Raw genomic sequence first — 57,372 nt, 5'->3', positions numbered from 1 at the left:
AATCATATCCTCGACGTCGATCGGCTTGGCGACGTGGGCGTTCATGCCGGCGGCCTGGGCGCGGCGGCGGTCGTCCTCCATGACGTTGGCGGTCATCGCCACCACCGGCAAGGTCAGGCCCGCCGCGCGCAGCGCCGCCGTGGCGTCGTAGCCGTTAAGCACCGGCATCTGGACGTCCATCAGCACCACGTCGTAGCGCTCGCGCTGCGCCGTCAGCAAGTCCACCGCCAGCTGGCCGTTGCCCACGACGTCGACCGTGGCGCCGGCGTGCAGCAGGATGTATTGCGCCACCTCCTGGTTGATTTCGTTGTCCTCGACCAGCAGGATGCGCATGCCGGCGAGCCGGCCGTGCAGCGGCGACACCGGCGCCGCCGCGCCGCCATCCTGGCCGTGGCCGGCGGCGGGAGCGTCGCCGGCCATCAGCGCGGCGACGCGTCCGAGCAGCCGCGCCGGGGTGACCGGCTTGGACAGGATGCCGGCCAGCCCCAGGCTGCCGGCGTGCTGCGCCTCGGACGCCGCCATGTGCTCGGTGACCATCATCAGCACCGGCGGCAGCGGCAGCGCCATGCTGGCGTGGATGTGTTGAAGCAGCGCCGGGCCGTCCATGCCGGGCATGTCGCGGTCGAGCAACAACAGGCCGTAGGGGTTCCCCGACTGGTGGCTCTCGTGCAGCATGGCCAGCGCCGCCGGGGCGTCGGCGGCGACGGCGGCGCGCCAACCGAGCCAGTCGCAGGCGTCGCGCAGGGCGGCGCGCACGCTGGCGCTGTCGTCGACGATCAGCAGCGACAGCGCGGCGGCGGCCGCCGGAACGGCCGGCGCCGCCGGCGCGGCCAGGCATTCGAGCGGACAGGCGAACAGGAACTCGGCGCCGTGGCCGGCCTCGCTGCGCACCTCGATGGCGCCGCCCATCATGTCGGCCAGCTGGCGGCAGATCGCCAGCCCCAGTCCGACGCCGCCGAACTTGCGGCTGGTGCTGCTGTCGGCCTGCGAGAAGGCGTCGAAGATGTGGGCCTGCTGCTCGGCCGGAATGCCGACGCCGGTGTCGCGCACGCGGAACTCGATCAGCAGCGCGCGCTCGTCCGGGCGCGCGCTGGCGGCCCGCCGCACCGACAGCACCACCTCGCCCTCGGCGGTGAACTTGACGGCGTTGCTCAGCAGATTGAGCAGCACCTGCTGCAGCCGCATCGGATCGCCCGCGAGCTCGTCGGGCAGGCCAGGGTCGATGTCGAACACCAGCTCGACGCCCTTGTCGGAGGCGCTGCCGCTGATGAGCACGCTGATGCTGTCGAGGATGTGTCCGAGCTGGAAGTTCGCGTGCTCGAGCTCGAGCTGGCCGGCCTCGACCCGCGATAAGTCCAGCACGTCGTTCACCAGGCGCAGCAGCGACTGCGTGGCCAGCTGGATCTTGTCCAGGTAGCCGCGCTCGCGCGGCCCCAGTCCGGACTCCTGCAGCAGCCGCGCCACGCCGATGATGGCGTTCATCGGCGTACGGATTTCGTGGCTCATGTTGGCCAGGAACTCGCTCTTGGCGCGGCTGGCGGCCTCGGCGCGGTCGCGCGCGTGCACCAGCTCGACGTTCAGTTCCTGCAGGTGCAGCTCGGTTTCCTTCAGTTCGGTCACGTCCGACACCAGCACGAAGAAGCCGCGCACCTCGCCGTAGTGGCCGATGTCGGGGATGTAGTTGACCCAGGTGTAGCTGACCTGGCCGGACGGCCAGGTCAGCTCGCCGGCGAAGCCCTGCGGCTCGCCGTTGAGCGCGGCCTGCACGTACGGCGCGTTGTCGGCGTACTGCCGCTCGCCGAGCACGTCGGCCATGCGCGCGCCCATCATTTGCTCCAGGCTCATCTGGTACCACTCGAGGAAGTAGCGGTTGGCGAAGCGGCAGCACAGGCCGGCGTCCCAGTAGGCCACCATGCCGGGCAGGTTGTCGGTCACGGTGCGCACGAACTGTTCGCTCTGGGCCAGGCGCTCGATGGTGGCGCGCAGCGCCTCCTTGGCCTGCTTGCGCTCGGTGATGTCGAGCGAGATGCCCAGCACGTGGGTGGGCACGCCGTGCTCGTCGCGCAACGCCACCTTGCGCGTGGTCAGGAAGCGCGTCTGGCCGCCGACGGTGGTGATCGGTTCCTCGGCGATCTCGGTGATCTCGCCGGGCGGCGAGGCCAGCACGCCGCGGTCGCCGGCGGCGAATTGCTCGGCCTGTTCGGGCGGCACGAAATCGTAGTCGTTCTTGCCGATCATCTCCTCGCCGCTGCTACGTCCGAGCAACAGCGCGCCATAGCGGTTGAACATCGCGTAGCGCAGGTCGTCGGCGCGCTTGAGGAAGATCATCGCCGGCATGTTTTCGACGACCGAGCTGAACAGCTGACGCGACTGCAGCAGCTCGGCCGCCACGCGCTTCTGGCCGGTCACGTCCAGCAGCAGGCTGGTGATGGCGCTGATCTTGCCGTCCTGGTCGAACTGCGGGTAGTAGCTCAGCACCCAGTGCGACAGCTGCCTGGGGTTGGCCGCCGTGGGGCCGGAGCGCTCGATGCCGGTCAGCGGCCGGCCCGTGTCGAGCACGGTGCGGTAGTCGGCCAGCACCCCTTGCCGGACGTCGGCGTCGGCGATCATGTCGCCGACGTGGCGGCCCAGGTGGGCCACCACTTTTTGCCCGTTGAGCGCGGCCATGTAGTCGTTGATGCGGATCACCCGCAGTTCGCTGTCGACGTAGCTCAGGCCGACCGGGGCGGTGGCGTACAGCGTTTCGAGCTGGGCGCGCGACTTTTCCAGTTGCGTGGTGCGCTCGTCGACCAGCTTTTCCAGCTCGTGGCGGTGGGCCCGCAGGTCGTCCTCGAGCGCGTGGAAGGCGTCGGCCACCGCCTGCGCCTCGCGAAAACTCATCGGTTGCACGGTGAACGGCGCGCCGCTGGCGAGCGCCTCGGCCGGGCCGACCAGGTCGCGCACCGAGCGCGCGATGCGCCCGCCGACCAGCCACGCCAGCGAAAATCCGGCCAGCAGCACCAGCCCCATGGCCAGCGAGATGGTGGTGACGGCGCGCAACAGTTCCTCCAGCGCCTTGGCCTGCGGCGTGGCGATGGCGACCGTGGCGCCGCTGACGGGCGAGCGGCTGTAGCCGAGGTAGACCGGCGTGCCCTCGGTGTCCTCGGTCACCAGCAACGCGTCGGACGATTGCAGCAGCCGGGCGCGCAGGGTGGCGTCGGCCGGCTGGCCGAGCACCTGGCGCGGCCCGCCCGCCTGGGCCACGATGGTGCCATCGCCGTCGTACAAGGTCATCGACTGGTGCGGCTGGATTTTTTCGTCGCGCAGGATGGTCGTCAGCCGGTCCGGCTTGAGCAGCACGGTCATCGCGTAGGCCACGTGGGTGTCGATGAACACCGGCACGTCGACCGCCAGCAGGGCGCTGCCGGCCACGTAGATGATCGACAGCTGGGGGCGGGCGGAGTGGAACAGCGGCGTCAGCCGTTTGCTGTTGTTGACCTGGTTGAAGGTTTCCGGCAGCGGCGCGCCGACATGCATGGCCACGCCGCCGGTTTCGTCGCTCAATAACAATTGCGATGCGGGAAATTGCGGCCCCAGCAGGCCGCCGGCCTGGACCCGCAACGCGCCCTTATCGGTCTCGCGGATGCTGGGCGAGGTGGCCAGCGCCATGGCCGCACCCTCGCTCTGGATCAGGTCGCGGTCGATGGCGGCGGCCACCATGCGCGCCGCCTGGCGGGTATCCTCCATCAGGGTGGCGCGTTCGCGGCCGTAGAATTGCCGCACCACGGCGCCGAAGCCCACCGCCGCCGGCAACGCGCACGCCAGCACCAGCAGCGCGATCTGCGAGCGGATCGAAGGCAGGGGGGGGCTGGGTTTTTCTGGCACTGGCACGTCTGGGGCTCCCGGGAACCGGTTGGTATCAGCTGGCAGGAGGATAGTAGCCGAGGCTGGCCGTTTCAGAAAGTGTTTTGTCCTGGACCGGGGGTGAATCCGGGACGAACCGGTGGCGGAGCTTGGCCGATTACGCGCGTCGCGCTAATCGGCCAAGAGCCGCCGCCACCGCCCGCCTAAAAGAACAACGCCGTGCGCTGGATCACGCTGCCGTCGTTGGTGTATGGCCCGGTCGCGCGCACCGAGCCGGTGTTGAACTTGCCGTCATCGAGCTTGCTGTCGACCTGCTCGGCGAACGAGTCCGGCAGATTGTCGAGCCGCACGCCGTTGCCGCCGCGCCCGCCGACCACGTCGTTGTAGATGTACACCGCGCCGCCCTGGGCGCTGGTCATGAAGTCGGTGGTGCCGTTGAACGAGCCGGTGATGAAGCCCGACAGCGCCAGGTGCTGCGGCGCCAGCTGGTATTCGGCGATCTGGCCGTCGCCGTTGCCGTTGCCGGTGGCGCCGGGCGCGTGGCTGGTGCCTTGCACGTCGTCGCCCGGCAGCGCGCGGAACTTGTCCTGGTAGGCGTTGACGGCCGCCGTCAGCGACGTCGATTGCTGGATGATATTCTTGACGCGGGCGCTGTCGATCAGGCCCTGTCCCTTCAGCACGCCACCCAGCAGCAGGCCGATGATGACGAGCACGATGGCGATTTCAACCAGGGTAAAACCGCGTTGGCGCGGAAGGATCGCAGGGGGCGTACGCATGGGGTGATTCCTTTCTTCGTTACAGCTATATGTTGTTGCTAATACGTGGACTCTATATTACAGCAAGGTTTATGGCTTCGGACCGCCGTCCCGTTGGTTCAGTTGATCCAGCCGGTCCGATAAAAACTTCAGCTCGTGCGGATCGGTGATCAGGCCGTCGCGCAGCAGGCCGCCGATCAGCGCGCGCGCGCTGTCGAGCTCATTCATGTCTTCCAGCATGAACACTTCCAGTTCGCGCGCCCACGCCGGCACTTGCGGGCCGGTCGCGCGCAGCCGGATCGCCTGCGCGTAGCGGCGCGCCAGCGGCAGGTCGTGCAGCCGGTGCCTGGCCACCAGCGCCGCGTGCGCCAGCCATGGCCAGCGCCGGTTCGGGTCCTCGCCGAAGCGGGCATAAACGAATTCGAGCATGACGCGCGCGCGCGCCGGATCGGAGACCGCGCCGTACACCTCGCTGGCCGCCAGCAGCGGGTACTGGCCGCGCGGATCGAGCTCCAGCACGCGTTGCAGCCACAGGGCGACCTTGCCATAGTCGAGATCGCGCCAGGCGATGCTCAGGCCGGCCTGCTCGTCGAAACCCTGCACGTACAGCATGGTCAGCTTCGACAGCGCCACCGGCTCGCCCAGCGCCGCCAGCCGCAGCGCCGCCAGCGACGGCGCCGGCGGCAAATCGCGCGCCCGCGCGCGCGGCGGCGCGGCGGCGGCCTGCCACAGCAGTTGCAGCACCAGGGTCAACGCCAGCAGCGCGAGCACCGCGCGTGGCACCGCGCCGACCGGTTTGACGTGTGCGCGCATGCTCATATCTGCTTGCGGTACAAATCGAACAAGCCGGCGGCCGCCATCAATGCCACATAGATGACGGTCTGCGCGGCGATGGCCAGCAGGTCGGCGGCGCCGCCGTCGTGGTAGACCAGCCAGTCGCTGCGCGTGAAACGGTCTAGGTGGGGCAGCAGCAGCGCCAGGCCGTCGACGGCGGTGTTGAGTATTTGCTGGCCGGCGCTTTGCGCGGCGCCAGCGCCGTGGCCGAGCAATTGCAGCGTGCCGATGGCGCGCGCCAGCACATAAAAAGCAAGGGCGGCGGCCAGTGCCGGCAGCACCTGGTTCAGGGTCAGCATGCACAACAGGCTGAAGGCGGCGACGATCCAGCATTCGCACAGCAACGACACGGCCCACAGCGCCGCCTGCGCCGGCGGTGCGAAAAACAGCGCCAGCGCGCCGAACAGCACGGCCGGCAAGACCGCCAGCGCGGCGAAACCGGCCAGCTTGCCCAGCAGGTAGACGGCGCGCGGCAGCGGCAATGCCATCAGCAGTTCCAGTCCCTTGTCGTTGGCCTCGCGCACCATGCTGGTGACGACGAAGGTGGCGATCAGGAACACCGCAGCCAGCCGCAACACCGAGCCCAGCAGCGCCGCCTGCAGTTGCCGGCTTTCGGTCAGCGCCAGCTCGTTCAGGAAGCCGCTGACGCCGACCGCGCCCAGCGCGACGACGAGCAGCAGCCACAGCAGCCGGTTGCGCAGCGCTTCGAGCAGGGTGTAACGGGCGATGGTGAGGGCGGCCAGGGTCACGGAGCGGTCATTAAAATGGACGTCACGGCAGCTTCTGCGCCGCCACCATGCGGTTGTACAGGATGTTGGGCGAGATCCAGATGACGATATCGTCGAACTCGCCGCCGGCGCCGCGCGGGTCGGTGCTGGCCGGACGGCTGATCAGCGCCACGCCGCCGCTTTGCAGATTGGTCTTTTCGTCGATATTGTTGGTGCCGGCGTCGAGGATGCGGGTGTTCTGGTCGCTGGTGCCGCCGTAGCCGTTGCGGCCGAAGGACATGATGGCGGCCGGAATATCCTCGACGTCGGTGGACGGCACAAGGTCGCCGCCGGCGCCGCGCGTGGCGATGGTGATGTCGCGCTTGGTCGAGAGCGTGAAGAAGGCCGTGCTGTCGGCGAAGGCCGGCGTGACGCTGTAGGCCAACACCCGGCCCCAGCCGTCAAGCCGGCCCACGCCCAAGGTCGCCCACGGCAGATAGCCGAAGCGTTTGTTGCAGGCGGCGCCGGCGCGGTCCTCGCGGCCGTCGGCGGCCGAGATGGCCGGGCAGGGCAGATAGCCGTTGCGCAGGGCGAAGCCCATCAGCGCTTCCTTGGCCTCGTCCATGACGCGCACCGTTTCGCTGACGCGGCGCTGCTCCAGTTGCGACGACAGCGGCGCCACCAGGCCGCCGATCATCAGGCCGACGACCAGCAGGACGATGGCGATTTCGACGATGGTGAAGCCGGCTTGTCGTTGGCGTGAAGGCATGTAAGGGTAGGAAGTCATATTGGTTGAAACTGGCGTGGGCCCGGCATCAGCGCTTGGGCGCCGAGGCGCGCACGCGGTTGCGTAACATCGGCAGCGGCACCCAGCTGACCACGTTGCTGAAGCTGCCGCCGATGCTGCGCGGTTCGCCGGTGGCGGCGCGCGCCATGAAGTCGCGCACGGCGACCTCGTTGGCCTGCTCGTCGAGATTGTCCAGCACGCCGCTCAGTTGCGGGACGCCGTCGACGCTGACACCCAGATGCTTGCCGCTGGAATAGATGACCGCCGGCGCGCAGCGGTCGTCGACGCGGCAGTTGGCCGAGCCGACGCGGTAAAACACGGTGCCGTCGTCGTTGCGGTCGAACACGGTCTTGTCCGCCTCGACCGGCTCGTCGAGATTGCCGTTGGCGAAATCGCGCGACACGCTGTAGCGCAGCAGCTTGTTCCAGCCGTCGCCCGGCACCAGGCCCAAGGTTATCCACGGCAGGAAGCCGGTGCAATCGGCGTCGCTGGCGCAAGGCCTTGGATTTTCGCGGCCGTCGGTGGCCGACAACGCCGGGCGCGGCAGGCGCCGGTGCAGGATGGCGTAGCCCAGCAGCGCCTCGCGGGCCTGCGCCAGCGACTCGCGCGTGAGCGCCTGCGGACGCAACTCGCCGGAGGGCGGGCTGAACAAGCTCATCAACAACGACGACGCGCCCAGGCCCAGCACGACCAGCAACAGCAGCAGGGCGGCGCCGCGCTGGCGTCGCGGCAAGGCCGGACGCCGTCGCCGGAATGGTTGAAGGCGTTCACGGTTCATTGATGTCCTTGACGCGGCCATCGGCCAGGTCGTAGCGCTGGCCCGGCCGCAGCAGGATTTTCCTGCCGGAGGGCAGGGTGACGGTCAGTGCCTTTTTGTTACGGTTGCTGAATTTGTTCTGCGGACCGCTCTGCGGCACGTTGTTGAGCCACACCGTGCTGCGTCCGCTGCTGCTGCGGACGACGCCGTTCATCTCGAGTTGTTCCGGCGCGGGCGGCGGTGGTGGCGCCTCGGCGCCCATGCCTGGCTGCATCATACCCGGCTGCATGCCCTGCGTCCCGGGCGGCGGCATATTGCCCGGAACGCCAGGCGGCAGGGTGTAGTCGGGCAGCGCCCCCGGCGGCCCGCCAACGGTGGCGGCAACCGCCTTGCCGCGATTGGCATCCAGCGCCGCGCGCTCCGCCGGCGTATTAAACAAGCGTCCGATACCCGGATCGGCATAAGCGAACTGACACGCCGTCAACAAAACGAGCCCCGCGACGGTAGCATACCGAGGAAACACACACATCTCCGAGGCCTTCATGCCTTGCCTTTCTTCCGCTCAGCCACCGGAGCCACCTTCGGCGCCGGCGCCATGGTAATCCAGTTCAGCGTACAATCCGCGCCCAAGGTCGGCCCCGCCGCGGCCCCAGCCGCCCCGGCCACCACCCCCAGCCGCTTGATCGAACAATCCTGCACCGCAAAGAAACTCCGCTCGCGCAAATCCCCCAGGAAATCGAACAAATCCATCTCGTGCAACAACTCCATATGCAATCGCATACGGCTGCCCTGCAACTGATACTCGCCCAGATCGAGCGCCGACTCCAGCCGCACCGGCTGCTGCGGATCGATCTCATAACTGAGCGGCAGCAACTTGCGCTGCTCCTGCGTCTGCCGGATCGCATCGACCCACTCCAGCCGCTTCTCCTCGCCGATCAGCCCGCGCTCGCGCAACTCGATATAGCGCTGCTGGAAGTTGCGGATATCGCGTTTCTCATTGTCCACATGCGCATAGCGCGAATAAGCGGCGTCGCGCACGCGCTGCACCCGTTGCAGCTCGGCGTCGGCGTCCTGCTGGCGCCAGCCGGTGACGAGCACGCAGGTCATGCCGATGGTCACGGCGGCGACGGCGGTCAGCACCGCCGTGCGGATCAGGCCGAACTCGTTGATCCAATAGGGCAGCGCGACACTGGCGCGCGCCGGCTTTTTGCCGGTGACGGGATTGGTGCTCATGGCTGCCACACAAGGTTCAGGGAGAATTTGGCGCGCGTCTCGACCGCCTGCACGCCGGCCTTGCCGTTGAGCTTGACGGAGGAGCGCGTATCGAGCGGCGGCTTGTCGACCTCGACGATCAGGCGCGGATGGGCGGCCAGTTGCTGCGCGAACAGGTTCATCGTATTGACGGCGTTGCGGTAGTCGTCCTGGTCGGTCATGATTTCCGCCTCCAGCAGCAGCGCCTGCGGCGGCCTCCCCGGTATGCCGGCCAGCAGCGACGACATCGGCGCCACCTGGCCGGCGCCGCTCATATCGGCCGCGCCGGCCTGGACGCCCGCCGGGCCGCCGCTCTGGCCCATGACTTGCGTGGCCGGCAGATTGACCTTCCAGTCCAGCTGCAACAGCCGGATCTGCGGCGATTGTTCGAGCGCCTCGCTGAGGATGCCCATCAATTGTTGCGGTCCGGGCCCCTGGGTCACCAGCATGCGCTCGACATTGACGGCCGCCCGCATATTGGCGGTGGTGGTCACGCGCGGCGGCATCGCGGCCATGACTGCGCTGTAGCGCTGGTCGTACGAGGTCGCCTCGGCGGCCAGCCGCGCGGTGTCGCTGCGCGCCTCGCTCAGTTGCCACAGGTTGATCCCGGCCAGCACCGCGCAGCCCGCCGCCAGCATGCCGCTGAACAGATACAGGTTGACGCGCGCGCGCCACAGCTTGAAGTAGCGTTGCAACGGCCCCAAGGTGTAGTGGCTGGCCGGACGCGTGCGCGCCAGGAAGGCCAGCATCAGCGGATCGGTCAGCCGTCCGGCCAGGTCGGCCACGTCGCCGTCGCCGGTCTTGATGCCGAGCCGGTCGGTCACGCCCTCCAGCGGGATGAAGCGGAACGCCGTCTCGGCGCCTTCCTCGCATTGCGCCTCCAGCGCCGGAATGGCGGCGGCGGGGGCGATCACCGCCGTTTCCAGCACATTGCCGCGCGCCATCAGCCGCACGCTGGTCAGGAATTGCTGGGTCTTGCCTGTCTCGGTGCCGATGTTGACGGCGTCGCCGTCGCGGTCGATGGCCAGCGTGAGGCGCGAGAATTTGAGCTGGCCGTTCTGGAAGTAGCTCTGGCGCCAGCCGGCCGACTGCTGCGTCACCAGCAGCAGGTGCTCGTCGCGCATGGCCAGCTTGCGCACCAATGCCTCGCTGAGCAGGGTGGTCGAGTACAGGCCGGCCAGCGGAATTTTGAGTTGCTCGAGCGCCTCGGCCCACGGCTGCACCGATGACGGATTGGTCAGCGCCGACAGCAGCACGATATCGTCGCGGCGGCCCAGCGCCTCCCGGCCCTGCACCTCGTGGTGGCGGAACGGCGTCTCGCGGTATTGCTGCAGCAGGCGCCGCTGCATCAGCTTGGCGCCGGCGCGGCCGCCCACGTGGGGCACGTGGACGCGCTGGAAATCTTCCTCGATCAGGTCGGCCAGCAGGTAGACCGGCGCGTGCTTGCCGTGGTCGATGTAGTCCATGAAATCGTCGACGCCGGCGCGGTCGTTGTTGAAGCGGACGCCGCCCGTCAAGCGTCCGTTGCGCCACTGGTAGGCGTGCAGTTGTTCGCTGCTGAGATAGAGTAGGTGTTTGCTCGTCACGGCAGCCTCAGGTTCTGATCTTGCTGATCGTGTCGTAAATCGGGCCCATCACCGACAGCATGATCCAGCCGACCATCACGCCGAGGATCACGGTCATGGCCGGCTCTATCATCGCTTGCACCTTCTCGATCATCTCCTTGACTTCGCGGTTGTAGAAGTAGCTGACGTTGCGCAGCGCGCCGTCGAGGGCGCCGGTGGTCTCGCCCACCTTGAGCATGCGGATCACCAGCGGCGGGAAGATGCCGGTGTTCTGGAACGCCGCCGTGATGCCCTGGCCCTCGGAGATCAACTGTCCGGCGCGGCGCAGGCCGGCCGCGATGACGCGGTTGCCGACGATGCCCTCCGACAGGCGGATGCATTCGAGGATGGTGATGCCCGAGCCGTACATCATCGCGAAGAAAGTGGCGAAGCGGGCCAGGATGATCTTGTGCAGCACCGGCCCGATCATCCAGATGCGCAGCTTGAAGCCGTCGGCGGCGTAGCGCGCCTGCTCGCTGCGCGCCAGCCAGGCGCGGCCGACGAAGAAGGCGATCAGCGGCACCGCCACCAGCACGTACCAGTAGTTGATGAAGATGTTGGAGACGAAAATCAGCGCCTTGGTGTGCAGCGGCAGCGTGTTGCCCATGTTTTTGACGAAGGACGTCAGTTGCGGCACCAGGTAGATCATCAGGAAGAAGGTGACGGCGGTGACGAACACGCCGACGGCGGCCGGGTACATGACGATTTTCTTGGTTTGCGACGCCAGTTCGTCCTGCCATTTCAGGCTTTCCGACAGGTTCTTGAAGACTTCGGCCAGCTTGCCGCTCTGTTCGCCGGCGGTGATCAGGCTGGTGAAGGTCAGGTCGAACACCTCTGGATACGCCGCCAGCGCGGCCGACAGTTGCTGGCCGCCTTCGATGTTCTCGATCAGGCCGGTGATCATCTCGCGGAAGCGCGGGTGGTCGATGCTTTCGCGCAGGTCGTTCAAGCCTTCGAGGATGGGCACGCCCGCGCCGGTCAGCTGCTCCATGTGGAAGCAGAAGTTGATCAGGTCGCGGCGGGTGATGACGCGTTTCAACGCCACGACCTTGGCGCGTGAGACACGGCAGTCGATCAGGTCCAGGCCCATGCGGTGCAGGCGCAGCTCCAGGTCCGGCTCGTTGGCGGCGTCCATGTTGCCGGGCGAGATCTGGCCGCCGGCGTCCATCGCGCGGTAGAAGTATTGGGGCATCAGCTGGCCAGCCTTTCGGTCAGCCGCTCTGTCAAGTCAACCACACGTCCCACTTCTTCCAATGTGGTCACGCCTTCGAGCACGCGGCGCACGCCGTCGTCGATCAGGCTGTGGAAGCCGCTGTTGGCGGCCGCCGTCTTGAGTTCGCGCGACGAGGCGCGGCGCGCCACCATCTCGTCGAGGGCCGGCGTCATCTTCAGCAGTTCGATGATGGCGATGCGGCCCTTGTAGCCCTGGTGCGCGCAATGGTCGCAGCCGACCGCGCGGTACAGGGTTTGTGGGCCGGCCGTCTCCGGCAGGCCCAGCAGGCGGCGCTCGACGTCGTCGGCGATGTGCGGCTCGCGGCACGCCGTGCACAGCTTGCGCACCAGCCGCTGGGCGATGATGCCGATGATGTTGCCGGCCATGATGTCGGGCACGACGCCGATGTCGAGCAGGCGCGGGATCGAGCCGATCGCCGAGTTGGTGTGCAGGGTCGAATACACCTGGTGGCCGGTCATGGCGGCCGAGAAGGCCATCTCGGCGGTTTCCTTGTCGCGGATCTCGCCGACCAGGATGATGTCCGGGTCCTGCCGCATCATCGAGCGGATGCCCTCGGCAAAGCCCATCTTGGCCGATTCGTTGACCGACGTCTGGCGGATCATGTTCATCGGGTATTCGACCGGGTCCTCCAGCGTCATGATGTTGACGCTCTCGGTGTTGATGTGGTTCAGGATCGAATACAGGGTGGTGGTCTTGCCCGAGCCGGTCGGGCCGGTCACCAGGATCACGCCGTCGGGGCGGGCGATCATCAGCTTCAGCAGGCTCAGTTCGGCCTCGCCCAGGCCCAGGCCGTCGAGCGGCACCAGGCCCTTTTGGCGGTCGAGCACGCGCAGCACGAAGTTCTCGCCATGCGTGGTCGGCTGCGCCGAGGCGCGGAAATCGATCTGCCGGCCGGAGAACTTGATCGAGATGCGGCCGTCCTGCGGCGCGCGCGTCTCGGCGATGTTCATGTTCGACATGACTTTAAGCCGCACGGCCATCGCCGGCCAGTACGACTTGTGCAGGCTGCGGATCTGGCGCAGGATGCCGTCGATGCGGTAGCGGATGCGCAGGAACGATTGCTCCGGCTCGAAGTGGATGTCGGAGGCGCTGTTTTGCACGGCATCGGCCAGGATGGCGTCCATCAGCCGCACCATCGGCTGGCTGTACTCGTCGGACGTGGTGCCCAGGCTTGCATAGTTGACTTCGCCCGTTTCGATCTCGTGCAGGATGCCGTCGATCGACAGCTCGAAGCCGTAGTACTGGTCGATGGCGCGCTGGATGTCCGATTCGTTGACCAGTAGCGGGCTGATGGTGATGCCCTTGACCAGCATCGCGCTGATCTGGTCGAGCGCGACGATGTTGCTGGTGTCGGACATGGCCAGGATCAGGTTGTCGGTCTGGCGCTCGTAGACGATGGGGAACACGCGGTAGCGCTTGGCCACTTCCTTGGGGATCAGCTTGAGCGCGATGGCGTCGACCACCAGGCTGGTGAGGTCGGCGCTTTGCTGGTTCAGGTTTTCCGACAGCGCCATGCGCACCGTGGCCTCGGTGACGAAGCCCAGCGTGATCAACAGTTTTCCCAGCGGCTCGTTGCTGCGTTTTTGCTCGATCAGCGCGATGCGCAGCTGGTCTTCGCTGATGACGCCTTTCTGGATCAGCAGTTTGCCGAGCGGGAGTTTTGCTTGTTCTGCCATCGATAGTGGTTGGTGATGTTCTTATTGCACAGTCTTATTGCGCCGCGCCCAGCTCGTGCATGCGGATGCGCAGCGCGTTGCGGTCGAACGCGGCCGCCTTGTCCTGCGACAGCACCAGCGCGCGCTGATAGTAGGTCAGCGCGAGCCGGCCCTGGTTCAGGCGGTCCAGGCCGATGGCCAGGTTGTAGGCGTAGTCCGGATTGTCGGGCGAGGCGCTGTAGGCGCGGAAGAAGGTTTGCTGGGCGTCGGACCAGCGGTTCTGCTGCGCGTACAGGTTGCCCAGCGCGAACAGCGCCGGACCGGCTTCCGGATTGGTGGCCAGGATGGCCTTGAGGCGGCCTTCGCTTTGAGCCGTGTCGCCCGAGCGCATGCCCACCAGGCCGGCGACGGCGGTGGAGTCGTTCGGATCGAGTTCGAGCATGCGCAGGTAATAGGACGCCGCCTGTGCGCCCTGGTTCTGGCGGGTATGCACCATCGCCAGGCCCAGCAGCGCGTCGCGGCTGGTCGGTTCCTGGCGCAGCGCGGACTCGTATTGTTTCTGCGCGTTGGGCAGGTCGCCATTGGTGAACGATTGGTAGGCGGTTTCCACCGCCGGCGCGATCTTGGCCGGCTGCACGGCGCGGGCGACGCGGATCTCGGCGTTGTTGTCGGGCGCGGCGACCGGCGGCAGTCTTTCCACGCGTGGCGCGGAGCCGGCGAGCTGGCTTTGAATCGCCTGCTGGGCGGCGGCCAGTTCCTGCTCGGTGCGGGCCAGGCGGCGTTCCAGGTCGTCGCGGCCGCCACGGTTGACGGAAGGCGCGAGCATGGCGCTGCCGCTGGCGTCGACCGCCATCGGGTCGACGAAGCCGCCGGGCGTGCCGGCGGCGGGCTGGCCGTTTTGGGCGGCCGGGGTGCCCGGCGCGGCGCCGATCACCTGCACCGGCGTGGCGCCGGTGGCGCCCGGCGGCGGCATCGGTACCGGCGGCAGGCGCGAGCCGGCGCCCGGCGCGACCACCGCCTGCCAGTAGTAATAGCCGAAGCCGGCGACGATCAGCGCCAGGATCGAGAGCAGGCCGATCAGGCGCAGGCGTTCCGGGTCCATGCCGACCGGCTCGTTCGTCGCGGCGGCCGCCGCGCGGGCGCGGGCGGCGCCGCGCGGCTTGCCGGCGGTTTTGTCGCCGGCCTGCGGTTTGGCAGCCGCTGATGCTTTGGCGCCAGCCGTCGGTTTGGCGGCGCCGCCCGCGTTGGCGCCGTGGGTGTTCTGGGCGTTGTTCTGCGCAGCAGTGGCGGCTGCCGCGCTGGTTGTCGATGCCGGGGCAGGCTGCGGCGCTTGCGGCTGCGCGCGCTGCGGCGGAGCCGAGGCCGGCGTGGGGGCCACCGGCGCGGACGGATCGGGCCTCAGGTCGAACGTCAGACCGGCGTCCAGATGGTCGCTGGGCGGCGGCAACGGACTTGGCGACGGGCGCGGCGTCAGGCTGGCGGCCGGCGCTTCGGGCGCCAGCGGTTCCAGGCTGAATTCTGCCATCGGCTCAAGGTCCAGGCTAAGCTCGCGCTTGGCGGGCGGTACGGCGGCTTGCGGCGCCGGCTCGGGCGTGAGCGCCAGCACCGCGTCGAATTCCTCCGACGGCCGGTCCGACTCGTCCTCGACCGCCGAGCTTTGTTTGGCGCGCTCGGCCTTCTTCAGCGCCTGCATCAGTAAGCTCATGATCCGTTCCCGTTGGTAGTGGGGGCAGGGGGCGCTTGCGGGACGGGGTAGGGCTGGGTGTCCGGCTTTTCGCCCGGCAGCAGGTAGCGGTAATCCTTGTAGTCGCCGTTGACGCTGGCGTCCTTGACCACGATGGGCCGCATGAAGATCACCAGCTCGGTCTTGCTGCTTTTCTCGTTACGGTACGAGAAAAGATCGCCGATGACCGGCACGCTGCCGAGCAGCGGAATGGCGTCCTTGGCGTTGTCGACCGAATCCTGCATCAGGCCGCCCATGACGGCGATCTGGCCGCTCGGAATCTTCATCAGCGATTCCAGCTCGCGCGCCTGGATCACCGGCACGGCGCTGGTGACCTTGGCGTCGGCCAGGGCCGGATTCGGGTCGTTGACGGTGCCGACGATGCGGGTGATGGTCGGACGGACGTTGATGGTGACGTCGTCGTTGTCGGCGATCTGCGGCGTCACGCTCATGACGAAGCCGACCGGCACCGTCTCCAGCTTGGACTCGTAGGTGGCCGGCGAGGTCGGCGTGCCATTGATGCCCAGCACGGCCGGCGTGACCTTGATCGAGAAGAAGACGTTATTGTCGACGACCTTGAGCAGCGCCGTCTGGTTGTTCATGACGCTGATTTTCGGGCTGGACAGCACTTTGACCTTACCGAAGGACTCCAGCAGTTCCAGCGTGGCGGCGATGTTGCCCAGGCGGCTGGTCGGGTTGGTGTAGTTCAGCAGGAAAATGCCGGGGCTGGTGCCGGGATTGACGGCGCTCGGCAGGATCGTGGCGCCGACTTGCCCCTGGCGCATCTGCAGGCCGGAGTTGGACAGGCTTGACCAGTTGATGCCCTGCTGGTAGTTGTTGTTGAGGCGGACCTCAATCACGGTCGCCTCGATCAGCACCTGGCGCTTGGCCGCACCCAGCACGATATCGACGAATTCGCGGATCTTCTCGTGCTGGCGGCTGGTCGCGCGCACGGCGATCAGGCCACCCTCGGCGTTGACGATGACGGAGTTGGGGCGGTTGGCATTGTTGCGCGACTGGCCGAAGGCGCCGGTGTCGAACGCCGCGGGCGCCTGCTGGGCTTGGCCGGCTTGGCCGCCGCCCTGCTGATTTTGCTGGGCGTTTTGCTGAACGCCGGCCAGCGGATCGACCGGGTTGTCGTTCAGATTGGACGAGCGCAGCATGTCGCGGATGTTCTTTTCCAGCGTGAACCAGAAATTGTTGTCGGAACGGTTGTTGACCACGGTCGTTGAATTGTTGCTGCCGTTGCTGGTCGCGTTGTTGCTGTTCGACGATTGGTTGTTGCTGCCGGTATTGCTGGTGCCGCTGCCCGACGCGGTCGCGCCGACCGGATTGGAGGCGCCGCCGCCGCCACCGCCGGTGGTGGAAATCTGCGTTGCGATGTTGACGCTGCTGCTGGTGCTGCGCGCGATGTTGACGTAGTCGATCTTGTAGTTGCGCCATTCCGGCGTGTCCGGTAGCACCGTCAAGGTTCCGTTATTTATTTCATAACGCATGTCGACCTGGCGCTGGATGCGGCTCAGCAGCTGGGGCAGGGTCTGGTCCAGCGCGTTGAGCGTGACCATGCCCTCGATGCTCGGATGGACATCGACATTCAGGCCGGCGTCGCGCGCCAGCGCGAACAGCAGCGACTGCACCGGCACCTTGTGCACGGTGACGCTGTAGGTCTCGACCTTGGCGGTCGGCTTGGGCGGCGGCAGCACCGCGCTTTGCCGCACCGGCTCGGGGATCGACCCGCCCGGACGCGGTGCTTCGCTGACGTGGGTGGGCGAGGTCGGCAGGCTGCGCGTGGCGCAGGCGCCAAGTAACACACTGCAAGCCACGGGGACGATGGTCAAGGCTAGTTTATTCATTGTTTCTCCGGCCCAGGGGGAACGCAGGATGTTGTGCATATGCAATATAGCTAGCATGATCTTACAAATTCGGTGCCACCGCAAGGACGCTCAACCATATTGCTCCAATTAAAAGCCCCAGCAAACCTCCGATTGCAACAGTGCGGACAAAGAAGCGACGCGGGCGCCGATTTAACAATGTGGCCGCGCGGCCATGCCCGAACGGCGATTCGCGGATCGCCGCGCGCACATGGCGCTTGTCAACCACCTCGGCGTCGTCGGCGAAAGCGGCCAGCAGCGCCTTGTCGGCCAGGATATTGATGCGGCGGACGATGCCCTCCGAGCTGACACCGATCATTTTGGCGGCGGCAGGGCTGAACACGGCCGGGCCGTCGTGGCCGGCCGCGCGCAGGCGGAAGTCGAGGAACTCGGCCACCAGGGCGGGCTCCATGGCCGGCACGTGGAAGCTGTGGGTGATGCGCTCGCGCAGCTGGCGCATGTTCGGCAGCTCCAGGTGCTGGTCCAGCTCCGGCTGGCCGAACAGCACGATCTGCAGCAGTTTGCTGCGCGCCGTTTCCAGATTGGTCAACAGGCGGATCGCCTCCAGCGTCTCGAGCGGCATCGCCTGCGCCTCCTCGACCAGCAGCACGACCTGCTGGCCCTGGCTGTGGCGTCCGATCAAATGGGCGTGCAGGCCGCGCTGTACCTCGTCGACGCGGAAGCCGCGCGTCGGCAGGCCGAGTTCGGCTGCGATCGCGAACTGGACTTCGACCGGGTTCAAATTCGGGTTGACCAGATAGATGACCTCGATATGTGGCGGCAGCTGGCTCTCCAGCATGCGGCACAACATGGTCTTGCCCGCGCCGACTTCGCCGGTCACCTTGATGATGCCTTCGCCGTGGCAGACCGCATACAGCAACGCTTCGAGGATCTCGCCGCGCGTATTGCCGGAGTAGAAAAAGGCCGGATTCGGCGTGATGCCGAACGGCGATTCGCGCAGTTGGAAATGGGACTGGTACATGCTGCTCACGCGATGCAGGCCAGGAACGCTTGTTCCAGGCTGTCGGCGCCGTATTGGTCGCGGCATTCGGCCGGCGTGCCGGCGAAGCGGATCCGGCCGTCGTGCAGGATGGCCATGCGGTCGCACAGCTCGTCCACGTCGGCCAGCGCGTGCGAGGTCAGGAACAGGGTGCTGCCGGCGCGGTGCAGGCTGCGCAGTTGTTCTTTCAATAGCGCGCGCGCTTTCGGGTCGAGGCCGCTCATCGGCTCGTCCAATATATATACGGGCTTGCGCGCGAGCAGGCAGGCGGCCAAGCCAAGCTTTTGCGTCATGCCTTTGGAATAGCCGCGTACCGTGCGCTTGAGCGCGTCGAGGTCCAGGTCGAGCGCGTGCATCATTTTGGCGACCTCGCCGGCGTCGTAGCGCAGGCCTTGCAGGGTGAGCAGGTAGCGGATGAAATCGGCGCCGGTCAGGTAATACGGCGGCGTGAAGCGTTCCGGCAGAAAGCCCAGCGGCTGGCGGCTGGCGGGGCGGTGGTGCGGCTGGCCGAAGATGTCGATGGCGCCGCCGTCGAGCGCGCAAAAATCAAGCACGCATTTGATCAGGCTGGTCTTGCCGGCGCCGTTGACGCCGACCAGGCCGAAGCATTCACCCGCATGCAGTTCGAGATTCACGCCCCGCAGCACGCTGGTTTGGCCATAGCGTTGAACGACTTGTTGCAAGCGCAGGGCGGGTACGGTCATGAAAGGGAATAGTGGCCACAGGAAACGAACCACAACTGTAGCGCATTCGTGCGAAGAAAGCGACATCCTGTGCAGATAGGCGAGCTTGGCATTGGGGAAGTGGGGTAATCTGCACTAGAATGGCCGCAAGTTGTCGTGTGGCATCATGAGTGACCCCCAACCCCAAGCCACCCCGGGGTCGTACCCCATGGGGTACGACCCCACGTCAATGGGGTGCGGGGTTGAGCGGTCTAAATCGGTTTTTGGTAATTAGGGAGCAAGCATGGCAAGGCCGGAGAAAGTCAGGCTGGGGGAAATTCTCGTACAGCAAAAGCTGCTGTCGGAAGAACAACTGGGGCTGGCGCTGGCCGAGCAAAAGCGCAGCGGGCGCAAGCTCGGCCGCGTGTTCATCGAGAACGGCTACGTCACCGAGGAGCAGATCGCCGGCGCGCTGGCGCGCCAGCTCAACATCCCGTACCTGAACCTGAAGTTCTTCAACGTCAATCCCGAGATCGTCCGCATGCTGCCGGAGACGCAGGCCCGCCGCTTCCGCGCGCTGGTGCTGGAGGACCGGCGCGGCGTGCTGCTGGTCGGCATGTCCGATCCGACCGATCTGTTCGCGTACGACGAGATCGCCCGCATCGTCAAACAAAACATCGAGCTCGCGGTCGTCAACGAGACCGAGGTGCTGGGCGTCATCGACCGCATCTACCGCCGCACCGAGGATATCTCGGACCTGGCGCGCGAGCTGGAGCAGGATCTGGGCGACGTCTCGGTCGACTTCGGCGCGCTGGCGGCCGCTAATCCGAACCTGGAAGAGGCGCCCATCGTCAAGTTGCTGCAGTCGGTGTTCGACGACGCCGCCCAGGTGCGCGCCTCCGACATCCACATCGAACCGCAGGAAGGGCGGCTGCAGATCCGCTTCCGCATCGACGGCGTGCTGCACTTGCAGACCGAGACCGATATCAAGATCGCCCCCTCGCTGGCGCTGCGCCTGAAGCTGATGTCCGACCTCGATATTTCCGAGAAACGGCTGCCGCAGGACGGCCGCTTCGCCGTGCGCGTGCGCAACCAGCGTATCGACGTGCGTATCTCGACCATGCCGACCCAGTACGGCGAATCGGTCGTCATGCGTCTGCTGAGCCAGGGCGGCGCGCAGCTGCGGCTGGACGCCATCGGCATGCCGCGCGGCCTGGTGGAGAAATTCCGCGCCATCATCCAGCGTCCGAACGGCCTGGTGCTGGTGACCGGGCCGACCGGTAGCGGCAAGACCACCACCTTGTATTGCGCGCTGTCGGAACTCAACTCGGTCGAGAAGAAACTGATCACCGTCGAGGACCCGGTCGAATACCGGCTGGCCGGCATCAACCAGGTTCAAGTCAACGACAAGATCGACCTGAACTTCGCGCGCGTGCTGCGCTCGGCGCTGCGGCAGGACCCGGACATCGTGCTCGTCGGCGAGATGCGCGACCAGGAAACCGCGCAAATCGGCCTGCGCGCCGCAATGACCGGTCACTTGGTGTTGTCGACTTTGCACACCAACGACGCGATGAGCACGCCGCTGCGGCTGATGGACATGGGCGTGCCGCGTTACATGGTCGGCAGTTCGTTGCAGGCGGTGCTGGCGCAGCGGCTGGTGCGCCTGATCTGCGAAAGCTGCACCACGCCGTACGAGCCGACGCCCACCGAGCGCGAGTGGCTGAGCATGGAACTGAACGACAAAGTCGACAAGGCGCGCTATTTCCACGGCAAGGGCTGTTCGCATTGCAACGGCATGGGCTATCGCGGCCGTACCGGCGTCTACGAGTTGCTGGAGATGACGCGGGCGGTGGTCGACGCCGCCAACGATCCCGATCCGGCCCACTTCCTGAAGGTGGCGGCGACGCAGATGGCCGGCGAAACCTTGCGCCGCCACGCGGTGCAGCTGGTGGTGCAGGGCCGCACGACGGTGTCGGAAGCGATGCGCATCAGTAACCAGACCGAGGATTGACGTGCCGTTCTTCGCCTATAAAGCCCGCAACGCGCGCGGCGAACTGATGCAAGGCGTGCTGGAGGGCCCGGACAGTGGCGCCGTCGCCGATCAACTGTTCAATACGGGCGTGACGCCGATCGAGATCACCGTCACGCAAAAAGCCGTCGCCGCCAATGGCGAGAGCTGGCTGTCGCGGCTGCTGGAGAAGAAGGTCACGTCGATGGACGTGCAATTGTTCAGCCGCCAGTTGTATACCTTGCTCAAGTCCGGCGTACCGATCATGCGCGGGCTGGCGGGCTTGCAGGAGTCGGCGGTCAGCAAGTCGTTCGGCAAGGTCATCAAGGATTTGCGCGAGTCGCTCGACTCGGGCCGCGAACTGTCGGCCGCCATGCGCCGCCATCCGGATGTGTTTTCGCCGTTTTACCTGTCGATGGTGCGGGTGGGGGAGATGACCGGGCGACTGGAGGAGGTGTTCCTGCGCTTGTTCGATCACCTTGAATTCGACCGCGATATGCGCGAGCGCGTCAAGACGGCGACCCGTTATCCTAGTTTTGTCGTCATGGCCATGGTGGCGGCGATGGTGGTCGTCAATATGTTTGTGATACCGGCGTTTGTTGGCGTGTTCAAGTCGCTGCATGCCGAGTTGCCGTTGATGACCAGGATACTGATCGGGACCTCCAACTTTACCGTGCGTTACTGGCCGGTGATGGCCGTGGCGGCGGTCGTCGGCGTATGGGGTTTCCGCGCCTGGGTCGGCACGCAGCGCGGCTTATACCAGTGGGACAAGTTCAAGCTGAAGATTCCTGTCGCCGGCAAGATCATCCTGAAAGCGACGATGGCGCGCTTCGCCCGCAGCTTCGCGCTCTCCAACCGCAGCGGCGTGCCGATTGTGCAAGGGTTGACGGTGGTGTCGCAGACAGTGGACAACGCCTACCTGTGCGCCCGCGTCGAGCAGATGCGCGACGGCGTCGAGCGCGGCGACAGCATCCTGCGGACGGCCGCGGCGGCCGGCGTGTTCACGCCGGTGGTGCTGCAAATGATCGCGGTGGGCGAGGAGAGCGGTTCGATCGACGATTTGATGGACGAGATCGCGCAGATGTACGAACGCGAGGTTGATTACGAGCTCAAGACGCTGTCGGCGCAGATCGAGCCGATCCTGATTGTCTTCCTGGGCATCATGGTTTTGGTGCTGGCGCTGGGCATCTTCCTGCCGATTTGGGATCTGGGCAAAGCCGCCTTGCATAAGTGATGCCAAAAACGAGGGATCCGCTGAATTTCTTGACAACATTTGTGACGCAGAAACAACGCGGCGCCAGTTTGCTGGAATTCGCCTTGGTTATCGTAATCGTGGGCATATTGACCACGGTTTTGCTGCAACGGATTTGGCATTACCAGCGCGAGGCGGACGAGGCGGCAATGTGGATGACGGTGGCGAGCTTGCGCACCGCCTTAGAAATTAAGGTTGAGCACGGGAAATTGCCCAGTGGAACGATAGATTTAACGATTTTGGCCGAACAAAATCCGTTTGATTGGTTGAAAGATAAGCCCGCCAATTACGCCGGCGAGTACTTTTCCCCTAGCGATGCCGATATCGGCGAGGGGAATTGGGCGTTTGATCGAAGTGATAAATCGGTGGTTTATTTGTTAAATATCAGTAGTCCGTTTTTAGATGCCCCAACGAAACGTTTGAAATTCAAGGTAAAATTACTTCGCTTGCCCCATCGCCCCGCCAAGCCGTCAGGCGCACCAGAACCTCTCGGTGTGGCCTTTGAGCAAGTGAAAGACTGACGCAATTCGCGCTGTCTTTCTTCAACTTAATGGACGACTTGGAGAAGTGAAAATGAACAAGGCAGCGATGAGCGCATTCCGTAAACCAGCAGCCCAGTCGGGCTTCACGCTGATCGAACTGATCGTCGTGATTGTTATCCTTGGCATTCTGGCGGCGACCGCGTTGCCACGGTTCACGAATTTGACTGGTGATGCCCGTGCCGCTTCCATAGCGGCTGCGCGCGGAGCTATGTCTTCCGGAGCGTCGCTGGCTCATGGCCAGTTCTTGATCAATCCTGCGTCAGTCGTCAATGGGATCATGTCGATGGAGGGTGCTGACGTGGCTATGGTTAACGGCTACCCGGCTGCAACATCTATCGCCGTCGCTGCGGGCCTGAGCAATTCGGACTATACGATTCTTCCCGCCGGCACCGCCAGCACCGACAACAACCCTACGGTGCCGGCGAATAGTGTTGCGATCATACCTAATAGCGTGGCTAACACCCCAACGGGCGCGACCTGCTTTGTAATTTACACGCAGTCTACTGGCGTCAACGTAGCACCGGCCCTCACCAACGCCCCTACTGTCGCGAACTGTCAGTAAGCGTATCGCCCCGGCCCGGTGTTGCCTTGATTCGCCATCACGCTCAGCGGCGCCTGGCTGGCGCCGCCTGTCACTCACCGGTAACCGGCTTCACTATGGTCGAACTGGTGACTGTGATAGTCGTCATGGGCATCCTCGGCGCGATCGGCGCCTCACGGTTTTTTGATGGCGATACGTTCGCCGGGCGCGCTTATTCCGATCAGGCCAAGTCCTTGATCCGCTACGCGCAGAAGCTTGCCATTGCGCAAAACCGGCAAGTTTTTGTCATGGCAACGCCAGCTAGATTGGCCGTGTGTTTTAGCGCCAACTGCAACACCGCCGCCGCTCTGGCCTTCGCGCCGGGCGGCATCAATAGCGGCAGCACTGCGACCCGCGCCGCCTGCACGCAGGCCGGCAACTATGTGGCCAACTGGATGTGCGAAGGCACGCCCGCCAGTGTGGCGGTGGCCGGTACGCCTGCTAGCGGGGTGTTCTTCTTCGACCCCATGGGCCGTCCGTTCAATATTATCGATCCCTCAAACGCTGTCGTTCCGCCCAATTCGGTGAGCTTTGTCGCGCCGATGACGCTGAGTTTCTCCAGCGGCACCAGCGCTTTCCAATTTACAGTGGAAGCCGGGACCGGTTATGTCCATTAAACGCCAACGCGGCCTCACGATCATCGAGCTGGTGATGTTCATGGTTATCATGGGCGTTGCCGCCGCCGGTATCATCGGTGTTCTGAACCTCAGCACCAAGTCCAGTGCAGATCCGCTGCGCCGCAAGCAGGCGATGCTGATCGCCGAAGCCTACATGGAGGAAGTGCAATCGGCCGGCCTCACCTTTTGCGCGCCCACCGATGCCAACTATGGTGCGGCAACATGTGCTACGCCCGGCGGAGTCGCGGCGTTTGGCCAGCGTCCGGCCGGCGCGCCGCGTCCCTATGCCAGCGTCGCCGATTATGCGACGGCCCCGGGCGTTGAAGAGCGCACGTTCGCCGGTGCGGACGGGGTGGATCGGGACGTGAACGGTCGAGCGCTGGGCCGGGATCAGAACCTCAACACGATGGGCAACAGCTCGCTGGGCCCGATTACGACGACGGTGGAACTCAATGTGCTGGGCCCTGCCGGCTCGCCGAATGGTAATGGCGCGCTCGGGCCAAACGGCCGCAACATCGTCTCGGCGGCCAACAACCTGCAGGTATTGAAGATCACCATCCGAACTACATACGGCCCCGGCGAAATAATTCAGCTGGACGGCTACCGCACGCGGTATGCGCCAACCAATTAATTCCATGAGAACCAGCCTTCGACATTTGCGGCATTTTGCGGCTCGCCAGCGTGGTTTTACGCTGGTGGAGGCGATCGTCGTCATGGTCATCACCGGCATACTGGCTGGCATCATGGTGCTGTTTATTCGTCGTCCGGTGCAGAACTACACCGATGCCGCCGCACGTGCCGAGCTCAGCGACGCCGCCGATCTGGCGTTGCGCCGTATGGCACGCGAACTGCGCACCGCTTTACCCAACAGCGTGCGCCTGACGGTTAACAACGGTGTCTGGTGGCTGGAGTTTATCCCTACTATATCGGGCGGCAAGTATGTGTCGATCGAGGACAATGCAGGGGGCGGCGCGACGCCGTTGAGCTTCACGAGCGCTATCGCAGCGCCGTTCAATGTGATTGGCCCGATGCCAACGCCAGCGCTGACTTTTGCGCCGGGCGGCGCGAATAATTATATTGTCATCTATAACCTCGGTCCGGGCTTTGCCGGCGCGAACGCCTACGCGCGTGACAATCTTGCGCGGATCACCGGTGTCGCTGGCCGCACCATTTCTTATGAACGGTATCAGAATGGCGACGCGTTGGGGAATGGCCGCAATGTATTCGCGGAACAGGCTAGTCCGAACCAGTCGCCCGGCCAGCGTTTCCAGGTTGTGACGGAGCCTGTGACATTCCGCTGCGAGGGATTCGCGAACGGCAGAGGTACGTTGAGGCGGTCCGTTGCATCCAACTTCTTCGCAGTCCAGCCCACCCCCACAGCGAATGCCGGTGATCTCATGGCAAACAATGTGGTCGGTTGCGATTTTTCCGTCAATGCCATCGGCAACCAGCAGAGCGCGCTAATAGGTTTGAATCTCGCGCTGGGCAGGCCGGACGTTAACGGTGGCAACGCCGTGGAAACCGTCACCCTGAGTCATCAGATCCACGTGGACAATACGCCATGAAGCTGCGGATGATAAGAAAATCGGCCGGAGTCGCGCTTGTCACGGCCATCTTTCTGTTGGTGGTGCTCGCCGGGTTGGCTGTGGCCGTTGTGTCGCTGACGACCTCGCAGCAAGCCAGCGCCTCGCAAGACGAGCAGGGGGCGCGCGCGTACTTGGCGGCGCGGGCGGGAATGGAATGGGCGCTCTTTGCTAGCTTGCAGCCAAGTGGTGGACTGGTCTGCCCCACAGTCGTGAGCTTCGGCTTGCCTGCTGCCACGTTAAGCGCCTTTACGGTGACGGTGTCTTGTAATGCAGTTCCGGCGCCAGGGTACGGCAACGCTGATCCAACCCTGCCCGATTCGACCGCCGGCGGCGTTAGGGTCAGAGTCACCGCTTGCAACCAGCCCGCAAATAATGCCTGCCCCAACAACGCGCCAGGCCCCGATTATGTACAGCGCGTCATCGAGGCGCAGCTATAAAGAAACAAGCCACATGACAATGTGTGTGTTTTTGTGGCATTACTATTAATTTTTGGCAAACGAGTGGTGTAACTTGAATATAATCAATCAACTAGCGCGTAAACCTCGTGTGCTGGTAACCATTTAGGTCGCTGGTATGGGATTCCTCAAAAGAAGCAAAAAAAAGGATGGCTGGCTGACCGTCTCGTTCCAACGCGACGGCATCTGCGCTGGCCGCGTGCAGCGCGTGCGCGACGCCAAGGCAGTGGTCGAGCTGTCGTCGTTTTATCCGTCCAACGCCAGCCTGTCGGCAGAGTCGCTGGAAAAGGTGAGCAAGGATTTGAAGGCCGCCAATTTCCTCTTCGGCACCATGCTGAGCGGCGGCGAGTACCAGATGCTGACCGTCGACGCCCCCAACGTCCCGCAGGATGAATTGAAAACGGCGGTGCGCTGGCGCTTGAAGGATATGCTCGACTTCCACGTCGACGACGCCACCATCGACGTGCTCGATATTCCGGTCGACCCGAACGCGCCGTCGCGCTCGCATTCCATGTTCGCCATCGCCGCCCGTAACGCGCTGATCCAGTCGCGCCAGGGCCTGTTCGCCGAGGCGAAGATCGAACTGAACGTCATCGATATCCCTGAAATGGCGCAGCGGAACATCTCTGCGTTGCTGGAAACCGAGGGCAGGGGCCTGGCCATGCTGTCGTTCGACGACGGCGGCGGCCTGTTGACGATCACCTTCAAAGGCGAGCTGTATCTGTCGCGCCGGATCGACGTGACCCTGCCGCAGTTGCTGGAACCGGACACCGACAAGCAGCAAACCTGCTTCGACAAGATCACCCTGGAGCTGCAGCGTTCGCTCGATCACTTCGACCGCCAGTTCAACTACGTCAACGTGATCAAGCTGCTGCTGGCGCCGACCGGCGCGCAGGGCTTGCACGAGTATCTGGCGGCGAATCTGTACATGCCGGTCGAGGCGATGGGGCTGGAGGACGTGTTCGATCTGAGTAAAGCGCCGGCGCTGCTGGACGTCGAGCAGCAGCAGCGTTTCTTCCTGACGTTGGGCGCGGCCCTTCGGCACGAGGAGGTGGTGCTGTGAGCCAGCAGATCAATCTGTTCAACCCGATCTTCCTCAAGCAGAAGAAGGTGTTCACGGCCTTGCCGATGGCCGAGGCGCTGGGCGTGATCGTCGCCGGCGCGCTGCTGCTGACGTGGTACGCCGGCCAGCGTGTGGCCGACCTCGAACGTTCCGCCGCGTCGGGCAAAACTTTGCTGGCCGACCGCGAGCGCCGCTTGGTGGAGGCCAACAAACAGTTCGCGCCACGCCAGAAAAGCGCCACCATCGCGACCGAGGTTGCCCAGGCCGAGGCGGAATTGCGGTCGCTGCAACAAGTGGAATCGGTGCTGCGCGACGGCACGCTGGGCAACGCGGCCGGCTATGCCGAGTATTTTCGCGCGTTTTCGCGGCAGAACGTTAGCGGGCTGTGGTTGACGGGCGTGTCCATCGTCGGCGCCGGCAACGACATCGGCGTGCAGGGACGCGCCATGCAGCCGACCTTGATACCGGCCTATATCGCCCGCCTGAAGTCGGAGCGGGTTATGCACGGCAAAAGTTTCGCCAGCCTGGATATTTCCCGGCCGGACGCGCAACTGATGCCGGCCGCCGCGCCGTCGACCGCTACCGGTCCGGCAGTCGCCGGTGCCGCCGCTCCGACGCCCGCGCCGGCACCGGCCGCACCGGTGGCGACCACGGCGCCGTTCGTGCAATTCAGCTTGCAGTCGACCGCGGTGGCGAGGACCGAACAATGAAGCAGCAACTGCAACAGCAATGGCTCAAGCTGAGCACCAAGCTGGACGCGATGACCCTGCGCGAGCGGGCGATGGTGTTCGTGGCGGTGACGGCGGCGATCCTGTTCATGATTTACACGATGGCGGTCGAGCCGATGCTGGCGAAGCAAAAACTGCTGCTGGCGCAGATCAAGCAGCAGCAAAACCAGATCGCCGGCATCGACATGGAAATCACGGCCAAGGCGCAAGGCTTCAATCTTGATCCCGATGCCCAGGAGCGCGCCAGGTTACAAACGGCGCGGGCCGAGATCGACCGCATCAGCGCCGGCCTGCTGGCCGTGCAAAAGGGACTGGTGGCGCCGGAGAAGATCGCGCCGCTGCTGGAAAACCTGCTCAGCGGCCACGGAAAATTACGGTTGATGGCGATGAAGACCTTGCCGGTGACCGGCATGAACGAGAGCTTAGCCGCATCCGCGCCGCCGGTGGCCGGCGGCGCCGCGCAGATCTCCGCGCCAGTCCAGCCGAATCAGCCAGCCCAGCCGGCCGCTGCCGCTGCCAAACCGCGCGAGCTGCTGTACCGGCACGGCGTGGAAATCGTCTTGCAGGGCAGCTATCTGGACATGATCAGCTACATGGCCGCGCTGGAGGCATTGCCGGTGCAACTGTTCTGGGGCAAGGCCAGCCTGGACGCGCAGCAGTACCCGAACTCGCGCCTGACCTTGACGCTTTACACGCTGAGTCTGGATCAGAAATGGATGAAACTATGAGCGCCATCGTGCGACATGCCTGGTTGGCGGCCGCGCTGTCGGCGCTGGTGCTGGCCGTGCCGTCGGCACGAGCGCAGACCCTGGCCGATCCGACGCAGCCGCCGCCGGAATCGCGCCTGCTGGCGCCGGGCGCCGCCGATGCGCCGGTGGCCAGTGCCGGCCCGCGATTGCAGTCGATTCTGATCGGCACGCGCGGCCGCGAGGTGGCGGTGATCGACGGCCAGACCCTGCGCAAGGGCGACAAGATCAATGGCGCGGTGCTGGTCCAGATCGGCAAGAATCAAGTGGTGTTGCAACACGGACGGGCGAAACAGGTGTTGACCCTGTTCCCCGACACCGGGACGGGCTCGAAGACGCCCGTTCATCAACGTTAAACGAATGCATATGCAAAAAATACTGACCATCGCCATCCTGACGACGCTGCTGCTGAACGGCTGCTCGACGCCGCCCAAGCGCGATACCTACAACAAGATCAACGCCGAGGTCGACACGGCGCTCAAGGCCAAACCGCCGGCCGCCGCGCAGGCCGACGCCGTGGCGAGCGCCTTACTGCCACCCGCGTCGCAGCTGGCCGAGCAGTTGCCGAAGGCGCGTGCGGTGCTGGAGGAACGCTTCAACGTGTCGTTCAACAACGTGCCGGTGCAGCAGTTCTTCAATTCCATCGTGGCCGGCACGCGCTACAACATGCTGATCAATCCGGATGTGACGGGCACCATCACCGCCAACCTGAAGGATGTGACGCTGGTCGAGGCGCTCGACGCGGTGCGCGAGCTGTACGGCTACGACTACAAGATAGAGGGCACGCGCATCTACATCCGTCCGCTGACGATGCAGACCAAGATGTTCAAGGTCAATTACCTGACGGCGATCCGCAAGGGCGTGTCGAGCCTGCGCGTGTCGTCGACGTCGGTGGCCAACGCCGGCACCAGCAACAGCGGTTCGCAAAACAATTCGGGTAACAATAACAATTCGAACAACAGCAACAACAACGATAACTCGGGCAACAACGGTAACAACGGCAACAATTCCGGCGGCAACCAGACCCAGAGGGACGCGGCCAACGTGCAAACCACATCCGGCAGCGATTTCTGGCTGGAGCTCAAGACGGCGCTCGAGGCGATCATCGAAACCGGCAAAGATGGCCGCAGCGTGACCATCAGCCCGCAGTCGGGCGTGATCGTGATCCGCGCCATGCCCGATGAGCTGCGCAATGTCGACCAGTATCTGCGCGCGACCCAGTTGTCGGTCGACCGCCAGGTGATCCTGGAGGCGAAGATCCTCGAGGTGGAGTTGAACAGCAACTTCCAGAGCGGCATTAACTGGGCCGCCTTCGGCAAGCTCAGCACCAACAGCCGCATCTCGGCCGGGCTGGTGCAGCCGGGCACGTCGTTGACGCCGCTGGGCGTGAGCGCCACCGGCTCGCTGACCAGTTCCGGCCCCGCCGGCACGGTGGCCGTGCCTGGGGCCTCGATCGGCGCCGTGTCCGACGCGGTCGGCTCGCTGTTCGGCCTGGCGTTCCAGACCAGCAATTTCGCGGCGCTGATTTCCTTCCTCGAAGGGCAGGGCACCGTGCACGTGCTGTCGAGCCCGCGTATCGCGACGCTGAACAATCAGAAGGCGTTGCTCAAGATCGGCACCGACGAGTTCTTCGTCACCGGCATCAGCACCACGACTACCACCAACGGCAACGGCAGCGGCATCACCACGCCGACGTTGACCTTGCAACCGTTCTTCTCCGGCGTGGTGCTGGACGTGACGCCGCAGATCGACGATCACGGCAACATCATCCTGCATGTGCACCCGTCGGTGAGCCAGGTGTCGACCGTCAACAAGGGCGTCAATCTGGGCACCCTGGGTAACTTCAGCCTGCCGTTGGCGGCGTCGTCGACCTCCGAGATGGACAGCATGGTGCGCGGCCAGGACGGCCAAGTGGTCGCCATCGGCGGCCTGATGCGCCAGGCGACGACGTCGGACCGTTCCGGCGTGCCCGGCGCCAGCGACATTCCCGTGGTCGGCGCGCTGTTCCGCGCCACCGGCGAGGTGATCCAGAAGCGCGAGCTGGTGGTGCTGATCAAGCCGACCATCGTCGAATCGAGCTCCGACTGGAACCAGGACTTGCTCGACAGCAGCCGCCGCATCAAGGAGCTCGATCCGCGCCGCGCCAGGGAGCGCAATTAATCATGTACAGCAAACACTTCGGCCTGCGCGAGGCGCCATTCAGCATCACGCCGGACACCAGCTATTTCTTCACCAGCCCGCACTCGCAGGAGGCGCTCAACACCCTGCTGGTCGCCGCCAAGAGCGGCGAGGGCTTCATCAAGATCACCGGCGAGGTCGGCACCGGCAAGACGCTGCTGTGCCGTAAGTTCATCGCCACGGTCGGGCCGGAGTTCGTCACCGCTTATATTCCCAATCCGTACCTGGAGCCGCGCACCCTGATGCTGGCCCTGGCCGACGAACTGGAGGTGACCCTGGCGCGCGATGTCGACCAGCACCAGATGCTCAAGTCCATCACCTATCGCCTGATCGAACTGGCGCACGCCGGCAAGCAGGTCATGCTGTTGCTGGACGAAGCGCAGGCGATCCCGGTGGAGAGCCTGGAGGCGCTGCGGCTGTTGAGCAATCTGGAGACGGAAAAGCGCAAGCTGTTGCAAATCGTGCTGTTCGGCCAACCTGAGCTGAACCAGCATTTGCAGGCCAATTCGATCCGCCAATTGGCGCAGCGGATCACCTTCCATTACCACCTCGGCCCGCTGAGCCGGGACGACATCGAATACTATCTGGCGCACCGGCTGCGCGTGGCCGGCTATACCGGCGGGCGGCTGTTCAGCCGTGGCGCGATCGGCAAGTTGTTCCGCGCCAGCGGCGGCATTCCCCGGCTGGTCAACATCATGGCCAACAAGTCGCTGATGCTGTGCTTTGGCGAGGGCCGGCAGCAGGTCACGCGCCGCCACGTCAAGCTGGCGGCGCAGGACACCAACGGCGTCGTCGGCGCGCGCCCCGGCGTACGCTGGCCGTGGCTGGCCGCCGGCGTCAGCGTGCTGGTCGCGGCCTGCGGTTTGACATGGGCGCTGACAAAATGAGCCTGATCAATAAAATGCTGCAGGATCTGGACAAGCGCGGCGGCGCCGGCGACGGCGCGGTCCACTCCCAGGAATTGAAGGCGGTACCGGCGCCGGAACGCGACCGCCGGCCGATGATGCTGGCCGGCGCGGGCGTGGCGGCGGTAGCCGTGCTGGCCGCGGGCGGCTGGTATGGCTGGCAGTACTGGCAAAGCCATCGCGCGCCGCCGGCGCCGGTGCCGAAAGTGGTGCTCAACCAGCCTCCGCCGGGCGCAGCGAGCGCGCCGCCGCCTGCGCATGTGGCCGAGACGGCCAAGCCGGTGGCGCCGGAACTGGCGGCGGCGCCCGCGCCGACCGCCGAGCCGACCGCCGAACCCGCACCGAAATCCGCCGGGCCGGCGCAACTTGACGGCCGGCCGGCCAAGTCTGTGCCGGCACGGGCCGCCGCCACGCCGCCGTCCGGCAGCGTGGCCGTCGACAACGCCGTCGCGTCGGAACCGCGCCGCCCCGCGCCCGACAGCGAGGCGCACCGCCCCGAGCGTAAGCCGGCCCAGGCCGAAGGTGTCAGCCGGCGCGAGCTCACACCCAAGCTCGAATCCGACGGCGCCTACCGCCGCGCGCTGGTGGCCTTGCAGGAGGGGCGCCTGAGCGTGGCGATGGCCGATCTGGAACGCGCGCTGGAGATCGATCCGCGCAACGAGGCGGCGCGTCAAACCTATGTCAGCCTGCTACTGGAAAACAAACGAACCGACGAGGCGATCCGCCAGTTGCGCCTGTCCTTGGGCATCGATCCGCGCCAACCCGGGCTGGCGATGGTGCTGGCGCGGCTGCAACTGGAACGCGGCGGTCCGGCATTGGAAACGCTGATGGCGACCCTGCCATACGCCGGCAACAGTGCCGATTATCTGGCCTTCCTGGCCGGCGTGCTGCAACGCGAGCAGCGTCACGCGGAGGCGGCCCGCTACTACCGCGACGCGCTGCAACTGGCGCCTGGCAACGGCGTCTGGTGGATGGGGCTGGCAATTTCGCTGCAGGCCGACCAGCACCTGCCCGAGGCGCGTGAAGCCTACACGCGGGCGCGCGCGGCCACCGGCATAACGCCGGAACTGCTGGCCTTCATCGACCGCAAGCTGGAGCAACTGGGGCGCTGAGCGGCCCGCAGGGCTGATGGAGACGATGGACGAGCAATCGCCGCTCGCGAGGCTGATTACGCACGACCGGGGAAGAAAAAGCTGCGGGCCGACCGGCGCTTTTGCGCCGTGTGAGGCGCTGGAACCACGTAAAAAGATAATTTCGTGACATTGTAAATTTTATAATCAAAATAAGTTAAGATGGCAATATTGACAATGCCAACGGGCTGGCGCCTACGTCCGCCCGTATCTCTTAAAACACTTATTGGGGTTAGATTAATGAATACAACGACGTCACGGACATCCTCAGTCAAACCTTCGCGCTACATCGCCGGCATCGCGCCGCTGCTGTTGTCTCTGGTGGTTAGCCAGGCGTACGCGCTCGACCGCACGGTGACCGGCGCCAACGGGGTGGTCGGCACGCCCGGCACGACGACAGCGCCCAACGGCGGCAAAGGGGGCGCGGCGCCAGACCTGACCGACACGTCGCTGACCGCCGGCGCTTTCAACCGCTTGACCTTGACCGGCGGTAACGGTGGTAACGGCGGCACCGGCCTGCAGGGCGCGGTGCTCGATCCGGACAGCCCCGATTGCCGCGATTTCGGTATTTGCCAGTACGGGCCGAGCGGTCTCGGCGGCAACGGCGGGGCGGGGGCCGGTGCGACCGGACGCGTCAACACGGCCTCGGTGGCCGGCAGCGCGACCGCCGAGGCGAACGTGTTCGGCGGCAATGGCGGCCACGTGGGGGCGGGGGACCAGTTTTACTTCAACATGGACCCGACCCTGAGCAACGGCGGCGCCGGCGGCAACGCCTCCAGCGTCGCCAACGGCGTTTCCGTGTCCGGCGCGGTGTCGGCCAAGGCCTACGCGACCGGCGGCAATGGCGGCGACACGAACGTGTTGTTTGCCGGCCGGGGCGGCGACGGCGGCAAGGCCACGGCGCGCGCGTCGGCGACCTCCGTCACGGGCAACGTGTCGGTGCTGGCGCAGGCGACCGGAGGCAATGGCGGCAGCGCCAACAACTTCTACGCGCCGGCGGGAGCCGGGGCGGCTGTCTACCTGGAGAACATGGTGGCGGGCGCGACCCGTGGCGCGCTGTCGCTGCTGCAGCACGCGATAGGCGGCAACGGTGGCGAGGTCAACCTTGGTGGCGGCGGCGGTCCGCCGGACCTGCCGGTCCAAGCCGCCAACAACGCCGGCGGTAACGCCGGATCGGTGCTCAAGCTGAGCGACGGCCGGGCCAGCGCGCTGAAGGCCACCGTCACCGCCAAGGGCGGCAACGCCGGCGGCTACAGCGAAACCGCGGCGGCGGCCGCCGGCACGGCCCGCGCCGAACTCTCTCTGACGTCGACCCGGGCCGGCGCTGACGTCGAGGGCAATGTGAAGGCCACCGGCGGCGACGTCACCGGTTGGGTTTGGCGCGCGCTGGGCGGCGACGCCGGCGGCGCCACCGCCATCGCCAAGCTGACCGGCAAGGCGGCGGTGACCGGATCGGCCGAGGCCCTGGGCGGGCAGTACGGCGGCTCGGGCGGCGCCGGCGCCACCAGCCTGTTGACCATCGACGCCGGCGGCCTGGCGACGGGCACCGCGCGCGCGGTGGGCGGCGAGATGGGCGGCACCTACCATGGCTGGGAATACCGCGACGGCGACGCCAGCGCCACCCTGGAACTGGTCGGGGCCGGCGCCAGCGGCGCCAGCTACGCCCGTGGCGCCAACGCCAACAGCAGCGTGACCGTCACCACCACCGGCGCGCGCGCGGTCAACGTGGAGTCGAGGGCGATCGCCGGCCTTGGCGACGCGTCCTGGTCGCGCGGCCACTACGGCGACGCCAGCGCGCGCACCGTCGTCAACGCGGGCACCACGGGCGGCACGGCCGCCGTGACGGCCGGCGCCTACGCCATCGGCAGCGGCGCCAGTCAAAACGCCTTCGCCGACCTGCGTATCAACACCGGCGGCGATATCACCGGCACGGCGCAGGCGGACGGCGGCGTGTTTTACTACATGTACACCGAAAGCGGCCGCGCCGAGGCCAGCGCCAGCGGCGCCACCAGCGGCGCGCACAATGTCACCTTGACGGCGCTCGCGCGCAACACGTTCACGCCGCAACCGGGCCAGAACATCTACGCCCCCGCCACCGCCACCGCGTATGGCGCCTCGGGCAGTGGAGTGGTCACCGTCGCGGCCCAAGCCTTGAGCGGCATGAACTACAGCACCAGCCCCTACCTGTCCTCGGCCCGCGCCATCGCGCAGACGTCGGCGCTGGGCGGCGTGAGCCACGCCACCGCCCGCGCCAGCGGCGAGCAGATGGGAGCGCTCGCCATCGCGACGGCCATCGGCGCCAAGGGCGCCCCTGTCGCTTTTTACGCTAACGCGACGGGCGGCTACGCGCAGGGCACGTCCGTGGCATCGAGCCGCTTCGACGCGGCCGGCTTCGCGCTGACCGCCGGCAACGGCTCGGTCGGCGACAACCAGCTGTTTTCCTATGCCGGCGCGGCCCCGGCCGGCGGCGCGGCCGCCCTCGGTTTGAGCGCGGCGGCGGCGGCGGCCATGCCGGAGCTGTACGGCGTCGGCATGCACGGCGCCTCGGGTGGCGACGATCCGTCGCAGCCGTCGCCGGCGCTGGGCGCCAACTCCACGTCGTTCAGCTTCGTGTCGGCGGTCGACCAGCATTTGCTGATCGCGTTCCTGGGCGCCGGCGGCACCGGCTTCGACACGCTCGACCTGTCGATCAGCAGCCACGGCACCTTGCTGTTCAGCCAGTCGTTCACGTCGCTGAGCGACGCCAACCTGTTCTTCACCGGCCGCGTGCTCGACCTCGGCTTGTTCGGCGCGGGCGAGCAGGACATCCTGGTAAGCTCGTCGCTTGCCGGCGCGGCCTACGGCTATGCGTTCAACTATGTGCTGGGTGGGGGCGGCCTTGGCGGTCTCGGCGGCATCGGCATGCCGACCTCCGGCGCAGGCGTCTCGGCCGTTCCGGAAGAGTCGAGCTGGATGATGATGATGATCGGTCTGAGCGGACTGGTGATCGTGGCGCGGCGCCGCAAGTCGGCCGCCGCGCGCGCTTAACTGACGTTAAGCGCTTGAGGCCGGCCGTTACAGGCTGGCCTGCGGGCCCCAGATCTGCTTCATGCTGAAGCGGATCGCGGCCTGGTCCTCGCTGAGCGCCTCGGCGATGACGTGGCGGTCGCCGGCGGCGCGACGCTGTTCGGCCGGCGGCAGCGCCGCGCCGGCCGCGTCGCGCAGGCAGTGCACGTGCAACTCGTCGCCGCCGGCCAGCCGATGGCTGACGACGCCGATCTCGCCGGTGGCCAGCCGCACCAGGCAACCGGGCGGAAAGTCGCCCAGTTCGCGCTGGAAGTGCAAGGCCAGCGCCGGATCGACCGGCGAGTCCTTGTCGTCCATCAGATTGCGCAGTGCCTGGTCCGGCAGCACCGAGCGCCGGTAGTTGCGCGCCGACACCTGCGCGCAATAGCGGTCGGCCAGACTGAGCAGCTTGGCGTTGAACGTCACCTGCGGGCTGGCGATGCCGGCCGGGTAGCCGCTGCCTTCATCGTTTTCATGGTGCAGCAGCACGCACGAAATCCATTCCTCGTCCTCGATGCCGGCGCACTTGAGCAGGTCGACGCTGTCCTCGGGGTGGCGGCGCACGATGGCCATCTCCTCCCTGCTCAGGCTGTGCTTGTTCTGGAAGCTCTCGTGGTGGCGCAGCATGCCGACGTTCATCGTCAGCGCGGCCGCCGTGACGGTCAGGGTGTCGGCGTCGGTCTTGCCGAGGCTGCGCGACATGACGACGGTGACCACCGCCGTCTCGATGCAGTGGCGCACCGCGTAGCTGCCGGCGATCTGGCACAGGAAGATGCAGGCGAGCGCGACGTCGGGATTGAGATCGACCGCGCGCACCACCTCGCGCGCGATGTCGCGCAGTTCGCTTTCCGCGTCGTGCTCGTTGCGCAGGTTTTGCAGCAGCCGTTCCAGCCGGCGGTTCGATACGTTGAGCTGGTGCAGCACCGACGGCGGCGCCGTCTCCAGTTGGGTGGTATCGGCCATCATGGTTGTCCCCGATTTAAACTTTGCCCAGCCGCTCCAGCGCGAGCGCCAAGGTCTCATCTTTTTTGGCAAAGCAGAAGCGCACGATGCCGGACTCCTTGCCTTGCTGGTAAAACGCCGACACCGGTATCGCCGCGACCTTGATCTCGGTGGTCAGCCACTCGGCGAACTCGGCCTCGGTCTGGGTCGAGATCTTGTCGTAGCGCACGCACTGAAAATAGGTGCCGTCGGCCGGCAGCAGTTCGAAGCGGGTGCCGGCCAGGCCGTCGCGGAACAGGTCGCGCTTGCGCTGGTAGAACGCCGGCAATTCCAGATACGGTTTCGGATCGGCCATGTAGCTGGCCACGCCGTGCTGCATGGGCGTGTTGACGCTGAAGACGTTGTACTGGTGTACCTTGCGGAACTCGGCCGTCAGTCCGGGCGGCGCGGCCACGTAGCCGAGTTTCCAGCCGGTGACATGATAGGTCTTGCCGAAGCTGGAGACGACGAAGGCGCGCGCGGCCAGCTCGGCGTGGCGGCACACCGACTCGTGGCGCTGGCCGTCGTAGACCATGTGTTCGTAGACTTCGTCCGACAGGATCAGGATGTTGGTGCCGCGCACGATGTCGGCCAGTGCGTGCATGTCGGCGCCGCGCAGCACGCTGCCGGTCGGGTTGTGCGGCGTGTTGATGACGATCAGCCGCGTCTTGCCGCTGACGGCGGCGGCCACCTTGGCCCACGGCACCGTGTAGCCGGCCGCGCCCATCTCCATCTGCACGCCGACGGCCACGCCGCCGGCGAGATTAATCGCCGGCACATAGCTGTCGTACACCGGCTCGATGACGATCACCTCGTCGCCCGGATGCACGCAGCACAGGATGGCCGTGGTCAGCGCCTGCGTGGCGCCGGCGGTGACGGTGATGTCGGTGTTGGCGTCGTACTCGTGGCCGTAGAGGGCGGCGATCTTGGCGACGATAGCGTTGCGCAACACCGGCGCGCCGCTCATCATCGGATACTGGTTGAAGTCGGCCTGCATGGCGTCGGTGACGGCCTGCAGCAGGCTGCGCTCGCACGAAAAATCGGGGAAGCCCTGGCCCAGGTTGACGGCGCCGGACTGCGCGGCCAGGGTCGACATGCGCGTGAAAACGGTGGTGCCGACGGCCGGCAGGCGGCTGGTCAGCAAGGGTGTCGACGGAAGATCGTTGCGGCTATTCATGGCGGCTGTAGAGTGAACGGATGACCTTATTCTAGCTCAGCGAGCGCGCTTTGGTGTTGCGTAAAAAATCTATCGTTCCAGCCGCCACGCCTCCGGCACGACGACCTTGAACATGCCGGCCTTGGCCAGCCGGCGCGCCAGTTTGAGCAGCGCCTTGTCCTTGGTGATGAGCACCTCGGCGCCGGCGTCGCGCGCCACCTCGAGGAACTTTTGATCGTCCTTGTCGGTGCAGACCGGCAGGCGAATGCCGGACTCGGCCGGCGCGACCACCTTGATCAGCGCGTCGAAGCGCGCCGCCGCCAGCGGCCGGCTGGCCTCGTCGAGCGGCAGGTGCGCATAGTGCAGCACGATGTTGTATTCGTCGCGGCAATCGGCGCGCGTGACGGCCTCGACGGCGCCGCTTTCGAGCGCGGCCAGCAGGTCGGCCCAGCGCGGATCGTGGAACACGAACAGGTCGAGGCAGACGTTGGTGTCGATGACGATGCGGGCCGGTGCGGGATTTGTTGGAACAGGTATCATGTCGGTAGTCGTATTCATGTGCTTATTTGAAATTTTCTGGAACCATATGCTGATAGTGCTTTCGCCCGCCAAAAGTCTCGACCTGGAGACGCCCCCGACCACCAAGCTGCATTCCCAACCCGCTTTCCTCGACCACTCGGCGCAACTGATAGAGCGCCTGCGCGAATTTTCGCCGGTGCAGATCGGCGAGCTGATGGATCTGTCCGACAACCTGTCGGCGCTCAACGTCGCCCGTTACGCGTCGTGGACGCCGGACACCGCCGAGGGCCGCCAGGCCGTCATGGCCTTCAACGGCGACGTCTACGGCGGGCTGGAGGCGCGCACCCTGACGCCGAAGCAACTGGACTACGCGCAATCGCGCATCCGCATCCTGTCCGGGCTGTACGGCATGCTGCGCCCGCTCGACCTGATCCATCCGCACCGGCTCGAGATGGGCACGCGCCTGAGCAACCCGCGCGGCAAGAACCTGTACGAGTTCTGGGGCGACACGATCACGCGGGCGCTGAACAAAACCGCCGGGGAGCAGGGCGCCGGGACCCTGGTCAACCTGGCGTCCGAGGAATATTTCAAATCGGTCAAGCCCAAGCTGCTGGAGGTGCCGGTGATCACGCCGCAATTCGAGGACTGGAAAAACGGCAAGTATAAAATCATTTCCTTCTACGCCAAACGGGCGCGCGGGCTGATGGCGCGTTACGCCGCCGTCAAGGGCATCACCGATCCGCAGAAGCTGAAGAAGTTCGATGTCGACGGTTACGCTTTCGACAAGAAGGATTCGAGCGACAGCACCTGGATTTTCCGCCGCAGGGTCGCCGCGTAAAACCGGGTAAAGGCGCCGGGGACCAACAAAAAACCGGGATCGCATCCCGGTTTTTTGTTAATTCCAGAGCTTCCACCAGTGACGCTCGGCCTTTTTGCCTTCGTCGAGGAACTTGCTGGTCGGGTAGTTCAGCTTGAACACGCGCATCGTATCGTCGCGCAACTCGGTCATGCCCAGCTTGTCGTAGCTGCGGATCATGATGAACAGCGCCTCCTCGATCGCCGGCGAGTCGCGGTAGTCGCTCATGATGCCCATGGCGCGGTTGGCCGCGGCCAGGTAGGCGCCGCGACGGTAGTAGTAGCGCGCCACGTGCACCTCGTACGCCGCCATGGCGTTGAGCAGATAGCGCATGCGGTCCAGCGCGTCCGGGGTGTACTTGCTGTTCGGGAACTTATCCACCAGCTGCTTGAACGCCGCGTAGGCTTCGCGCGTCGCCTTCGGGTCGCGCTCGGTCGTGTCCTGGGCGTAGATGAAGTTCAGGAAGCCGATCTGGTCGTTGAAGTTGATCAGTCCGCGCAGGTAGTACATATAGTCGACGTTGTTGTGGTTCGGGTGCAGCTTGATGAAGCGCTCCACCGCCGCCAGCGCCTGGGCCTGGTCTTGCGCCTTGTAATAGGCGTAGGCGATCTGCATCTGCGCCTGCTGGGCGTAGGTACCGAACGGATAGCTCGATTCCAGGCGCTCGTACAGCTGAATCGCGCGTTCGTAGTGGGCACCTTCGAGTTCTTCAGTCGCCTCCGAGTATAATTTCGTAGCTGTCCAGCCTTTTGTCTCGTCAACCTTATCCGAGAAAATGCCGCAAGCGGACAAACTAAGCAGAACCAACGTTGCTGCGACTACCGATAATTTTTTTTGCATATGTTTTGCAAGAAGCTGTTTAACCAAAGTTTTACAATAGGCTGATTATAGCCGATGGGAATGCCGTGATATTAACTCCAAAGCCGAATTTGGCCGAATCCTCCTCCGATAACGAATCCGACGCCGACCTGCCCGCAGAGCTCGAAGTCCAGGATGGCGACTACGGCGACGACGATGACGGCCTGGCTCCGATCGAACTGGAACTGACCCCGGAAGCGTGCGGCCAGCGCCTGGACAAAGTCATTTCCAAGCTGGTGCCGCAGTTTTCGCGCGGCCGCCTGCAAATGTGGATCGACGACGGCTTCGTCACGGTCGACGGCAAAGTGGCAAAAAGCACCAAGGACACGGTCTACGGCGACGAGAAGATCGTCATTCTGCCCCAACCGGCGCCGGAAGACGAGGCTTTTAAACCGGAAGCGATGGAACTTAACATCGTTTACGAAGACGAGCACCTGATCGTCATCAACAAGCCGGCCGGCCTAGTGGTCCATCCGGGCGCCGGCAACTGGTCCGGCACCTTGCTCAACGGCCTGCTGCACCACTGCCCGCAGCTGTCGGGCGTGCCGCGCGCCGGCATCGTCCACCGGCTCGACAAGGACACCAGCGGCCTGATGGTGGTGGGCAAGAACCTGCCGGCGCAGACCGATCTGGTGCGCCAGCTCGCCGCGCGCACCGTCAAGCGCGAGTATTTCGCTTTGGTGTGGGGCACGCCGCGCGTTAGCGGTACTATTGACGCATCGATGGGGCGCCATCCGAAGGACCGCATCAAGATGGCGGTCTCGAACAATTTCTCCGCCAAGCCGGCCATCACGCACTACGAGTTGCTGGCCAGCGGGGATTTGGAGCGCCGTCCCGTCAGCCTGGTGCAGTGCCGCCTGGAGACGGGACGCACGCACCAGATTCGCGTGCACATGATGTCGATCGGCTTTTCGCTGGTCGGCGATGTGATGTATGGCAAGCAGCACCTGGCCAGTGTCTTCCCGCGTCAGGCCTTGCAGGCCCGTCGCTTGGGCCTGGTGCACCCGGCCACGGGCGAGCAGTGCGAGTGGCTGGTGCCGCTTGCCGAGGATTTCGCCGAGCTGATCGCCAAGGCCGGCATCGAGGAACCGGAACAAGTTTGAACGCTATCCGACAGCAATGGTTGATGCCGAAATGGCCGGGCCTGCCCGCCAATGTCGGCACCCTGTCGACCACCCGGCGTGGCGGCGTCAGCCCGGCGCCGTACGACGATGGCATGGGGCAGGGCGGCCTGAACCTGGGCACCCACGTCGGCGACCAGCCGCATAATGTCGCGCACAACCGCGAGACTTTGCGCGCCATCCTGCCGTCCGATCCGGCCTGGCTGTCGCAGGTGCACGGCACGGCCGTGGTCGACCTGGCGACCCTACTGCCGCAGCGGGTGCCCGAGGCAGACGCCAGCTTCAGCAATGTGCGCGGCAAGGTGTGCGCCATCATGACGGCCGACTGCCTGCCGGTATTGCTGTGCGATACCGAGGGCAAGACCGTGGGCGCCGCCCACGCCGGCTGGCGCGGCCTGGCCTCCGGCGTGCTGGAGAACACGGTCGAGTCGATGCGGGCGGCCGGCGCCGGCGAGTTGATGGCCTGGCTGGGGCCGGCGATCGGCCCCTACCAGTTCGAGGTCGGGCCCGACGTGATGCAGGCCTTCCTTAACGGCGCGCTCGACGATTCCGGCGTGCGCCACGTGACGGCGGCGTTTTCCCCGGTGGAGGGCAAGCCGGGCAAGCATCTGGCCGACATCTACGCGCTGGCGCGCTACCTGCTGCACCGCGCCGGCGTGGCGCACGTGCATGGCGGCGAGTATTGCACCGTCTCCAACTCGGGGCGCTTCTACTCCTACCGGCGCGACGGCGTCACCGGCCGGCAGGCCTCCTTGATCTGGCTCAAATGACGCCACGCCGCGACGGCTTAGTTTTCGCCCTTGGCATCCGGGGCGGTTCCGGCCTCGCGGGCGTCCCTGGCCGCCTGTTCGGCGGCGCGGCGGCGCGCCTTGCGCCTGCCGCTGCCGGCGATGTACATCAGTGTGCCCAGCGGCAGCACGCAATAGAACAAAAACGTTACAATTCCCGCAACGACGGTGGGCTCGGTCAGCGCCATCAGTCCCACCACGTAAATCCAAGCAATCGCAACGATCAGCATAAACAGTTCAGCATAGAGCAGTCCAGGTAAAGATATTCAAACTATTTTTAGGGAATCAAACATGAATGTGCCCGATCCTCAAGCCATTGCCACCGCCTGGATGTCGCAGATGAGCGACCCCGCGCAGTGGCAATCCTGGTTCAGCAAGCTCCCGACCGCGGACGCCAACCCGCTCGCCGCCATCATGCAGGACGCCGGCGCCACCGTGCAGCCGCAGGCGATGGAACAGCTGAAGAACCAGTATCTGGAAGACTTCGGCGTGTTGTGGCAAGACTTTTTGGCCGGCAAAACCCCGGCACTGCAAGACCGCCGTTTCAGTTCGCCGGCCTGGCAGGGCAATCCGATGTCGTCGTTCAATGCGGCATCATACCTGCTCAACGCCAAGTTCCTGACCGCGATGGTCGATACCGTCGAGACCAGCCGCCATCAAAAACAGAAGATCCGCTTCGCCGTGCAGCAGATCGTCGATGCCATGTCGCCGGCCAATTTTCTGGCCACCAATCCGGAGGCGCAAGAGAAACTGATCGAAACCAAGGGCGAGAGCCTGACCAAGGGCTTGGCCAACATGCTGGCCGACATGAACAAGGGTCATATTTCGCTGTCCGACGAGACCGCGTTCGAGGTCGGCCGCAACCTGGCGACGACGCCGGGGACGGTGATCTATGAGAATCCGCTGTTCCAGCTGATCCAGTACACGCCGACCACAGCCACCGTGCACCAGCGGCCGCTGCTGATGGTGCCGCCGTGCATCAACAAGTTCTACATCCTCGACCTGCAGCCGGAGAACTCGCTGGTGCGTTACGCGGTCGAGCAGGGCAACACCGTGTTCATGATTTCCTGGGTCAACGCCGACAAGTCGCTCGAGGCCACCACCTGGGACGATTACATCGAAAAGGGCGTGATCGAGGCGATCCGCGTGACGCGCGAGATCAGCGGCCAGGACAAGCTGAACCTGTTCGGCTTCTGCATCGGCGGCACCCTGGTATCGACGGCGCTGTCGGTGCTGGCCGCGCGCGGCGACAATCCGGCCGCCAGCCTGACGTTGCTGACGTCGCTGCTGGACTTCAGCGACACCGGCGTGCTCGACGTGTTCATCGACGAGACCCAGGTGTCGCTGCGCGAGCAGCAAATCAAGGAGGGCGGCCTGATGCTGGGCCGCGACCTGGCCAGCACCTTCTCCAGTCTGCGGCCGAACGATCTGGTGTGGAATTACGTGCAGTCCAACTATTTGAAGGGCAACGAGCCGCCGCCGTTCGACTTGCTGTACTGGAACTCGGACAGCACCAATCTGCCGGGGCCGATGTTCTGCTACTACTTGCGGAACATGTATCTGGAGAATCGCCTGCGGGAGCCGGGCAAGCTGCAAGTGGCGGGCGCGACGGTCGACCTGTCGGCGATCGACGCCCCGGTGTTCATCTACGGCTCGCGCGAGGACCACATCGTGCCGTGGACGTCGGCGTTCGGGTCGATGAACCTGCTCAATCCGGGCAAGCCCAAGGCCAACCGCTTCGTGCTGGGCGCCTCGGGCCACATCGCCGGCGTGATCAATTCGCCGGCCAAGAACAAACGCAGCTACTGGATCAACGACAAGCCGGCCGGCCGCGCCGCCGCCAAGCCGCGCGATCCGGAGGCGTGGATGGCCGGCGCGACCGAGACGCCGGGCAGCTGGTGGCCGGAATGGGCGGCGTTTCTTTCCGAGCACGGCGGCAAGGATGTCAAGCCCAAGGCCAAGCCGGGCAACGCCAAATACCAGGCCATCGAGGCGGCGCCGGGGCGCTACGTCAAGGTCAAGGGGTGAGGTAAGGGAGGGGGAGGGGCTTGCTTTCCAGCTTATAAAATTAGTTGCGTTGCAATAAAAGCCAAAAGTTCTATCAGTTAGTGCAGGATATGCTTTTTCCCCTCTATAATAGGTATGGTAGCTTAGTGGGAAAGCGGACCGAAGTTCGCTTTTTTTTCGAATTGTTAGAGGACGCGCTGCGGCGCAATAAACGGACTTGTGATGAGTAGTGCGAAAAAAAATGCTGAACGCCTGATCAAGAAATACCCGAATCGCCGTCTGTATGACACGCAGACCAGCTCCTACATCACGCTGACGGACGTCAAGCAGCTGGTGCTGGACAACGAGGAATTCACGGTCGTCGACGCCAAGAGCAACGAGGACTTGAGCCGCAGCATCCTGCTGCAGATCATCCTGGAAGAGGAGGCGAGTGGCGCGCCGATGTTCTCCAGCGACGTGCTGGCGCAGATCATCCGTTTCTACGGCCACGCCATGCAGGGCATGATGGGTTCCTACCTGGAGAAGAACGTCCAGGCGTTCACCGACATTCAGCGCAAATTCACCGGCACCACGGTCGGCGGCCTGGAAGGCAAGCCCTTCAGCCCGGAGATGTGGACCCAGTTCATGAACGTCCAGGGCCCGATGATGCAGGGCATGATGAACAACTACATCGACCAGAGCAAGAGCTTGTTCGTGCAGATGCAGGAGCAGATGCAAAACCAGAGCAAGACTATCTTCGGGACGTTCCCGTTCGTTCCGGGCGTTCCGCCGACGGACAAGAAGTAATTGGCTTACGTATGCCGGAAGGGGCGCCGCTGGCGGCTCTAGGCGGATTACGCCGTTCCGGCTAATCCGCCAAGCGCCGCCAACACCCCGACCACACCCTTCTGTAGCAAAGCTACAAAAATTCCAGATTCCCGTTGACACCCGAATTTCATCGGTAGTACTATCGACCACATCTTGTGGAAGCGCTTCCACTCATAATCAAAACAAGGGAGTCGCCGTGGTTCTGGAAGCATCCGTCACACTGGAAGAGAGTTTTTCCCCACCGGCCGACTCGGTCCTGTGGCGACCCGAATTCCTGCTCGGCGCCGCCACCGCCGCCTACCAGATCGAAGGCGCGATCGCCGAAGACGGCCGCATTCCGTCGATCTGGGACACCTTCTCCGCCACGCCGGGCAAGACCCTGGCTGGCGACACCGGCGACATCGCCTGCGACCATTACCACCGCTGGCAAGCGGACGTCGAACTGCTCGCCAACCTGAACGTGGACGCCTACCGCCTGTCGATCTCCTGGCCGCGCGTGATGACGCGGGACGGCCAGCCCAACCCGAAAGGCATCGCCTTCTACCGCGACCTGCTGACGGCGCTGCGCGCCAAGGGCCTGAAAACCTGGGTCACCCTGTACCACTGGGATCTGCCGCAGCACCTGGAGGACAAGGGCGGCTGGGTCAACCGCGACACCGCCTACCGCTTTGCCGAATACGCCGACATGATCAGCCGCGAGCTGGCCGGCCTGGTGGATGCCTGGGCCACGCTCAACGAACCGTGGTGCTCGGCGATGCACGGCTACGGCACCGGCCACCACGCGCCCGGCAAGACCGACGTGGTGTTCGCCACGCAGGCGATGCACCACCTGCTGCTCGGCCACGGCCTGGCGGTGGCGCGGCTGCGGGCCAACGATCCGGCCGCGCAGGTGGGCATCGTCGCCAACGTCGGGCGCGGCACGACCACCGGCAGCGGCGCCGCCGACCAGCGCGCGGCATGGCTGTTCGAACTTCAGCATAACAACTGGATCCTCGATCCGTTGCTGAAGAAGTCCTATCCGTCGGCGCTGTGGGAGCTGTGGCCTGGCGCCGAGCCGCTGACCCTGGATGGCGACATGGACATCATCGGCGCGCCGCTCGATTTCCTCGGTATTAACTACTACTTCCGCACCAACGTCGTCAGCGATGGCGGGCACGGTTACAAGGAAGTGGACCTGGAAGGCGTGGAGCGCACGCAGATGGGTTGGGAGGTGCATCCGGACGGCCTGCGCCACCTGCTGGTCGGCTTCCACCGCGACTATCCGAACCTGCCGCCGATTTACATCACCGAGAACGGCATGGCCTCGGACGACAAGGTGGTGGACGGCGAGGTCGATGACCGCAGCCGCATCTCGTTCCTGAACCGCCATCTGGCGGCGGTCGACCAGGCGGTGAAGGCGGGCGTCGATATCCGTGGTTACTTTATCTGGTCTTTGATGGACAATTTTGAATGGGCCTTCGGTTATGAGCGCCGATTCGGTATCATCCACGTGGATTACGCCACGCAGCAACGCACGCTGAAGCGCAGCGCGAAGCTGGTGGCGCAATTCCTGGCCCAAAGGGCTGCGCCAACCGCGTAGCTCTCGGCCATCCAATAAAAATGGGCGCACGACGCCCACAGGAGACAGAATGAAGAAGGCGATAAAAATGGCCGGCGCCACCGCGCTTGCCCTGGCCGTGGCCGGCCCGGGCGCGTTCGCGCAGGGCGCCCCCGCATCGGCGGCTGGACCGGCCGGAGCTCCGCTCAAGGCCACCGTGATCCACTGGTGGACCTCCGGCGGCGAATCGCAGGCCGTCAAGCAGTTCGCCGACGCCTACAACAAGGCCGGCGGCCAGTGGATCGACCAGGCGGTCGCCGGCGCCGACCAGTCGCGCGCCACCACCATCAACCGCATCGTCGGCGGCAACGCGCCGACGGCCGCGCAGTTCAACACTTCCAAGCAGTTCCGCGACTTCGTCGAGCAGGGTTTGCTGAACAACGTCGACGACGTCGCCATCGCCGGCAAGTGGGACCAGATAATGCCGGCCTCCATCCTCGCCGCGATCAAGATCGACGGCCACTTTTACGCCGCGCCGGTGGACATCCACATGCCGGCGTGGTTCTTCTACTCCAAGGCCGCCTATAAAAAGGCCGGCATCGCGGCCGAGTCGCAAACCTACGACGAGTTCCTCGCGCAGCTGGCCAAGCTGAAGGCGGCCGGACTGGTGCCGCTGGCCTTCGGCGGCCAGGTGTGGCAGGAGAAGATCACCTTCGACGCCATCTTCGCGATGGTCGGCGGCGCCGACCTGTATCTGAAGGTCTACCGCGACCGCGACCAGAAGGCGGTGATGTCTCCCGCCTTCAAGCAGGTGCTGGTCGACTTCAAGAAGCTCAAAGCTTTCGTCGATGCCGGCTCGCCGGGCCGCAACTGGAACGACGCCACCGCCATGGTCGTCAGCGGCAAGGCCGGCGTCCAGATCATGGGCGACTGGGCCAAAGGCGAGTTCTCGTCGGCCAAACAGGTCGCCGGCAAGGACTTCGGCTGTTTCCCGGGCTTCGGCCCCAAGGCGCCGTACATCGTCGCCGGCGACGCCTTCGTCTTCCCCAAGACCAGCAACGCCGCCGCCGTCAAGGCGCAAAAGCTGCTTGCCACCGTGGTGACTTCCCCGGCCGCGCAGGTGGCCTTCAATTCGCGCAAGGGCGCGATTCCGATCCGTGGCGACGTCGATGAATCGTCGCTCGACATCTGCGCGCGCCAGGGCCTGGCGATCATCCGCGACAAGAGCCGCCAGCTGCCGAATTCGGAAATGCTTGCCACGCCCGACACCACCGGCGCGCTGCAGGACGTGCTGACCAACTACTGGAACAAGAACCAGTCGGCCGACGACGCGCAAAAAGCGTTCGCCCGCGCGCTGAAGGATGAATAGGCCATGACCAAAACCGTCATGAAGAAACGTCCGAGCGTTTCGCTCGCCGCCTACATCGCGCTGATTCCGATGGCGTTGACGGTGCTGCTGGCCTACCTGGGCACGATGCTGTGGACGGCGCGCGTGTCGGTGAGCAGCTCGCGCACCTTCCCCAACAGCGATTTCGTCGGCGCCTCGCAGTACATCCGCCTGTTCAACAACGAGCGCTGGCTGCTGTCGCTGCAGAACGTCGCCGTCTACGGCGCGCTGTTCATCGCCGCCTGCCTGATCATCGGCTTCCTGCTGGCGGTGTTCATCGACCAGAAGGTGACGGCCGAGGGCGCGCTGCGCACCATCTTCCTGTACCCCTACGCGATGTCGTTCGTGGCCACGGGCCTGATCTGGCAGTGGATACTCAATCCCGAACTGGGCATCCAGGAGGTGCTGCGCAAGCTCGGCTTCACGGAGGCGAAGTTCGACTGGATCGTCGACCAGGACATGGCGATCTACACCATCGTCATCGCCACCGTGTGGCAGGCCTCGGGGCTGGTGATGGCGCTGATGCTGTCCGGCCTGCGCGGCATCGACGAGGAATTGTGGAAGGCCGCCCGCATCGACGGCATCCCGCGCTGGCGCGTGTATGTGAGCATCGTGCTGCCGATGCTCGGGCCGTCGGTGTCGACCGCGTTCGTGCTGCTGTTCGTGATGGTGGTGAAGGTGTTCGACTCGGTCGTCGCGATGACGCAGGGCGGTCCCGGCACGGCCAGCGAGGTGCCCGCAAAGTTCATCATGGATTACCTGTTCGGCCGCGCCAATATCGGCCTGGCTTCCGCCGCGTCGATCGTGCTGTTGGCCACCGTGCTGGCCATAGTCGCGCCGCTGTATTACGTGCGCAGCCGCCGCGCCGACAAGGGGATGTGATGGGATATGTCGTGAAACAGGAGAAGGCCGTCATCGCCGTGGCCGAGGCCTCCCGCGCCGCCGCCAATGACAGCGGCATCTCCACCGCAAAGGCCCCGGCCGGGCGCAGGCGCAGGGCGCTGGCATGGACCCCGGCGCGCGCCGGCGTCTACGCGTTCTTGATCGTGGCGGCGCTGTTCTTCCTGCTGCCTTTGTATGTGATGCTGGTGACGTCGGTCAAGCCGATGGAGGAGATCCGGCTTGACACCCTGTTCGCGTTGCCGGTCAACTTCACGCTGGAGCCCTGGGTTCAGGCGTGGCAGTCCGCCTGCACCGGCCTGGAATGCGAGGGCATACGCGGCGGCTTCTGGAACTCGGTGGCCATCGTCGTGCCGAGCACCATCCTGTCGATCGCGATCGGCGCCGTCAACGGCTACGCGCTGTCGTTTTGGCGGCCGCGCGGCGCCGGTGTGCTGTTCGCGATCCTGATGATGGGCGCCTTCATCCCGGTGCAGGTGATGGTGTATCCGCTGGTGCGGGTGCTGGCGGCGGTCGATTTGTTCAGCTCCTTGCCCGGCATCGTTTTGATCCACACGATTTTCGGCATGCCGGTGATGACGCTGCTGTTCCGGAACTACTACGCGGCGCTGCCGATGGAGCTGTTCAAGGCGGCCCGCATCGACGGCGGCGGCTTCTGGCGCATCTTCCTGCAACTGATGCTGCCGATGTCGACGCCGGTGATCGTGGTGGCCGTCATCATGCAGGTCACCGGCATCTGGAACGACTTCCTGCTTGGCTTGGTGTTCGCCGGCTCGGAGCACCTGCCGATGACCGTCCAGCTGAATAACATCATCAACACCACCACCGGCGAGCGGCTGTACAACGTCAACATGGCGGCGACCATCCTGACCTCGGTCGTGCCGTTGGCGCTGTACTTCATTTCGGGCCGCTGGTTTGTGCGCGGTATCGCTTCGGGCGCTGTCAAAGGCTAAAGGTTAAAGGATCATCATGTCTAATGTAGCGATACGCAATCTGCAAATCCAACTGGGCGGCACCAAGGTCATCGAATCGCTCAACCTCGACGTCAAGGCCGGCGAGTTCGTGGTGCTGCTCGGACCCTCGGGTTGCGGCAAGTCGACGCTGTTGCACAGCATCGCCGGCCTGATCGACACCACCTCCGGCCAGATCGAGATCGGCGGCAAGGACATGACGTGGGCCGATCCCAAGGATCGCGGCATCGCGCTGGTGTTCCAGTCCTACGCGCTGTATCCGACCATGAACGTCGAGAACAATATGTCGTTCGGCCTGCGCATCAGCGGCACGCCCAAGGCGGAGATCGCGCGGCGCGTCTCGCGCGCCTCCGACATGCTGCAACTGGGGCCTCTGCTCAAGCGCAAGCCGGCCAACCTGTCCGGCGGCCAGCGGCAGCGCGTGGCCATCGGCCGCGCCATCGTGCGCGAGGCCGACGTGATGCTGTTCGACGAGCCCTTGTCCAATCTGGACGCCAAGCTGCGCACCGAGCTGCGGCGCGAACTCAAGCAGCTGCACAAGCAGCTGGGCGCGACGATGATCTACGTGACCCACGACCAGGTGGAGGCGATGACGCTCGCGCAGCGCATGGCGGTGATGAAGGGCGGGGTGGTGCAGCAGTTCGACACGCCCGCCAACATCTACAACGAGCCGGCCAACCTGTTCGTCGCCACCTTCCTCGGTTCGCCCGGCATGAACCTGTTCAGGGGCCGGCTGGAACAGCATGGCGGCCGCACCTTGTTCCGCAACGAGCATCTGGCCGTCGACGTGACGGACTATCCATTCGGCCTGCCGCCGGTCGGCACGCGCGACTGCGTGCTGGGCGTGCGGCCGGAGGACATCGATGTCGGCAACAGCGACGGCGCCGACGTGGTTGCCGGCGCCACGGTTTCGCTGGTGGAGGCCATGGGCGCTCACCGTGTGCTGTGGCTGGACTTCCACGGCACGCAGATCGCCGGCATCGTGCAGGACCAGCAGACGATCGACAGCGACAAAAATATTAACTTCTCGATCCGTACCAAACGACTTTCCCTGTTTGACGGAGCCAGCGAACAGCGGCTCTAAGACGGCAATCGCCGCGTAGCGCAGCGTAGTCATTCGGGCCCGGCCGCCACGGCATGGCCCGCCGCATCGCTGCGTCCTGCGGTGGTACCGGTTCCACTCGTGCGTATTCGCCGCCAGAGCGATGCACGACCACTCAACCGATGGAAGAAGTGAGGAAGACAACATGAAGAAAACGATCCTGGCGCTGAGCATCGCGCAAATAGCGCAACTGGCGTTGACGGGCGGCGCGGCGATGGCGCAGCAGACCGCGTCCACCGCTCCCAGCTCGCAAGCCGCGCCAAGCAACGGCGGCGACATCGAGAAAATCATCGTCACGGCGACCCGCCGCGACACCCTGGTGCAGGACACGCCGCTGGCCATCACCGCCTACACCCAGGACACGCTGGCCAACAACCAGGTCAAGGACCTGGCGTCGATGACGGCGATGGTGCCCAGCCTTGTCGTCGAGCCGCACAGCGACTCGGGTGGCGTGCACGTGTACATGCGCGGCGTCGGCTCGGCCAACCACACCGAGCTGGGCGACCCGGCGGTGGCGTTCTACGTCGACGGCATCTACGTGGCGCGTCCGCAGGGCGCGACGGCGCTGATGTATGACCTGAGCCACGTCGAGGTGGCGCGCGGTCCGCAAGGCACGCTCAATGGCCGCAATTCGACCGCCGGCGCGGTCAACCTCATCTCCGGCGCGCCCAATCCAAGCAAGATGTTCGGCTCGGCCAGCATCACGGTGGGCGACTATCACCGCATCCAGACCCAGGGTATGATCAACATTCCGCTGGGCGACGATATCGCGCTGCGCATCGCCGCCATCCAGGACCGGCGCGACGGCTATGTCGATTTCCGCAAAGGCTCCAACGTGGCGCCGGGCACGCGCAAGTACGGCGCGGGAGACCAGAAGGGCGCGCGCGCCTCGCTGCTGTGGCGCTTCACGCCGGATCTGAAGGCGACCTTCATCGCCGACTATTACAGCGACACCGGCGCAGGCAACATCTATCTGGCTGCCGAACCGGCGCCCGGGCAGGACCTGCGCTCGGCGCTGATCGACACGCCCGGCGCGCTCGACCAGTCCATCATCACCGGCAAGGCCAAGGTGCAATGGCGGCCGGTCGACGGCATCGAGACGCAGTACCTGGGTTCCTGGAGCCGTTTGAAGCGGACCAACGCCAGCGACGCCGATGCCGGTTTTTACCCCGGCTTCAAGGCCGAGAACCGCACCGAGTGGGGACAATTCGACAGCCTCTCGAACGAGCTGCAGGTGCGCTCCGATTCCGAATCGGCGCTGCAGTGGGTGGGCGGCCTGTTCTTCTTCAAGGAGAAGAACAAGATCCGTTTCGACATCGACCGCAGCCAGATTTCGCAGGCGATGCTGGAGCAGGACATCGCCAACGGCAACGTGATCTTCGTGCAGCCGACCGTGGGCCAATATGCGTCGGCCATGTCCTTCATCCAGGGCGACCGCCAGCTGCATTCGAAGGCCGCGTTCGCACAGGCCAGCTACGACATCGATCCGGTGTGGAAGCTCACCGCCGGCGTGCGCTACACCAAGGACCACAAGTACGATATCGGCGGCCAGAACTGGGCCTGCCCGAACTGGCCGGACAATCCGCCGCGCGGCACCGTCAACCTGACGCCGGGCCAGATCGCGCAGCTGGTCACACCGGGCACCGGCACCATCAACACCCACAACATCGGGCCGGGCGGGGTGGTCAACCAGTCCACCTGTGGTAACACCTATGGCGACAACACGGCCGACTTGGCGTACGGCCAGGCGACGTGGCTGGGCCGCGTGGAATACAAGGTCACCAAGGACATCCTGACCTTCGCTTCGGTGACGACCGGCTTCCACTCGCCGGCCATCGGCGACGGCGGCGCCACCACCAAGCCGGAAAAGCTGACCAGCTACGAGATCGGCTTCAAGTCCGACCTGTTCGACCGCAAGCTCACGCTCAATCTCGACGCGTTCTGGATGACCTACAAGGACAAGCTGGAATCGCAGGTGGTCAACAACACGCTGCAGAACTTCAACGCGGCCGGGGCCTCTGTCAAAGGCATCGAGGCGGAATGGAACTTCCGTCCGACCAGCGTCGATCGCTTCAGCGGTAACGCCACCTGGCTCAAGGCGCGCTACGACGATTTCATGTCGTGCGACGTCGACGCCGCGCGCGCCAACGGCCAGTCCTGCGGCACCACCGCGCCGACGGTCAACGTCGGCGGCAGCGTGTTGAAACACGCGCCGACCTTTGCCACCACGCTGATGTACGAGCGCGATTTCGACATCGGCAAGGGACGCCTGACGCCACGCGTGTCGGCCCACTACGAGACCGAGTCGTTCGTCGGTTCCGGCGCCTTCAACAACGATGTGCCGGGCCATCCCGGTGTCAAGCAGCAGCAGGCTTACACCACGCTGGACTTGAGCCTGCGCTTCGAACCGCGCAACAAGGCTTACACGGCCGAGCTGTTCGTCAACAACGCTACCGACAAGGAAGTCAAGTACGACGCGGTGGAAGTCTGCACGCAGGTTGGCGCGCCATGCCAGCCCACCCAGCAGATCTGGGCGGCGTACTACAACAACCCGCGCACGATAGGCGCGCGCGTGTCGATGAAATTCTAGAAAGGAAATCTAGAGAGGCGTGAGCCAAATTCAGGGGAGTCTCCGCGGTCTTGGGCCGGCAGCGATGCCGGCCTTTTTTTATGGAAGGCTTTTAACGTTTACTTAACGAGCCCTCACGTAGACTCCGGGTTTTCCACTCCGAAGACCCAGCGTGGCCTCAAAAAACCCTTTCTCCCTTGACGTTTTGCCATACGGTGCCTGTATATGAGCGCCAATCACACCTTCTTGCCGTTCTCGCAACCAATGATCGACGAGGCGACCATCACAGCCGTCGGCGACGTGTTGCGCTCCGGGTGGATCACCAGCGGCCCACGGGTGCGCGAGTTCGAGGAGCGCCTGTCCACGTGGTTCGGCGGGCGCCGCGTGCTGACTTTCAACTCCGGCACTTGCACCATGGAGATCGCCCTGCGCGTGGCCGGTGTCGGTCCCGGCGACGAGGTGATCACCACACCGATTTCCTGGCCGGCGACAGCCAACGTCATCCTTGCCGTGGGCGCGACGCCGGTATTCGCCGACATCGATCCGGCCACCCGCAACATCGATCTGGACCGGCTGGAGGCGGCCATCACGCCGCGCACGCGCGCGCTGATCCCGGTCCATCTATCCGGCCTGCCGGTCGACATGGACCGCCTGTACGCCATCGCCGCGCGCCACCGGCTGCGCGTCGTGGAGGACGCGGCGCAGGCGTTCGGCGCGACCTGGCGCGGCAGGCGCATCGGCTCGTTCGGCGACCTGGTGTCTTTCAGTTTTCAAGCCAATAAAAACCTGACGACGGGCGAGGGCGGTTGCCTGGTGCTCGACGACGCCGGTGAAGCGGCGCTCGCCGCGAAATACCGCCTGCAGGGCGTGACGCGCAGCGGCGTCGACGGCATCGATGTCGATGTCCTCGGCGGCAAGTACAACATGAGCGACATCATGGCGGCCATCGGCCTGGGCCAGTTCGCGAACATCGACGCGGTCACGGCGCACCGGCGCGCGCTGGCGCGCCATTACTTCGACCGCTTCGGCGACGGCTTCGAGGCCGCCACCGGCGCGCGTCTGCCGCTCGCCGATTTCGAGCACAGCAACTGGCATCTGTTCCAGATCATCCTGCCCGACCGGGGGCCGGGCACGCGCGCCGGGTTCATGGAGGCGATGGCGCGGCGCGGGATCGGGACGGGCTTCCACTACGCGCCGATTCATTTATTCAGCCTGTATCGCGCGCGCGGCTTCACCGAGGGCATGTTCCCGGTCGCCGAGCGCATCGGCCGCCTGACCGTGACCTTGCCGATGTTTTTCGCGATGACGACCTGCGATGTCGAACGCGTGGTCGCCGCCGTCGAAGCCGTCCTGGCCGCACCGGAGTTTTCGCTATGATGCCGGAACGCCTGGCGGGCGGCGACGCCCGGTTGGACGAGGCGCTGGCCCGCCAACAGTCGCCGCGCCCCGCGCGCGCCGTCGTGCCTTGGCACGAATCGAGGCTGCTGCTTTGGTTGCTGCTGGCCGGCTTCATTCTGGCCACTTTGTACGCGCTCGGCGTGCGCACGCTGGTGCCGCCCGACGAGGGCCGCTACGCCGAAATCGGCCGCGAGATGTTCGCCAGCGGCGACTGGATCACCACGCGTTTGAATGGCATCAAATACTTCGAGAAACCGCCGCTGCAAGCGTGGATGAACGCGCTGACCTTCACCCTGTTCGGCCTGGGCGAATGGCAGGCGCGCCTGTGGACCGGCCTGTGCGGCATCGTCGGCGTGGTGATGACCGCCTGGGCCGGGCGCGTGGTGTTTTCGCGCCGGGTCGGCCTGTACGCGGGCCTGGTGTTGGCATCGAGCCTGTTCTGGCTGGCGGCCGGTCAAATCAACTCGCTCGACATGAGCCTGGCGGGCATGATGAGCTTGAGCCTGGGCAGCGTGCTGATCGCCCAGCGCGACACCGCCGGCGCCGCCGAACGGCGCGCCTGGATGCTGGCCGCCTGGGCCGCCATGGCGCTGGCCGTGCTGGCCAAGGGCCTGGTCGGCATCGTCCTGCCCGGCGCCGTGCTGGTGCTCTACAGCGTGGCCGCGCGCGACGCGGATATATGGCGCCGTCTGCACCTCGGCAAGGGACTGCTGGTGTTTTTCGCGATCGCCGCGCCGTGGTTCATCCTGGTCGGGTTGCGCAACCCGGAGCAACCCCATTTTTTCTTCATCCACGAGCATTTCGAGCGCTTCCTGACCACCGGCCACCGGCGCGAGGGTGCGTGGTGGTACTTCATTCCGCTGCTGCTGCCGGGCGTGCTGCCCTGGCTGGGGTTGTTGCCCCACGGTCTGGCCGCCGGTCTGAAGCGGCAGCCGGGCCGCTTCCAGCCGCGTTTGCTGCTGCTGATCTGGGCCGTGTTCATCTTCGTCTTTTTCAGCAGCTCGAGCTCCAAGCTGCCAGGCTACATCGTGCCGGTGTTCCCGGCGCTGGCCCTGCTCATGGCGGTCCATCTGGAGGCGGCGGGACGTCGTTCCCAGCTGTGGGCTGCCGGCCTGCCAGCCCTGTTGGGCGCGCTGTTGCTGGGCGTCGTGGCGGTGACCGTGGCGAAGGGACATGGCGGCGCGCAACTGCGCGAATACCAGCCATGGCTGCTGTGCGCCGGCGCCATCCTGCTGGCCGGAGGCATCGCCGCCTGGCGTGCAGCGCTCCGTTCGCGGCGCGACCTGGCGGTGCTGGCCATGGCCGTGGCCGGCTTCGTCGCCACCCACCTGGTGGTCGCCGGCTTCGAGGTCTACGGCAAGGACCGCGCCGGCACCGCGTTGCTGCCGGCGGTGCGCGCCGAGGTCACGCCGCGGACCAAGCTGTATTCGGTCGGCGGCTACGAGCAATCGCTGACGTTTTATCTTGAACGGCCGGTGACCCTGGTCGACTACGCCGACGAGTTTACGTTCGGACTGGCGCAGGAACCGGGGCTGGCGTTGCGCCATGTCGATGATTTCGTCGCCCGCTGGCGTCGCGATGCCGCCGCCGGCGTGCCGGCCATGGCCATCATCGGTCCGGCGCCGTATGCCGGGCTGCTGGCGCGCGGCGTGCCGATGCGCGTGGTGGCGCGGGACGGCCGCCGGCTAGTGATATCCAATCAGTTGTCGAAGGGAAGGCCATGAGTGTTTCCAGTGTATTACCGTTGCCTACTGGCGCGGCGGGGCGTCCCGAGCTGTCGATCGTGATACCTGTCTATAACGAGCAGGAGGCGCTGCCGCGCCTGTTCGCGCGCCTGTATCCGGCGCTCGACGCGCTGGGCAGCAGCTATGAGATCGTTTTTGTCAACGATGGCAGCCGCGACGCGTCGGTGGCGTTGCTGGCCGACCAGTTCCGCCGCCGTCCGGACGTGACGCGGGTGGTGCTGTTCAACGGCAATTACGGCCAGCACATGGCCATCCTGGCCGGCTTCCAGTCCTCGCGCGGGCAGATCATGGTCACGCTCGACGCCGACCTGCAGAACCCGCCCGAGGAAATCGGCAAGCTGGTCGCCAAGATCCGCGAAGGCCACGACTACGTCGGGTCGATCCGGCGCGTGCGCCGCGACACGGTCTGGCGCACCCTGGCGTCGAAGGCGATGAACCGGCTGCGCGAGCGCATCACGCGCGTGCGCATCACCGACCAGGGCAATATGCTGCGCGCCTACGGCCGCAATCTCACCGACCTGATCAACCAGTGCGCGGAGGTGAACACCTTCGTGCCGGCGCTGGCCTACACCTTTTCGCGCAACCCCACCGAGGTGGTGGTCGAGCACGAGGAGCGCGCCGCCGGCGAGTCCAAGTATTCGCTCTACAGCCTGATACGGCTTAACTTCGACCTGGTGACCGGTTTTTCGCTGATTCCGCTGCAAATGTTCTCAATGCTGGGCATGGCGCTGTCCGGCGCCTCCGGCCTGCTGGTGCTCGGCCTCGTGGCGCGCCGCCTGCTGCTGGGCTCCGAGGCCGAAGGCGTATTCACCTTGTTCGCGTTGGTGTTCTTCCTGATGGGCGTGATCCTGTTCGGCATCGGCCTGCTGGGCGAATACATCGGCCGCATCTACCAGCAGGTGCGCGCGCGGCCGCGCTACGTGGTGCAAACGATCCTGCAGGACCTGGCGCCAGCGCCGGCGTTCGAGCAGGAGCCGCCGGCGGACGCCGCGCCGCTGGAAAAACGCGGGGTGGGGCGGTGACGGCGCGCGCCGTGGTCTTCGCCTACCACGACGTCGGCGTGCGCTGCCTGCGGGTGCTGCTGGCCGGCGGCGTGGACGTGGCGCTGGTCGTCACCCACGACGACGATCCGGCCGAGAACATCTGGTATGG

Annotated in this window: 50 protein-coding genes and 1 pseudogene (1 of these 51 only partly in view); 31 read left to right on the top strand and 20 right to left on the bottom strand. The window is 65.4% G+C overall.

Going from position 1 to position 57,372, the window contains the following annotated elements; genetic code table 11:
• The 15 genes from MRBLMU1_RS18005 to MRBLMU1_RS17935 all read right to left on the bottom strand — a co-directional run.
• Positions 1-3,870, bottom strand: the 5' portion of a protein-coding gene (locus tag MRBLMU1_RS18005) for a PAS domain-containing protein (RefSeq protein WP_363503822.1). The gene continues 726 nt to the left of window position 1, outside the view; only the first 3,870 of its 4,596 coding nucleotides appear in the window; its start codon is at positions 3,868-3,870; the stop codon falls past the left edge of the window.
• A gap of 176 nt (positions 3,871-4,046) precedes the next feature.
• Complete coding sequence (locus tag MRBLMU1_RS18000) at positions 4,047-4,619, bottom strand: prepilin-type N-terminal cleavage/methylation domain-containing protein (RefSeq protein ID WP_363503820.1); 573 nt, start codon at positions 4,617-4,619, stop codon at positions 4,047-4,049.
• Positions 4,620-4,688: 69 nt separating this feature from the next.
• The gene (locus tag MRBLMU1_RS17995) at positions 4,689-5,411 is read right to left on the bottom strand and encodes a hypothetical protein (RefSeq protein WP_363503818.1); all 723 of its coding nucleotides are present in this window, start codon (positions 5,409-5,411) and stop codon (positions 4,689-4,691) included.
• A gap of 2 nt (positions 5,412-5,413) precedes the next feature.
• Positions 5,414-6,181, bottom strand: a complete 768-nt coding sequence (locus tag MRBLMU1_RS17990) for an ABC transporter permease subunit (RefSeq protein ID WP_363503816.1) — start codon at positions 6,179-6,181, stop codon at positions 5,414-5,416.
• 22 nt (positions 6,182-6,203) lie between these two features.
• Entirely contained in the window at positions 6,204-6,908 is a 705-nt protein-coding gene (locus tag MRBLMU1_RS17985) for a type II secretion system protein (protein WP_363503814.1), read from the bottom strand.
• Positions 6,909-6,954: 46 nt separating this feature from the next.
• Positions 6,955-7,704 (bottom strand): hypothetical protein, encoded by a 750-nt coding sequence (locus MRBLMU1_RS17980; RefSeq protein WP_363503812.1) that lies wholly within the window; start codon positions 7,702-7,704, stop codon positions 6,955-6,957.
• Positions 7,694-8,122: a hypothetical protein gene (locus tag MRBLMU1_RS17975; protein WP_363503810.1), complete on the bottom strand. Its 429-nt coding sequence runs from the start codon at positions 8,120-8,122 to the stop codon at positions 7,694-7,696. Before MRBLMU1_RS17975 ends, MRBLMU1_RS17980 begins: the two co-directional genes overlap by 11 nt.
• A 101-nt stretch (positions 8,123-8,223) precedes the next feature.
• Positions 8,224-8,916, bottom strand: a complete 693-nt coding sequence (locus MRBLMU1_RS17970) for a hypothetical protein (RefSeq protein WP_363503808.1) — start codon at positions 8,914-8,916, stop codon at positions 8,224-8,226.
• Positions 8,913-10,520: a hypothetical protein gene (locus MRBLMU1_RS17965; RefSeq protein ID WP_363503806.1), complete on the bottom strand. Its 1,608-nt coding sequence runs from the start codon at positions 10,518-10,520 to the stop codon at positions 8,913-8,915. Before MRBLMU1_RS17965 ends, MRBLMU1_RS17970 begins: the two co-directional genes overlap by 4 nt.
• 7 nt (positions 10,521-10,527) lie before the next feature.
• A complete protein-coding gene (locus tag MRBLMU1_RS17960) occupies positions 10,528-11,730 on the bottom strand; it encodes a type II secretion system F family protein (protein ID WP_363503804.1) in 1,203 nt (400 codons plus the stop codon).
• Positions 11,730-13,448 (bottom strand): GspE/PulE family protein, encoded by a 1,719-nt coding sequence (locus MRBLMU1_RS17955; RefSeq protein ID WP_363503802.1) that lies wholly within the window; start codon positions 13,446-13,448, stop codon positions 11,730-11,732. Before MRBLMU1_RS17955 ends, MRBLMU1_RS17960 begins: the two co-directional genes overlap by 1 nt.
• A gap of 34 nt (positions 13,449-13,482) precedes the next feature.
• Positions 13,483-15,132, bottom strand: a complete 1,650-nt coding sequence (locus MRBLMU1_RS17950) for a tetratricopeptide repeat protein (RefSeq protein ID WP_363503800.1) — start codon at positions 15,130-15,132, stop codon at positions 13,483-13,485.
• Positions 15,129-17,003 (bottom strand): pilus (MSHA type) biogenesis protein MshL, encoded by a 1,875-nt coding sequence (gene mshL, locus MRBLMU1_RS17945; RefSeq protein ID WP_363503798.1) that lies wholly within the window; start codon positions 17,001-17,003, stop codon positions 15,129-15,131. Before mshL (MRBLMU1_RS17945) ends, MRBLMU1_RS17950 begins: the two co-directional genes overlap by 4 nt.
• 61 nt (positions 17,004-17,064) lie before the next feature.
• Positions 17,065-18,003: an ExeA family protein gene (locus MRBLMU1_RS17940; RefSeq protein ID WP_363503796.1), complete on the bottom strand. Its 939-nt coding sequence runs from the start codon at positions 18,001-18,003 to the stop codon at positions 17,065-17,067.
• A 5-nt stretch (positions 18,004-18,008) separates the two neighbouring features.
• On the bottom strand, positions 18,009-18,725 hold the full coding sequence (locus tag MRBLMU1_RS17935; protein ID WP_363503794.1) for an ABC transporter ATP-binding protein: 717 nt from the start codon (positions 18,723-18,725) through the stop codon (positions 18,009-18,011).
• 262 nt (positions 18,726-18,987) lie between these two features.
• Between MRBLMU1_RS17935 and MRBLMU1_RS17930 the strand changes: the two genes are divergently transcribed.
• The 16 genes from MRBLMU1_RS17930 (at position 18,988) to MRBLMU1_RS17855 (ending at position 35,500) form a co-directional block, all read left to right on the top strand.
• The gene (locus MRBLMU1_RS17930) at positions 18,988-20,694 is read left to right on the top strand and encodes a GspE/PulE family protein (RefSeq protein ID WP_363503792.1); all 1,707 of its coding nucleotides are present in this window, start codon (positions 18,988-18,990) and stop codon (positions 20,692-20,694) included.
• A 1-nt stretch (position 20,695) separates the two neighbouring features.
• A complete protein-coding gene (locus MRBLMU1_RS17925) occupies positions 20,696-21,925 on the top strand; it encodes a type II secretion system F family protein (protein WP_363503790.1) in 1,230 nt (409 codons plus the stop codon).
• Positions 21,926-21,966: 41 nt separating this feature from the next.
• Positions 21,967-22,464, top strand: coding sequence for a type II secretion system protein (locus MRBLMU1_RS17920; protein ID WP_363503788.1), 498 nt, complete (start codon positions 21,967-21,969; stop codon positions 22,462-22,464).
• A gap of 52 nt (positions 22,465-22,516) precedes the next feature.
• Entirely contained in the window at positions 22,517-23,047 is a 531-nt protein-coding gene (locus tag MRBLMU1_RS17915; protein ID WP_363503786.1) for a type II secretion system protein, read from the top strand.
• Between the two features lie 95 nt (positions 23,048-23,142).
• Positions 23,143-23,682, top strand: coding sequence for a pilus assembly FimT family protein (locus tag MRBLMU1_RS17910; RefSeq protein WP_363503784.1), 540 nt, complete (start codon positions 23,143-23,145; stop codon positions 23,680-23,682).
• On the top strand, positions 23,672-24,313 hold the full coding sequence (locus tag MRBLMU1_RS17905; RefSeq protein ID WP_363503782.1) for a type II secretion system protein: 642 nt from the start codon (positions 23,672-23,674) through the stop codon (positions 24,311-24,313). Before MRBLMU1_RS17910 ends, MRBLMU1_RS17905 begins: the two co-directional genes overlap by 11 nt.
• 4 nt (positions 24,314-24,317) lie before the next feature.
• The gene (locus MRBLMU1_RS17900) at positions 24,318-25,247 is read left to right on the top strand and encodes a type II secretion system protein (protein WP_363503780.1); all 930 of its coding nucleotides are present in this window, start codon (positions 24,318-24,320) and stop codon (positions 25,245-25,247) included.
• Positions 25,244-25,705: an agglutinin biogenesis protein MshP gene (locus MRBLMU1_RS17895; protein ID WP_363503778.1), complete on the top strand. Its 462-nt coding sequence runs from the start codon at positions 25,244-25,246 to the stop codon at positions 25,703-25,705. The genes MRBLMU1_RS17900 and MRBLMU1_RS17895 overlap by 4 nt, the downstream gene beginning before the upstream one ends.
• Before the next feature lie 136 nt (positions 25,706-25,841).
• Entirely contained in the window at positions 25,842-26,786 is a 945-nt protein-coding gene (locus tag MRBLMU1_RS17890) for a pilus assembly protein PilM (protein WP_363503776.1), read from the top strand.
• Positions 26,783-27,496: an MSHA biogenesis protein MshI gene (locus MRBLMU1_RS17885; protein ID WP_363503774.1), complete on the top strand. Its 714-nt coding sequence runs from the start codon at positions 26,783-26,785 to the stop codon at positions 27,494-27,496. The genes MRBLMU1_RS17890 and MRBLMU1_RS17885 overlap by 4 nt, the downstream gene beginning before the upstream one ends.
• The gene (locus MRBLMU1_RS17880) at positions 27,493-28,242 is read left to right on the top strand and encodes a hypothetical protein (RefSeq protein ID WP_363503772.1); all 750 of its coding nucleotides are present in this window, start codon (positions 27,493-27,495) and stop codon (positions 28,240-28,242) included. Before MRBLMU1_RS17885 ends, MRBLMU1_RS17880 begins: the two co-directional genes overlap by 4 nt.
• Positions 28,227-28,616, top strand: coding sequence for an MSHA biogenesis protein MshK (locus tag MRBLMU1_RS17875; protein WP_363503770.1), 390 nt, complete (start codon positions 28,227-28,229; stop codon positions 28,614-28,616). Before MRBLMU1_RS17880 ends, MRBLMU1_RS17875 begins: the two co-directional genes overlap by 16 nt.
• Positions 28,617-28,626: 10 nt before the next feature.
• Entirely contained in the window at positions 28,627-30,420 is a 1,794-nt protein-coding gene (mshL, locus tag MRBLMU1_RS17870; RefSeq protein ID WP_363503768.1) for a pilus (MSHA type) biogenesis protein MshL, read from the top strand.
• Between the two features lie 2 nt (positions 30,421-30,422).
• Positions 30,423-31,325, top strand: a complete 903-nt coding sequence (locus MRBLMU1_RS17865) for an ExeA family protein (protein WP_363503766.1) — start codon at positions 30,423-30,425, stop codon at positions 31,323-31,325.
• Positions 31,322-32,455 (top strand): tetratricopeptide repeat protein, encoded by a 1,134-nt coding sequence (locus MRBLMU1_RS17860; protein ID WP_363503764.1) that lies wholly within the window; start codon positions 31,322-31,324, stop codon positions 32,453-32,455. The genes MRBLMU1_RS17865 and MRBLMU1_RS17860 overlap by 4 nt, the downstream gene beginning before the upstream one ends.
• Before the next feature lie 258 nt (positions 32,456-32,713).
• On the top strand, positions 32,714-35,500 hold the full coding sequence (locus MRBLMU1_RS17855; RefSeq protein WP_363503762.1) for a beta strand repeat-containing protein: 2,787 nt from the start codon (positions 32,714-32,716) through the stop codon (positions 35,498-35,500).
• Between the two features lie 27 nt (positions 35,501-35,527).
• Here MRBLMU1_RS17855 and MRBLMU1_RS17850 read toward each other — a convergent pair whose 3' ends face one another.
• From MRBLMU1_RS17850 to MRBLMU1_RS17840, 3 genes are all read right to left on the bottom strand, one after another.
• Positions 35,528-36,484: an HD-GYP domain-containing protein gene (locus MRBLMU1_RS17850; RefSeq protein WP_363503760.1), complete on the bottom strand. Its 957-nt coding sequence runs from the start codon at positions 36,482-36,484 to the stop codon at positions 35,528-35,530.
• Positions 36,485-36,497: 13 nt separating this feature from the next.
• Positions 36,498-37,676 (bottom strand): pyridoxal phosphate-dependent aminotransferase, encoded by a 1,179-nt coding sequence (locus MRBLMU1_RS17845; RefSeq protein ID WP_363503758.1) that lies wholly within the window; start codon positions 37,674-37,676, stop codon positions 36,498-36,500.
• A gap of 69 nt (positions 37,677-37,745) precedes the next feature.
• A complete protein-coding gene (locus MRBLMU1_RS17840; RefSeq protein ID WP_363503842.1) occupies positions 37,746-38,195 on the bottom strand; it encodes a putative toxin-antitoxin system toxin component, PIN family in 450 nt (149 codons plus the stop codon).
• Positions 38,196-38,241: 46 nt separating this feature from the next.
• Here MRBLMU1_RS17840 and yaaA point away from each other — a divergent pair, with 46 nt between their 5' ends.
• Positions 38,242-39,012, top strand: coding sequence for a peroxide stress protein YaaA (yaaA, locus tag MRBLMU1_RS17835; protein WP_363503756.1), 771 nt, complete (start codon positions 38,242-38,244; stop codon positions 39,010-39,012).
• Between the two features lie 57 nt (positions 39,013-39,069).
• Here yaaA and MRBLMU1_RS17830 read toward each other — a convergent pair whose 3' ends face one another.
• The gene (locus tag MRBLMU1_RS17830) at positions 39,070-39,870 is read right to left on the bottom strand and encodes an outer membrane protein assembly factor BamD (protein ID WP_363503754.1); all 801 of its coding nucleotides are present in this window, start codon (positions 39,868-39,870) and stop codon (positions 39,070-39,072) included.
• A gap of 89 nt (positions 39,871-39,959) precedes the next feature.
• Here MRBLMU1_RS17830 and MRBLMU1_RS17825 point away from each other — a divergent pair, with 89 nt between their 5' ends.
• Both MRBLMU1_RS17825 and pgeF read left to right on the top strand, forming a co-directional pair.
• Positions 39,960-40,991, top strand: a complete 1,032-nt coding sequence (locus MRBLMU1_RS17825; protein WP_363503752.1) for an RluA family pseudouridine synthase — start codon at positions 39,960-39,962, stop codon at positions 40,989-40,991.
• Between the two features lie 23 nt (positions 40,992-41,014).
• Positions 41,015-41,779, top strand: a complete 765-nt coding sequence (gene pgeF, locus MRBLMU1_RS17820) for a peptidoglycan editing factor PgeF (RefSeq protein ID WP_414646092.1) — start codon at positions 41,015-41,017, stop codon at positions 41,777-41,779.
• A 17-nt stretch (positions 41,780-41,796) separates the two neighbouring features.
• Here the strand turns inward: pgeF and MRBLMU1_RS17815 are convergent, their stop codons facing one another.
• Positions 41,797-42,027: a hypothetical protein gene (locus tag MRBLMU1_RS17815; protein ID WP_363503748.1), complete on the bottom strand. Its 231-nt coding sequence runs from the start codon at positions 42,025-42,027 to the stop codon at positions 41,797-41,799.
• A gap of 61 nt (positions 42,028-42,088) precedes the next feature.
• Between MRBLMU1_RS17815 and phaC the strand changes: the two genes are divergently transcribed.
• The 12 genes and pseudogenes from phaC to MRBLMU1_RS17755 all read left to right on the top strand — a co-directional run.
• Positions 42,089-43,825 (top strand): class I poly(R)-hydroxyalkanoic acid synthase, encoded by a 1,737-nt coding sequence (gene phaC, locus MRBLMU1_RS17810; protein ID WP_363503746.1) that lies wholly within the window; start codon positions 42,089-42,091, stop codon positions 43,823-43,825.
• Between the two features lie 201 nt (positions 43,826-44,026).
• Positions 44,027-44,590 (top strand): polyhydroxyalkanoate synthesis repressor PhaR, encoded by a 564-nt coding sequence (gene phaR / locus MRBLMU1_RS17805; protein WP_315221813.1) that lies wholly within the window; start codon positions 44,027-44,029, stop codon positions 44,588-44,590.
• A gap of 217 nt (positions 44,591-44,807) precedes the next feature.
• Positions 44,808-46,190, top strand: coding sequence for a GH1 family beta-glucosidase (locus tag MRBLMU1_RS17800; RefSeq protein ID WP_363503743.1), 1,383 nt, complete (start codon positions 44,808-44,810; stop codon positions 46,188-46,190).
• 49 nt (positions 46,191-46,239) lie between these two features.
• Positions 46,240-47,517, top strand: a complete 1,278-nt coding sequence (locus MRBLMU1_RS17795) for an ABC transporter substrate-binding protein (RefSeq protein WP_363503741.1) — start codon at positions 46,240-46,242, stop codon at positions 47,515-47,517.
• Between the two features lie 3 nt (positions 47,518-47,520).
• Positions 47,521-48,417: a carbohydrate ABC transporter permease gene (locus MRBLMU1_RS17790; protein WP_363503739.1), complete on the top strand. Its 897-nt coding sequence runs from the start codon at positions 47,521-47,523 to the stop codon at positions 48,415-48,417.
• Between the two features lie 77 nt (positions 48,418-48,494).
• Entirely contained in the window at positions 48,495-49,388 is an 894-nt protein-coding gene (locus tag MRBLMU1_RS17785; protein ID WP_363503840.1) for a carbohydrate ABC transporter permease, read from the top strand.
• 16 nt (positions 49,389-49,404) lie between these two features.
• Complete coding sequence (locus MRBLMU1_RS17780; RefSeq protein ID WP_363503737.1) at positions 49,405-50,490, top strand: ABC transporter ATP-binding protein; 1,086 nt, start codon at positions 49,405-49,407, stop codon at positions 50,488-50,490.
• A gap of 163 nt (positions 50,491-50,653) precedes the next feature.
• The gene (locus MRBLMU1_RS17775) at positions 50,654-53,098 is read left to right on the top strand and encodes a TonB-dependent receptor (RefSeq protein WP_363503735.1); all 2,445 of its coding nucleotides are present in this window, start codon (positions 50,654-50,656) and stop codon (positions 53,096-53,098) included.
• Between the two features lie 204 nt (positions 53,099-53,302).
• Positions 53,303-54,454, top strand: coding sequence for a DegT/DnrJ/EryC1/StrS family aminotransferase (locus MRBLMU1_RS17770; RefSeq protein WP_363503733.1), 1,152 nt, complete (start codon positions 53,303-53,305; stop codon positions 54,452-54,454).
• On the top strand, positions 54,451-56,199 hold the full coding sequence (locus tag MRBLMU1_RS17765) for a glycosyltransferase family 39 protein (protein WP_363503731.1): 1,749 nt from the start codon (positions 54,451-54,453) through the stop codon (positions 56,197-56,199). Before MRBLMU1_RS17770 ends, MRBLMU1_RS17765 begins: the two co-directional genes overlap by 4 nt.
• Positions 56,196-57,242 (top strand): glycosyltransferase, encoded by a 1,047-nt coding sequence (locus tag MRBLMU1_RS17760; RefSeq protein WP_363503729.1) that lies wholly within the window; start codon positions 56,196-56,198, stop codon positions 57,240-57,242. The genes MRBLMU1_RS17765 and MRBLMU1_RS17760 overlap by 4 nt, the downstream gene beginning before the upstream one ends.
• Positions 57,239-57,372: pseudogene (locus MRBLMU1_RS17755) on the top strand (formyltransferase); the annotation flags it as partial. The gene MRBLMU1_RS17760 and the pseudogene MRBLMU1_RS17755, both read left to right, overlap by 4 nt.

This window comes from Burkholderia sp. LMU1-1-1.1, from assembly GCF_040675865.1.
Taxonomy (GTDB): Bacteria; Pseudomonadota; Gammaproteobacteria; order Burkholderiales; family Burkholderiaceae_D; genus Rugamonas.
The sequence above is the reverse complement of the archived record's forward strand: the minus strand, read 5'-3'. Positions and strand labels throughout refer to the sequence as shown.

Excerpts from the sequence above, each read along its gene's own strand:
- MRBLMU1_RS18000 (WP_363503820.1), bottom strand. The coding sequence starts at position 4,619 with ATGCGTACGCCCCCTGCGATCCTTCCGCGCCAACGCGGTTTTACCCTG.
- MRBLMU1_RS17995 (WP_363503818.1), bottom strand. The coding sequence starts at position 5,411 with ATGCGCGCACACGTCAAACCGGTCGGCGCGGTGCCACGCGCGGTGCTC.
- MRBLMU1_RS17985 (WP_363503814.1), bottom strand. The coding sequence starts at position 6,908 with ATGCCTTCACGCCAACGACAAGCCGGCTTCACCATCGTCGAAATCGCC.
- MRBLMU1_RS17980 (WP_363503812.1), bottom strand. The coding sequence starts at position 7,704 with ATGAACCGTGAACGCCTTCAACCATTCCGGCGACGGCGTCCGGCCTTG.
- MRBLMU1_RS17970 (WP_363503808.1), bottom strand. The coding sequence starts at position 8,916 with ATGAGCACCAATCCCGTCACCGGCAAAAAGCCGGCGCGCGCCAGTGTC.
- MRBLMU1_RS17960 (WP_363503804.1), bottom strand. The coding sequence starts at position 11,730 with ATGCCCCAATACTTCTACCGCGCGATGGACGCCGGCGGCCAGATCTCG.
- MRBLMU1_RS17955 (WP_363503802.1), bottom strand. The coding sequence starts at position 13,448 with ATGGCAGAACAAGCAAAACTCCCGCTCGGCAAACTGCTGATCCAGAAA.
- MRBLMU1_RS17950 (WP_363503800.1), bottom strand. The coding sequence starts at position 15,132 with ATGAGCTTACTGATGCAGGCGCTGAAGAAGGCCGAGCGCGCCAAACAA.
- mshL (WP_363503798.1), bottom strand. The coding sequence starts at position 17,003 with ATGAATAAACTAGCCTTGACCATCGTCCCCGTGGCTTGCAGTGTGTTA.
- MRBLMU1_RS17940 (WP_363503796.1), bottom strand. The coding sequence starts at position 18,003 with ATGTACCAGTCCCATTTCCAACTGCGCGAATCGCCGTTCGGCATCACG.
- MRBLMU1_RS17935 (WP_363503794.1), bottom strand. The coding sequence starts at position 18,725 with ATGACCGTACCCGCCCTGCGCTTGCAACAAGTCGTTCAACGCTATGGC.
- MRBLMU1_RS17930 (WP_363503792.1), top strand. The coding sequence starts at position 18,988 with ATGGCAAGGCCGGAGAAAGTCAGGCTGGGGGAAATTCTCGTACAGCAA.
- MRBLMU1_RS17915 (WP_363503786.1), top strand. The coding sequence starts at position 22,517 with ATGAACAAGGCAGCGATGAGCGCATTCCGTAAACCAGCAGCCCAGTCG.
- MRBLMU1_RS17910 (WP_363503784.1), top strand. The coding sequence starts at position 23,143 with ATGGTCGAACTGGTGACTGTGATAGTCGTCATGGGCATCCTCGGCGCG.
- MRBLMU1_RS17905 (WP_363503782.1), top strand. The coding sequence starts at position 23,672 with ATGTCCATTAAACGCCAACGCGGCCTCACGATCATCGAGCTGGTGATG.
- MRBLMU1_RS17900 (WP_363503780.1), top strand. The coding sequence starts at position 24,318 with ATGAGAACCAGCCTTCGACATTTGCGGCATTTTGCGGCTCGCCAGCGT.
- MRBLMU1_RS17895 (WP_363503778.1), top strand. The coding sequence starts at position 25,244 with ATGAAGCTGCGGATGATAAGAAAATCGGCCGGAGTCGCGCTTGTCACG.
- MRBLMU1_RS17890 (WP_363503776.1), top strand. The coding sequence starts at position 25,842 with ATGGGATTCCTCAAAAGAAGCAAAAAAAAGGATGGCTGGCTGACCGTC.
- MRBLMU1_RS17880 (WP_363503772.1), top strand. The coding sequence starts at position 27,493 with ATGAAGCAGCAACTGCAACAGCAATGGCTCAAGCTGAGCACCAAGCTG.
- MRBLMU1_RS17875 (WP_363503770.1), top strand. The coding sequence starts at position 28,227 with ATGGATGAAACTATGAGCGCCATCGTGCGACATGCCTGGTTGGCGGCC.
- mshL (WP_363503768.1), top strand. The coding sequence starts at position 28,627 with ATGCAAAAAATACTGACCATCGCCATCCTGACGACGCTGCTGCTGAAC.
- MRBLMU1_RS17865 (WP_363503766.1), top strand. The coding sequence starts at position 30,423 with ATGTACAGCAAACACTTCGGCCTGCGCGAGGCGCCATTCAGCATCACG.
- MRBLMU1_RS17860 (WP_363503764.1), top strand. The coding sequence starts at position 31,322 with ATGAGCCTGATCAATAAAATGCTGCAGGATCTGGACAAGCGCGGCGGC.
- MRBLMU1_RS17855 (WP_363503762.1), top strand. The coding sequence starts at position 32,714 with ATGAATACAACGACGTCACGGACATCCTCAGTCAAACCTTCGCGCTAC.
- MRBLMU1_RS17850 (WP_363503760.1), bottom strand. The coding sequence starts at position 36,484 with ATGATGGCCGATACCACCCAACTGGAGACGGCGCCGCCGTCGGTGCTG.
- MRBLMU1_RS17845 (WP_363503758.1), bottom strand. The coding sequence starts at position 37,676 with ATGAATAGCCGCAACGATCTTCCGTCGACACCCTTGCTGACCAGCCGC.
- MRBLMU1_RS17840 (WP_363503842.1), bottom strand. The coding sequence starts at position 38,195 with ATGATACCTGTTCCAACAAATCCCGCACCGGCCCGCATCGTCATCGAC.
- yaaA (WP_363503756.1), top strand. The coding sequence starts at position 38,242 with ATGCTGATAGTGCTTTCGCCCGCCAAAAGTCTCGACCTGGAGACGCCC.
- MRBLMU1_RS17830 (WP_363503754.1), bottom strand. The coding sequence starts at position 39,870 with ATGCAAAAAAAATTATCGGTAGTCGCAGCAACGTTGGTTCTGCTTAGT.
- pgeF (WP_414646092.1), top strand. The coding sequence starts at position 41,015 with ATGCCGAAATGGCCGGGCCTGCCCGCCAATGTCGGCACCCTGTCGACC.
- MRBLMU1_RS17815 (WP_363503748.1), bottom strand. The coding sequence starts at position 42,027 with ATGCTGATCGTTGCGATTGCTTGGATTTACGTGGTGGGACTGATGGCG.
- phaC (WP_363503746.1), top strand. The coding sequence starts at position 42,089 with ATGAATGTGCCCGATCCTCAAGCCATTGCCACCGCCTGGATGTCGCAG.
- phaR (WP_315221813.1), top strand. The coding sequence starts at position 44,027 with ATGAGTAGTGCGAAAAAAAATGCTGAACGCCTGATCAAGAAATACCCG.
- MRBLMU1_RS17795 (WP_363503741.1), top strand. The coding sequence starts at position 46,240 with ATGAAGAAGGCGATAAAAATGGCCGGCGCCACCGCGCTTGCCCTGGCC.
- MRBLMU1_RS17790 (WP_363503739.1), top strand. The coding sequence starts at position 47,521 with ATGACCAAAACCGTCATGAAGAAACGTCCGAGCGTTTCGCTCGCCGCC.
- MRBLMU1_RS17780 (WP_363503737.1), top strand. The coding sequence starts at position 49,405 with ATGTCTAATGTAGCGATACGCAATCTGCAAATCCAACTGGGCGGCACC.
- MRBLMU1_RS17775 (WP_363503735.1), top strand. The coding sequence starts at position 50,654 with ATGAAGAAAACGATCCTGGCGCTGAGCATCGCGCAAATAGCGCAACTG.
- MRBLMU1_RS17770 (WP_363503733.1), top strand. The coding sequence starts at position 53,303 with ATGAGCGCCAATCACACCTTCTTGCCGTTCTCGCAACCAATGATCGAC.
- MRBLMU1_RS17765 (WP_363503731.1), top strand. The coding sequence starts at position 54,451 with ATGATGCCGGAACGCCTGGCGGGCGGCGACGCCCGGTTGGACGAGGCG.
- MRBLMU1_RS17760 (WP_363503729.1), top strand. The coding sequence starts at position 56,196 with ATGAGTGTTTCCAGTGTATTACCGTTGCCTACTGGCGCGGCGGGGCGT.